This window comes from Amycolatopsis thailandensis, from assembly GCF_042723255.1.
Lineage (GTDB): Bacteria > Actinomycetota > Actinomycetes > Mycobacteriales > Pseudonocardiaceae > Amycolatopsis > Amycolatopsis thailandensis.
This window is the reverse complement of record NZ_JBHXJK010000034.1, coordinates 1-56,103: the sequence shown is the minus strand read 5'-3', so window position 1 is coordinate 56,103 and position 56,103 is coordinate 1. Positions and strand designations below refer to the sequence as shown.

55 protein-coding genes, 1 tRNA gene and 1 riboswitch (1 of these 57 only partly in view) are annotated in these 56,103 nt (G+C 68.1%); of the genes, 22 read left to right on the top strand and 34 right to left on the bottom strand.

The genetic code is table 11. The features are described 5' to 3' along the window. Positions 1-411, bottom strand: partial view of an asparagine synthase (glutamine-hydrolyzing) gene (gene asnB / locus ACFWMR_RS16190; protein ID WP_378378918.1) — the beginning only. 1,341 nt of this gene lie to the left of the window's left edge; 411 of the gene's 1,752 nt are visible here — the first part of the coding sequence; its start codon is at positions 409-411; its stop codon lies off the left edge, out of view. A 104-nt stretch (positions 412-515) separates the two neighbouring features. Between asnB and ACFWMR_RS16185 the strand changes: the two genes are divergently transcribed. Continuing rightward, positions 516-923: a VOC family protein gene (locus tag ACFWMR_RS16185; protein WP_093937778.1), complete on the top strand. Its 408-nt coding sequence runs from the start codon at positions 516-518 to the stop codon at positions 921-923. Between the two features lie 179 nt (positions 924-1,102). On the opposite strand, the gene ACFWMR_RS16180 is transcribed toward ACFWMR_RS16185, so the two are convergent. The 4 genes from ACFWMR_RS16180 to glp form a co-directional block, all read right to left on the bottom strand. Continuing rightward, positions 1,103-1,175 (bottom strand) — tRNA-Ala (locus ACFWMR_RS16180). A gap of 72 nt (positions 1,176-1,247) precedes the next feature. Beyond that, a complete protein-coding gene (gene sepX / locus ACFWMR_RS16175) occupies positions 1,248-2,057 on the bottom strand; it encodes a divisome protein SepX/GlpR (protein WP_378378917.1) in 810 nt (269 codons plus the stop codon). A 161-nt stretch (positions 2,058-2,218) separates the two neighbouring features. Beyond that, positions 2,219-2,890: a GNAT family N-acetyltransferase gene (locus ACFWMR_RS16170; RefSeq protein ID WP_378276783.1), complete on the bottom strand. Its 672-nt coding sequence runs from the start codon at positions 2,888-2,890 to the stop codon at positions 2,219-2,221. Further along, entirely contained in the window at positions 2,890-4,161 is a 1,272-nt protein-coding gene (gene glp / locus ACFWMR_RS16165) for a molybdotransferase-like divisome protein Glp (protein ID WP_005155621.1), read from the bottom strand. The genes ACFWMR_RS16170 and glp overlap by 1 nt, the downstream gene beginning before the upstream one ends. Before the next feature lie 218 nt (positions 4,162-4,379). Here glp and ACFWMR_RS16160 point away from each other — a divergent pair, with 218 nt between their 5' ends. Then, positions 4,380-4,955: a 5-formyltetrahydrofolate cyclo-ligase gene (locus tag ACFWMR_RS16160; protein ID WP_378378930.1), complete on the top strand. Its 576-nt coding sequence runs from the start codon at positions 4,380-4,382 to the stop codon at positions 4,953-4,955. Between the two features lie 193 nt (positions 4,956-5,148). Continuing rightward, complete coding sequence (locus tag ACFWMR_RS16155) at positions 5,149-6,471, top strand: UTP--glucose-1-phosphate uridylyltransferase (RefSeq protein ID WP_244199931.1); 1,323 nt, start codon at positions 5,149-5,151, stop codon at positions 6,469-6,471. On the opposite strand, the gene ACFWMR_RS16150 is transcribed toward ACFWMR_RS16155, so the two are convergent. The 6 genes from ACFWMR_RS16150 to ACFWMR_RS16125 all read right to left on the bottom strand — a co-directional run bounded on the left by ACFWMR_RS16150 (position 6,468) and on the right by ACFWMR_RS16125 (position 11,656). Next, positions 6,468-7,190: a class I SAM-dependent methyltransferase gene (locus ACFWMR_RS16150; protein WP_378378916.1), complete on the bottom strand. Its 723-nt coding sequence runs from the start codon at positions 7,188-7,190 to the stop codon at positions 6,468-6,470. The genes ACFWMR_RS16155 and ACFWMR_RS16150 overlap by 4 nt on opposite strands. Beyond that, complete coding sequence (locus tag ACFWMR_RS16145) at positions 7,183-9,363, bottom strand: MMPL family transporter (RefSeq protein ID WP_378378915.1); 2,181 nt, start codon at positions 9,361-9,363, stop codon at positions 7,183-7,185. The genes ACFWMR_RS16150 and ACFWMR_RS16145 overlap by 8 nt, the downstream gene beginning before the upstream one ends. A 112-nt stretch (positions 9,364-9,475) precedes the next feature. Further along, on the bottom strand, positions 9,476-9,745 hold the full coding sequence (locus ACFWMR_RS16140; RefSeq protein ID WP_378378914.1) for a hypothetical protein: 270 nt from the start codon (positions 9,743-9,745) through the stop codon (positions 9,476-9,478). Then, positions 9,742-10,083 carry an ArsR/SmtB family transcription factor gene (locus ACFWMR_RS16135; protein WP_093937784.1) on the bottom strand — a complete coding sequence of 114 codons (342 nt, stop codon included), beginning with the start codon at positions 10,081-10,083 and terminating at the stop codon, positions 9,742-9,744. The genes ACFWMR_RS16140 and ACFWMR_RS16135 overlap by 4 nt, the downstream gene beginning before the upstream one ends. A 28-nt stretch (positions 10,084-10,111) precedes the next feature. Then, the gene (locus ACFWMR_RS16130) at positions 10,112-10,867 is read right to left on the bottom strand and encodes a GNAT family N-acetyltransferase (RefSeq protein ID WP_093937785.1); all 756 of its coding nucleotides are present in this window, start codon (positions 10,865-10,867) and stop codon (positions 10,112-10,114) included. Between the two features lie 54 nt (positions 10,868-10,921). Then, the gene (locus tag ACFWMR_RS16125) at positions 10,922-11,656 is read right to left on the bottom strand and encodes a DUF2786 domain-containing protein (RefSeq protein ID WP_378378913.1); all 735 of its coding nucleotides are present in this window, start codon (positions 11,654-11,656) and stop codon (positions 10,922-10,924) included. A gap of 93 nt (positions 11,657-11,749) precedes the next feature. Here ACFWMR_RS16125 and ACFWMR_RS16120 point away from each other — a divergent pair, with 93 nt between their 5' ends. Then, a complete protein-coding gene (locus tag ACFWMR_RS16120) occupies positions 11,750-13,213 on the top strand; it encodes a phytoene desaturase family protein (RefSeq protein ID WP_378378912.1) in 1,464 nt (487 codons plus the stop codon). Here ACFWMR_RS16120 and ACFWMR_RS16115 read toward each other — a convergent pair. From ACFWMR_RS16115 to ACFWMR_RS16095, 5 genes are all read right to left on the bottom strand, one after another. Then, complete coding sequence (locus ACFWMR_RS16115; RefSeq protein ID WP_093937787.1) at positions 13,177-13,842, bottom strand: response regulator; 666 nt, start codon at positions 13,840-13,842, stop codon at positions 13,177-13,179. The genes ACFWMR_RS16120 and ACFWMR_RS16115 overlap by 37 nt on opposite strands. Then, a complete protein-coding gene (locus ACFWMR_RS16110; RefSeq protein WP_378378911.1) occupies positions 13,839-15,011 on the bottom strand; it encodes a sensor histidine kinase in 1,173 nt (390 codons plus the stop codon). The genes ACFWMR_RS16115 and ACFWMR_RS16110 overlap by 4 nt, the downstream gene beginning before the upstream one ends. Before the next feature lie 247 nt (positions 15,012-15,258). After that, a complete protein-coding gene (locus ACFWMR_RS16105; RefSeq protein ID WP_093937789.1) occupies positions 15,259-15,816 on the bottom strand; it encodes a TetR/AcrR family transcriptional regulator in 558 nt (185 codons plus the stop codon). Then, positions 15,795-16,595: an SGNH/GDSL hydrolase family protein gene (locus tag ACFWMR_RS16100; RefSeq protein ID WP_378378910.1), complete on the bottom strand. Its 801-nt coding sequence runs from the start codon at positions 16,593-16,595 to the stop codon at positions 15,795-15,797. The genes ACFWMR_RS16105 and ACFWMR_RS16100 overlap by 22 nt, the downstream gene beginning before the upstream one ends. A 91-nt stretch (positions 16,596-16,686) precedes the next feature. After that, a complete protein-coding gene (locus tag ACFWMR_RS16095; RefSeq protein WP_378378909.1) occupies positions 16,687-18,168 on the bottom strand; it encodes a GAF domain-containing protein in 1,482 nt (493 codons plus the stop codon). Positions 18,169-18,273: 105 nt separating this feature from the next. Here ACFWMR_RS16095 and exaC point away from each other — a divergent pair, with 105 nt between their 5' ends. Then, the gene (exaC, locus tag ACFWMR_RS16090; RefSeq protein WP_378274189.1) at positions 18,274-19,797 is read left to right on the top strand and encodes an acetaldehyde dehydrogenase ExaC; all 1,524 of its coding nucleotides are present in this window, start codon (positions 18,274-18,276) and stop codon (positions 19,795-19,797) included. Beyond that, complete coding sequence (locus tag ACFWMR_RS16085) at positions 19,797-20,180, top strand: DUF779 domain-containing protein (RefSeq protein ID WP_378378908.1); 384 nt, start codon at positions 19,797-19,799, stop codon at positions 20,178-20,180. Before exaC ends, ACFWMR_RS16085 begins: the two co-directional genes overlap by 1 nt. On the opposite strand, the gene ACFWMR_RS16080 is transcribed toward ACFWMR_RS16085, so the two are convergent. Then, positions 20,134-20,706, bottom strand: a complete 573-nt coding sequence (locus tag ACFWMR_RS16080; protein WP_378378907.1) for a TIGR03086 family metal-binding protein — start codon at positions 20,704-20,706, stop codon at positions 20,134-20,136. The two genes, ACFWMR_RS16085 and ACFWMR_RS16080, sit on opposite strands and share 47 nt — an antisense overlap. A gap of 40 nt (positions 20,707-20,746) precedes the next feature. Here ACFWMR_RS16080 and ACFWMR_RS16075 point away from each other — a divergent pair, with 40 nt between their 5' ends. Then, a complete protein-coding gene (locus ACFWMR_RS16075; RefSeq protein WP_093937795.1) occupies positions 20,747-21,442 on the top strand; it encodes an MOSC domain-containing protein in 696 nt (231 codons plus the stop codon). After that, positions 21,432-22,043, top strand: coding sequence for a TetR/AcrR family transcriptional regulator (locus ACFWMR_RS16070; protein ID WP_093937796.1), 612 nt, complete (start codon positions 21,432-21,434; stop codon positions 22,041-22,043). The genes ACFWMR_RS16075 and ACFWMR_RS16070 overlap by 11 nt, the downstream gene beginning before the upstream one ends. Here ACFWMR_RS16070 and ACFWMR_RS16065 read toward each other — a convergent pair. Next, positions 22,025-23,605, bottom strand: coding sequence for a beta-N-acetylhexosaminidase (locus tag ACFWMR_RS16065; RefSeq protein ID WP_378378906.1), 1,581 nt, complete (start codon positions 23,603-23,605; stop codon positions 22,025-22,027). The genes ACFWMR_RS16070 and ACFWMR_RS16065 overlap by 19 nt on opposite strands. A 109-nt stretch (positions 23,606-23,714) precedes the next feature. Continuing rightward, a complete protein-coding gene (locus ACFWMR_RS16060; RefSeq protein WP_378378929.1) occupies positions 23,715-25,622 on the bottom strand; it encodes a propionyl-CoA synthetase in 1,908 nt (635 codons plus the stop codon). Positions 25,623-25,757: 135 nt separating this feature from the next. Here ACFWMR_RS16060 and ACFWMR_RS16055 point away from each other — a divergent pair, with 135 nt between their 5' ends. Further along, the gene (locus ACFWMR_RS16055) at positions 25,758-27,536 is read left to right on the top strand and encodes a serine/threonine-protein kinase (RefSeq protein WP_378378905.1); all 1,779 of its coding nucleotides are present in this window, start codon (positions 25,758-25,760) and stop codon (positions 27,534-27,536) included. An 80-nt stretch (positions 27,537-27,616) separates the two neighbouring features. Here the strand turns inward: ACFWMR_RS16055 and ACFWMR_RS16050 are convergent, their stop codons facing one another. After that, positions 27,617-27,985: a hypothetical protein gene (locus ACFWMR_RS16050; RefSeq protein WP_244199933.1), complete on the bottom strand. Its 369-nt coding sequence runs from the start codon at positions 27,983-27,985 to the stop codon at positions 27,617-27,619. On the opposite strand from ACFWMR_RS16050, the gene ACFWMR_RS16045 reads away from it, so the two are divergent. Next, a complete protein-coding gene (locus tag ACFWMR_RS16045) occupies positions 27,969-28,220 on the top strand; it encodes a hypothetical protein (RefSeq protein WP_378378904.1) in 252 nt (83 codons plus the stop codon). The two genes, ACFWMR_RS16050 and ACFWMR_RS16045, sit on opposite strands and share 17 nt — an antisense overlap. Before the next feature lie 37 nt (positions 28,221-28,257). Here ACFWMR_RS16045 and ACFWMR_RS16040 read toward each other — a convergent pair whose 3' ends face one another. Both ACFWMR_RS16040 and ACFWMR_RS16035 read right to left on the bottom strand, forming a co-directional pair. After that, positions 28,258-29,301 (bottom strand): hypothetical protein, encoded by a 1,044-nt coding sequence (locus ACFWMR_RS16040; protein ID WP_378378903.1) that lies wholly within the window; start codon positions 29,299-29,301, stop codon positions 28,258-28,260. A gap of 70 nt (positions 29,302-29,371) precedes the next feature. Next, positions 29,372-30,943: a dolichyl-phosphate-mannose--protein mannosyltransferase gene (locus ACFWMR_RS16035; RefSeq protein WP_378378902.1), complete on the bottom strand. Its 1,572-nt coding sequence runs from the start codon at positions 30,941-30,943 to the stop codon at positions 29,372-29,374. Between the two features lie 68 nt (positions 30,944-31,011). On the opposite strand from ACFWMR_RS16035, the gene rsmI reads away from it, so the two are divergent. Continuing rightward, positions 31,012-31,848: a 16S rRNA (cytidine(1402)-2'-O)-methyltransferase gene (gene rsmI / locus ACFWMR_RS16030; RefSeq protein WP_093937803.1), complete on the top strand. Its 837-nt coding sequence runs from the start codon at positions 31,012-31,014 to the stop codon at positions 31,846-31,848. Here rsmI and ACFWMR_RS16025 read toward each other — a convergent pair. Continuing rightward, a complete protein-coding gene (locus ACFWMR_RS16025) occupies positions 31,845-32,399 on the bottom strand; it encodes a QsdR family transcriptional regulator (RefSeq protein ID WP_378378901.1) in 555 nt (184 codons plus the stop codon). The genes rsmI and ACFWMR_RS16025 overlap by 4 nt on opposite strands. A 101-nt stretch (positions 32,400-32,500) precedes the next feature. Here ACFWMR_RS16025 and ACFWMR_RS16020 point away from each other — a divergent pair, with 101 nt between their 5' ends. Further along, the gene (locus tag ACFWMR_RS16020) at positions 32,501-33,460 is read left to right on the top strand and encodes a quinone oxidoreductase family protein (protein ID WP_378378900.1); all 960 of its coding nucleotides are present in this window, start codon (positions 32,501-32,503) and stop codon (positions 33,458-33,460) included. Position 33,461: 1 nt separating this feature from the next. Here ACFWMR_RS16020 and ACFWMR_RS16015 read toward each other — a convergent pair whose 3' ends face one another. From ACFWMR_RS16015 to ACFWMR_RS15995, 5 genes are all read right to left on the bottom strand, one after another. Continuing rightward, positions 33,462-34,739 carry an aminodeoxychorismate synthase component I gene (locus ACFWMR_RS16015; protein ID WP_378378899.1) on the bottom strand — a complete coding sequence of 426 codons (1,278 nt, stop codon included), beginning with the start codon at positions 34,737-34,739 and terminating at the stop codon, positions 33,462-33,464. A gap of 108 nt (positions 34,740-34,847) precedes the next feature. Next, positions 34,848-35,462 carry a glycoside hydrolase family 25 protein gene (locus ACFWMR_RS16010; RefSeq protein WP_378274211.1) on the bottom strand — a complete coding sequence of 205 codons (615 nt, stop codon included), beginning with the start codon at positions 35,460-35,462 and terminating at the stop codon, positions 34,848-34,850. Positions 35,463-35,554: 92 nt separating this feature from the next. Continuing rightward, complete coding sequence (locus ACFWMR_RS16005) at positions 35,555-36,319, bottom strand: ABC transporter permease (RefSeq protein ID WP_093937807.1); 765 nt, start codon at positions 36,317-36,319, stop codon at positions 35,555-35,557. Next, positions 36,309-37,319: an ATP-binding cassette domain-containing protein gene (locus ACFWMR_RS16000; RefSeq protein ID WP_378274203.1), complete on the bottom strand. Its 1,011-nt coding sequence runs from the start codon at positions 37,317-37,319 to the stop codon at positions 36,309-36,311. The genes ACFWMR_RS16005 and ACFWMR_RS16000 overlap by 11 nt, the downstream gene beginning before the upstream one ends. Before the next feature lie 89 nt (positions 37,320-37,408). Then, positions 37,409-38,002 carry a PadR family transcriptional regulator gene (locus ACFWMR_RS15995; RefSeq protein WP_093937809.1) on the bottom strand — a complete coding sequence of 198 codons (594 nt, stop codon included), beginning with the start codon at positions 38,000-38,002 and terminating at the stop codon, positions 37,409-37,411. A 62-nt stretch (positions 38,003-38,064) separates the two neighbouring features. On the opposite strand from ACFWMR_RS15995, the gene metG reads away from it, so the two are divergent. From metG to ACFWMR_RS15980, 3 genes are all read left to right on the top strand, one after another. Further along, the gene (metG, locus tag ACFWMR_RS15990; RefSeq protein WP_378378898.1) at positions 38,065-39,858 is read left to right on the top strand and encodes a methionine--tRNA ligase; all 1,794 of its coding nucleotides are present in this window, start codon (positions 38,065-38,067) and stop codon (positions 39,856-39,858) included. A gap of 7 nt (positions 39,859-39,865) precedes the next feature. Beyond that, positions 39,866-40,702: a TatD family hydrolase gene (locus tag ACFWMR_RS15985; RefSeq protein WP_378378897.1), complete on the top strand. Its 837-nt coding sequence runs from the start codon at positions 39,866-39,868 to the stop codon at positions 40,700-40,702. Positions 40,703-41,115: 413 nt separating this feature from the next. Next, entirely contained in the window at positions 41,116-42,495 is a 1,380-nt protein-coding gene (locus tag ACFWMR_RS15980; protein WP_378274212.1) for a transglycosylase family protein, read from the top strand. A gap of 60 nt (positions 42,496-42,555) precedes the next feature. Here the strand turns inward: ACFWMR_RS15980 and ACFWMR_RS15975 are convergent, their stop codons facing one another. After that, the gene (locus ACFWMR_RS15975; RefSeq protein WP_378378896.1) at positions 42,556-43,578 is read right to left on the bottom strand and encodes a DUF222 domain-containing protein; all 1,023 of its coding nucleotides are present in this window, start codon (positions 43,576-43,578) and stop codon (positions 42,556-42,558) included. 191 nt (positions 43,579-43,769) lie between these two features. On the opposite strand from ACFWMR_RS15975, the gene rsmA reads away from it, so the two are divergent. From rsmA to ACFWMR_RS15950, 5 genes are all read left to right on the top strand, one after another. Then, positions 43,770-44,606 (top strand): 16S rRNA (adenine(1518)-N(6)/adenine(1519)-N(6))-dimethyltransferase RsmA, encoded by an 837-nt coding sequence (gene rsmA / locus ACFWMR_RS15970; RefSeq protein WP_093937814.1) that lies wholly within the window; start codon positions 43,770-43,772, stop codon positions 44,604-44,606. Between the two features lie 248 nt (positions 44,607-44,854). Continuing rightward, a riboswitch (SAM riboswitch) is annotated at positions 44,855-44,945 on the top strand. Between the two features lie 211 nt (positions 44,946-45,156). Continuing rightward, positions 45,157-46,167, top strand: a complete 1,011-nt coding sequence (locus ACFWMR_RS15965; protein WP_093937903.1) for a methionine ABC transporter ATP-binding protein — start codon at positions 45,157-45,159, stop codon at positions 46,165-46,167. A gap of 122 nt (positions 46,168-46,289) precedes the next feature. Beyond that, the gene (locus ACFWMR_RS15960) at positions 46,290-47,255 is read left to right on the top strand and encodes a 4-(cytidine 5'-diphospho)-2-C-methyl-D-erythritol kinase (RefSeq protein ID WP_378378895.1); all 966 of its coding nucleotides are present in this window, start codon (positions 46,290-46,292) and stop codon (positions 47,253-47,255) included. 68 nt (positions 47,256-47,323) lie between these two features. After that, entirely contained in the window at positions 47,324-49,096 is a 1,773-nt protein-coding gene (locus tag ACFWMR_RS15955; protein WP_378378894.1) for an ABC-F family ATP-binding cassette domain-containing protein, read from the top strand. Between the two features lie 51 nt (positions 49,097-49,147). Continuing rightward, positions 49,148-50,839: a fatty acyl-AMP ligase gene (locus ACFWMR_RS15950; protein WP_378378893.1), complete on the top strand. Its 1,692-nt coding sequence runs from the start codon at positions 49,148-49,150 to the stop codon at positions 50,837-50,839. Positions 50,840-50,901: 62 nt separating this feature from the next. On the opposite strand, the gene ACFWMR_RS15945 is transcribed toward ACFWMR_RS15950, so the two are convergent. From ACFWMR_RS15945 to ACFWMR_RS15930, 4 genes are all read right to left on the bottom strand, one after another. Continuing rightward, positions 50,902-51,231: a DivIVA domain-containing protein gene (locus ACFWMR_RS15945; RefSeq protein WP_378378892.1), complete on the bottom strand. Its 330-nt coding sequence runs from the start codon at positions 51,229-51,231 to the stop codon at positions 50,902-50,904. Then, positions 51,231-51,590 carry a DivIVA domain-containing protein gene (locus ACFWMR_RS15940; protein WP_093937819.1) on the bottom strand — a complete coding sequence of 120 codons (360 nt, stop codon included), beginning with the start codon at positions 51,588-51,590 and terminating at the stop codon, positions 51,231-51,233. The genes ACFWMR_RS15945 and ACFWMR_RS15940 overlap by 1 nt, the downstream gene beginning before the upstream one ends. Before the next feature lie 159 nt (positions 51,591-51,749). After that, positions 51,750-52,346: an aminoacyl-tRNA hydrolase gene (gene pth, locus ACFWMR_RS15935; protein WP_378378891.1), complete on the bottom strand. Its 597-nt coding sequence runs from the start codon at positions 52,344-52,346 to the stop codon at positions 51,750-51,752. Positions 52,347-52,356: 10 nt separating this feature from the next. After that, positions 52,357-52,962 (bottom strand): 50S ribosomal protein L25/general stress protein Ctc, encoded by a 606-nt coding sequence (locus tag ACFWMR_RS15930; protein WP_378378890.1) that lies wholly within the window; start codon positions 52,960-52,962, stop codon positions 52,357-52,359. 340 nt (positions 52,963-53,302) lie between these two features. Between ACFWMR_RS15930 and ACFWMR_RS15925 the strand changes: the two genes are divergently transcribed. Together ACFWMR_RS15925 and ACFWMR_RS15920 are read left to right on the top strand one after the other, a co-directional pair. Next, entirely contained in the window at positions 53,303-54,424 is a 1,122-nt protein-coding gene (locus ACFWMR_RS15925; RefSeq protein ID WP_378378889.1) for a hypothetical protein, read from the top strand. Between the two features lie 95 nt (positions 54,425-54,519). Continuing rightward, positions 54,520-55,137: an NAD(P)-dependent oxidoreductase gene (locus ACFWMR_RS15920; RefSeq protein ID WP_093937822.1), complete on the top strand. Its 618-nt coding sequence runs from the start codon at positions 54,520-54,522 to the stop codon at positions 55,135-55,137. On the opposite strand, the gene ACFWMR_RS15915 is transcribed toward ACFWMR_RS15920, so the two are convergent. Further along, positions 55,131-56,000: a TIGR03621 family F420-dependent LLM class oxidoreductase gene (locus ACFWMR_RS15915; protein ID WP_378378888.1), complete on the bottom strand. Its 870-nt coding sequence runs from the start codon at positions 55,998-56,000 to the stop codon at positions 55,131-55,133. The two genes, ACFWMR_RS15920 and ACFWMR_RS15915, sit on opposite strands and share 7 nt — an antisense overlap. Between the last annotated feature and the right edge of the window lie 103 nt (positions 56,001-56,103).

The window sequence follows — 56,103 nt, the reverse complement described above, 5'->3', positions numbered from 1 at the left end:
GCGGTCGCGGACCAGCAGCAGCTCGGCGCCGTCCCAGATCGCGAACGCGTACATCCCGTTGAGCCGGTCGACGAACGCGTCACCCCATTCGAGGTAGGCGCGCAGGACGACCTCGGTGTCGCTGCGGGTGTCGAACCGGTGGCCGCGGGCGGTGAGTTCCGTGCGCAGTTCCCGGAAGTTGTAGACCTCGCCGCTGTAGGTGAGCGCGGTCGTGCCCGCCGTCATCGGCTGGCGGCCGCCGTCGAGGTCGATGATGGAAAGCCGCCGGTGACCCAGCGCCGCGTGCGCGGAGAGCCAGATCCCGCCGGCGTCGGGCCCCCGCTTCGCCATGGTGTCCGTCATCGCCTCGACCGTGTCGCGTTCCCGCGTCAGATCCCGCCCGAAATCCACCCAACCGGTGATGCCGCACATCTCTCCAGCCTCGCACCGGGACGGCGGCCCCGGAGACTCCCGTATTGCCGGACCGATCAGGAATCGAGAAGCGCCGGATGCCGGTCTCACCTAGCGTGATCGCCATGGATATCAGCATTCACGGGAGTTTTCTTCCTCAGAACGACCCTGAGGCCGCGCTGGCCTTCTACCGCGACCTCCTGGGTTTCGAGGTGCGTAACGACGTCGGTTACGACGGGATGCGCTGGCTCACGGTCGGCCCGCCCGGGCAGCCGGTGTCGATCGTGCTGCACCCGCCCGCCGTCGATCCGGGCATCACCGAGGACGAACGCCGGGTCATCGGCGAGATGATGGCCAAGGGCACCTACGCGGGCATCCTGTTTTCCTCGGACGACCTCGATGGCTTGTTCAAGCACCTCGCGGAGGCCGGCGCGGAAGTCATCCAGGAGCCGACCGACCAGCCTTACGGCCTGCGCGACGGCGCCGTCCGTGACCCGGCGGGGAACCTGATCCGTATCCAGCAGCGCGTCTGAGGGCCGCATCTTCCTTGCGAACATGTGCCGTATCGAGGCGGCCGTGTCGCGAAAGCCACGTTCGAGACACCACATGTCCCCGAAGTGGCTTTCGCGACACCACCGACTCGCGCGAGTCGTGCTGTACAGGCAGCAAAAAAGCCCTTCCCGATTCCCCGGGAAGGGCTTTTGATCTGTTGTGGAGCTGAGGGGAATCGAACCCCTGACCTTCTCGATGCGAACGAGACGCGCTACCAACTGCGCTACAGCCCCTGGTGAATCCTGCCCCGTTGTTTGGAGCTCCATGAGCCTATCAGTGGCTCATGGAGCCCCGAAACGCGGGGGTCACTCTCCGGCGGCCCGGCGGAAAGGCCTGGTGCCGGGCTCGTCGAGCTCGTGGAAGGCCGGATCCTCGTCGTCGAGGTCGACGACGACGGCTTGGCGCCGGAGGCGGGACATCGGGGACGGTTTGCGCTCCACGACGGCCGGGCGTTCGGTGGCGACGACCTCGACGTCCTCGTGGGATTCGGAGTCTTCGTCGTCATCGGCGACCGAGCGGCGCGGGGCGCGGGTGCTGTTGAAACGGGCCTGGCGGCGTTGCCGGATCTCGTTCTCGATGCGGACCTGGCGGCGCAGGTACACGAGGTAGCCGATGAGGACGGCGTCGACGACACCGTTGGCCCACCAGACCGTCGGGGTCAGGAAGCCGGCGACGACCGCGGTGGTGACCACTAGGACGAGGAGCGCGATGACGATCCGCTGCCGGAACGCGTACTTGGCGCGCGCGGCGATGTCCGCGGCTTCGGGGTCGAAGCCACCACGGCCCGGCCGGTAGCCGGAGCCTTGGCGTTCCCTTTCGGTGTGGGACGCGCGCGAGGGCTGGGGTAGTGGTTCGGCTTCCGGTTCCTCGTCTTCGAGGTCGGCGTCGAGTTCCGCCTCGAGCTCGGCCAGATCGTCTTCTACCGACGGTTCCGTGTTCTCCGCCATGGCGAACTCCTCCGGTCCCTCTTGGCGTGTGCTCCCGCTCCGCACGACCCGCGCCGCCATGGCCGAGTCCGTCGTCCGCGCGACCTGCTGGCGCTTGCGGGCGACCATGGGCACGAGAACGACGAGCCATGCCGCTGCGAGCGCGACGATGATCACCGAACTGGGCATCTCCCGTCACCTCCCCCGATCCACTGCTGTAGTCACGCTAGCCACAACAGTCACACACGCCGCGCAGACTCGCCGGTTTCGATCACGGAAAATGCATCACCAAATTAGGTGAATCTCACAGGTTGTGGTAACGCGGTCACCGGAACGACCCGGTGACGGGGTCAAACGCGCTCCGCGAGGCCCTTCGCGACGAGCCTGGAGACCAGTCCGTCACCGGTCTCCTCCTTGGTGATGGCGTAGCAGAAATGGTCCCGCCAGCCGCCCGCGACGTCGAGGTAGCGCTCGAAAAGTCCCTCTTGCCGGTAGCCCGCTTTGCCGAGAACTCGCAGGCTGGGGGTGTTTTCGGGGCGGACGGTCGCCTCGAGGCGGTGCAGTCCGCCGAAGTCGAAGACGTGGTCGGTGACCAGCGCGACGGCGCCGGTCGCGACGCCGCCGCGGACGATGTCCGATGACACCCAGTAGCCGATCCAGGCGGACCGGAGCGACGCCCGGATGACGTTACCCACAGTGATCTGCCCGGCGAAGCGTCCGTCCACCGTGATGGTGAACGGGAGGCACTGGCCGCGCCGGGCGAGGCCGCGCAGAGCCAGCCACTGGGACGGCCACGACCAGTACGCGTTGCGATCCGGCCACGGTCCGATGCCGGTCGGTTCCCACATCTCCAGGTGCTCGCGGTCCCGCAGCCGGACGCGGCTCCACTCGCCGGCGTCCCGTAGCCGGACCGGCCGGACGGCGAGGATCCCGGCGGGCACCCGGAGCGGGCCCAGCTTCGCGGGCCAGCCCGGATGCCGGGTCTCGATCGGATACGCGACGCCGGAAATCGGTGCGCCCATTACGCCCGCTGGGCCAGGAAGGTCACCTTGACCTGCTCGCCCGCGGCGACCTCGGTGAGGTCTTCGTCGATGTTGATCAGGCAGTTCGCCTCGGCGAGCGACGCGAGCAGATGCGCGCCGGAGGTGCCGAGCGGTTGCACCAGGTACTCGCCGTTGCCCTCGTCGCGCAGCAGTTGCCCGCGCAGGAAGCCTTTGCGTCCCTTGGTCGAGGTGATCGGGGAGAGCAGCCGCGCGCCGACGATCCGGCGGTGCGGGTTGCGGGTGCCGCGCGCGGCGCGGATCAGCGGGCGGACCAGGACCTCGAACACCACCAGCGCGCTCATCGGGTTGCCGGGGATCAGGAACGTCGGCACCGAATCGGGGCCGAGCCTGCCGAAGCCCTGCACCGAACCGGGGTGCATGGCGACGCGGGTCATGTCGATGTGGCCGAGGTCGGACAGCGCCGCGTGCACCTCGTCGCCCGCGCTTCCGCCGGCGCCGCCCGCGACGACGACGATCTCCGACATCAGCAGCCGGCCTTCGACGATCTCCCGCAGCCGTTTCGGATCGCCGGGGACGATGCCGACGCGGCTCACCTCGGCGCCCGCGTCCCGCGCGGCCGCGGACAACGCGTACGAGTTGACGTCGTAGACCTGCCCGACCGACGGGGTGCGGTCGATGTCGACCAGTTCGTCGCCGACGGACACGATCGAAACCCGCGGCCGCGGGTAGACCAGTACCTTCGCCCGGCCGACGGCGGCGAGCAGGCCGACCTGGGCCGAGCCGATGGTGTCGCCCTTGCGCACGGCGACGTCGCCGATCTGCACGTCCTCGCCGGTCCGGCGCACGTAGCCCGCCGACGGCACCGACTTGTGCACGGTGACCTTGGCCTGGTGACCGTCGGTGTAGGCGGTCGGGACGACGGCGTCGGCCAGCGTGGGCAGCGGCGCGCCGGTGTCGACCCGCACGGCCTGGCCCGGCTGGAGCCGCCGCGGCTGGCGTGAACCGGCGGCGATCTCGCCGACCACCGGCAGTTGCACCGGCTCCTGGCCCGCAGTGCGGACGTCGACGCTTCGCACCGCGTAGCCGTCGACGGCGGCCTGGTCGAAACCGGGCAGCGCGTGTTCGGCGACGACCTCTTCGGCGCACAGGAGGCCTTGGGCCTCGGAGATGGCGACCCGGACCGGGCGCGGGCGTACCGCGGCGTCCAGGGTCAGCGCGATCTGATCCTCGACGGAACGGAACTGTCCCGCGTCTTCGGTCTCGGCCGCTTCGGCGATGGGCTCCGTCATGACTGGGGGATCTCGATCCGTTCGTTCGACCAGGCGCGCGGTGAAGGCCCGTCGGTGAACTGAAGTTCACCACCGTTACCAGGAGTGATGCGGTCCGAAGCCGTGGAAATCGCCCGATCGGGCAAGTCCCCCGTGGTCCGTGCCGCCGGGGTGGTCGCTGCGCCTGTCATAGGCGTGAAGCCTAACCTGACCACGTGTGCGAGCCCGGCAATGAACACCTGAGCAAGGCGGAGTGGCGTTCTCGGATAACCGCCGAACGGCGTTCACAGGTGACGGAACAGCGGGCCAGGGAGGCCGTCGCGCTGGCCGCCTCGGCCGCTCGGCTGCCGGGTGAGGTCGTGTGCGCGTACGTACCGTTCGGGACGGAACCGGGTTCGACGTCACTCCTTGATCAACTTCTGGACCAGGGCAAACGGGTACTGCTGCCGATCGTCCCGGACGAGCCGGGACCGCTCGGGTGGGCGGTCTACGAAGGCTCGTCGAGCCTCGGCCCGGGCAGGCTGCGCGGGCTGCTCGAACCGACCGGCCGCCGGCTCGGTCCCGACACGCTGAGGACGGCCGATCTGGTGCTGATCCCCGCGCTCGCCGTCGACGACGAAGGTGTCCGGCTCGGCAGGGGCGCCGGGTACTACGACCGGTCGCTCTCCTTCGCCGCGCCGGGCGCCGCGCTGATCGCCGTCGTCCGGGACGCCGAACTCGTCCGTGAATTGCCTTCGGAACCGCATGACGTCCGGATGACGGGAGTACTGACCCCGGACCAGGGGGTCTCCCCGCGACCGGTAGTACCTGGATAAGCAGGAGTGCTGACCCCAGACCAGGGTGCCGCCCCACGACCGGTAGTACCTGGATAAGCAGGAGTGCTGACCCCAGACCAGGGTGCCGCCCCACGACCGGTAATACACTGACGCCCCGACGCAGTGGTTCAGAAAGGGCACAATGAGCTCTGACGCGCACCTGTCCGATCGATTCGCCGAAACGCTGTCGAAAATGCGTTCCGCGGGGGCCCACGCCATGGAGCTGGCGGCCCTGCGAAGGCGGCTCGAGCAGCTGTCCGAACCCGGCGCCGGTGAATTGCCGGGAAACGAACTCGAACCTCTCGATGACATCAGCAGGCTCGTGGATCTGCCCGAGCCGGACGACGCGGAAGCGCGCCGGGTCCTGGACCGCACGGCCGTGCTCAAGCTCAACGGCGGGCTCGGCACGAGCATGGGGCTCACCGGGCCGAAATCGCTGCTGGAAATCAAACCGGGGAAGACCTTCCTCGACGTCATCGCGATGCAGGTGCTCTCGACCCGCGCGAAGTACAAGGCGCGCCTTCCGCTGATCCTGATGAATTCGGCGGGTACCCGCGAACCTTCGCTGGAGTCGCTGAAGAAGTATCCCGATCTCGCCGACGACGTGATCCCCGCCGACTTCCTGCAGGGACGCGAACCGAAGATCACGGCCGACGGCAAGCCCGCCGAATGGCCCGCGAACCCGGAACTCGAATGGTGCCCGCCGGGACACGGCGACATCTACGTCGCGCTCGCGGTGAGCGGGATGCTCGAAACGCTGCTGGCGGAAGGCATCCGCTGGTGCTTCGTGTCCAACGCCGACAACCTCGGCGCGCTGCCGGACGCGCGGATCGCCGCGTGGCTCGCGAGCGAGGACATCCCGTTCGCGATGGAGACCGTGCTCGGCACCGCGGCCGACCGCAAGGGCGGGCACCTCGCGCGGCGCGCCGGCCGGATCGTCCTGCGTGAATCCGCGCAGGTGCCCGACGGCGACGATTCGTTCGGCGACGTCGCCAAGTGGCGTTTCTTCAACACCAACAACATCTGGTTCGACCTCGAACGGCTGAAGTCCCTCCAGGACGCCGATCCGGCCGCGCCGCTGTTGCCGCTGATCGTGAACCGGAAGACCGTCGATCCGGCCGACGCGGCCAGCACGCCGGTGATCCAGCTCGAAACGGCGATGGGCGCGGCAATCGGATCCGTCGAGGGCGCGCGGGCCATCGAGATCCCGCGGACCCGGTTCGCGCCGGTCAAGACCACCGACGACCTGCTCGTCGTCCGGTCCGACGCGTACGTGCTCGACGACAGCGGGGAGATGATCCCGGAGTTCACCACCACCCCGCCGGTCGTCTCGCTGAGCAAGGAGTTCTACAAGCTCCTGCCGGACTTCGACGCGCGTATCCCTTCCGCGCCTTCGCTCAAGGAATGCACGAGCCTCGAAGTGGACGGCGACGTCACCTTCGGGAAGAACGTCGTCGCCCGCGGCGATGTGAAGATCACCGGGCCGAAGACCATCCCGGACGGCGAAGTTCTCTAGCCTCGCTGGGCGATGAACACGTACTCGCGTCCTGGACGGTCTGGAGCATCCCGGACGTCCAGGACGCGAAAACCGTGCTCCGCCAGCAAGGCCTCCAGGTCTTCGCGTTCGCGGAACCAGAGTTTCGAGTCCGAGGTGACGATCTCGCCGTCGGCGAACCGGTAGCTGTACCGGAACGAAACGAACGGAAGGTCCACCTCGGTGACCTCGCGCCACTGCTCGACCTCACCGACACCAGGGACGTCGATGACGTCGTGCGCGGTGTCGGCGGCCCAGTCCTCCCAGACGCGACGGCCCGGGCGCCGGATCTCGAACACCAGGTGACCACCCGGCTTCAGTGCCGTGCGGACGCCTTCGAGGGTCCGGCGCCATTCGTCGTCGGTCAGGAAGACCTGGGCCACGTTCCCGGTCATCACGGCGAGATCGGCGCCCGCCTCGCCCGCCGCCTTCGCGTCACCGTGGATCCAGGTGATCTTCCCTTCCGGGTCCTTGGCCTTCGCGATCTCCAGTGACGCCTCGGCCGGATCGACCCCCACCACCTCGATCCCGCGTTCGGCCAGGAGAACGGCCAGGCAGCCGGTGCCGCAGCCGACGTCGAGCACTCTCCCCGCCCCGAGTTCGCCGATGATCGCGAGGTAGTGGTCCAGATCGTCGCGAGCGCCGTCGAAGGCGTCGTAGATCGGTGCGAGCCGGGCGTGGGCGAAGAGCGCGTCAGGCATTCGGCGACGATAGCTCCGGGACCCGTTCGGGAGCCACGGATTTACGGTCGCGCCGCCAGGCCCGCTCACCCAGCAGTGCCAGGAACGCGGGCAGCAGCACGCCGCGGACCAGCGTGGCGTCGATCAGGACGGCGACCGCCATCCCGACACCCATCATCTTGTACTCGATCGCGCTCAACGTGATGAAGACGCTGAACACGCCGACCATGATCACGGCCGCGCCACTGACCACCCCCGCGCTGGTGCCGGTGCCGCGGACGATCGCGGTGACGGCTCCGTCGGCCCGGCGTTCACGGATCCGGCTGAGGATGAAGATGTGGTAGTCCATGCTCAGCCCGAGCAGCAGGACGAACATGAACATCGGCAGCCAGCCGACCACCCCGCCGTACGGGGTGAATCCCAGCAGGGAAGCGAAATGGCCGTCCTGGAAGATCCAGGTGAGCACGCCGTAGGCCGCGCCGATCGACAGCAGGTTCAGCAGGATCGACACGAGCGCCACCGCCACGGACCGGAAGGCCAGCAGCAGCAACACGAGCGCCGCCAGCAGGACGAAACCGACGACCAGCGGCATCCGGTCGATCACCCGGTCGGCGAAGTCGCGGGCGTTCGCCGTCCGGCCCGACACCGCGAACTCGACGCCGTCCACCTCGCCGATCGTCGCGGGCAGTACCTCGGTGCGCAGTTTCGCCAGCGCGGCATCGGCTTCCGAGTCCCGGCCCGCGCCCGACAGCGGGACCCGGACGACCACCGCCTCGTCGACGTTCGCGACCGCGACGGGTTTGTTCAGCACGCCGCCGGTTTCCCCGATCCTTCGTTCGAGATCGGTGATCGCCGAGCGCAGTGCCGGGCTGTCGACCGGGCCGCCGTCCTCGGCCGTCAGCACCACCGTCGCGGGGTAGACGACGCCTGGGAAGGTTTCCTGGGTGCGGACGGCGGAGTCGATGGTCGCCATCGATCGAGGCAGGCTCTCCGCCGGTGTCGGATCCTGTAGATGCATGCCGAGCGCGGGCAAGGCGAGCAGGATCAGCGACGCGGTCGCGAGCCCGCCCCACAACGACGGCCGCCGGGTGACGGCGCGGGCGATCGCGGACCAGAAGCGCGAGTTCTCCGCGGTGGTGCGCCGCTTGCCCAGCCAAGGAATCCGGCCGCGATCGACCTTGTCGCCCAGCAAGGACAGCAGCGCGGGCAGCACGGTGACCGCGCCGAGCACGGCCAGGCCCACCACGAACGCCGTGCTGATCGCGAGCCCCGTGAAGTTGTCGAGCCCGGTCAACACCAGCCCGCTCACACACAGGACGACCGTCACGCCCGAGACGACCACGACGTGCCCGGACGTCCGCGACGCGATCAGGATCGCGTCGTCGATCGAATGCCCCCGCGCACGCTCTTCTCGTTGCCGCCTCAGGAAGAACAGCGAATAGTCGACGCCGACCGCCATCCCGATGAGCAGCGTGATCACCGTCGTCGCGCCGTTGATCGGGGTGAGGTCGTCGACGACGGAGAGGAAACCGAACGTCGCCGCGACACTCGTTCCGGCCAGCAGCAACGGGACCGACGCCGCGACCAGCGCCCCGAAGACGATCAGCAGGATCACCAGTGTCATCGGCAGCGAAAGGAGCTCCGACCGTTTGACGTCTTCCCGGATGCCTTTGTCGACCACGGTCGACAGGCTGAGGTCCCCGGACAGACCCAACCGGACGGACGGATGCCGGGCGGCGACCTCGTCGACCTGCGCGGAAGCGGTCTCGAAGTTCGGCCGGATGTCCTTATCCCCGCCCGCGATCGAGAAGCCGACGAGACCGGACACCCCGTCGGCCGAGATCCGGTCCGCGCCGTCGGGGGCCAGCGGCGAGCGGACGTCGGCGACGGAACCGGAGCGGGTGAGCGTGGTGATCAGGTCGTCGGTCGCCCGCCGGAGTTCTTCGTTCGAGGTGAACAGTGCCGAGCCGGGGTTCTTCGGTTGGACGAGGACGTTCTCGCGTAAGGGGTCGAAAGTGTTCTGGGCGTTCAAAGCCGTCTGCGCGCGACCGGATTCGCCGGGATCGGTGCTCCGCCGGCTTTCGCCGTCCAGCAGGGCACCCGACAGCAGGGCGACGACCACGAGGGCGACCCAGCAGACGAGAGTGAGCGCGCGATGCCGGAGGGACCAGGCGGCGAGCTTTTCGGGCAGCATGAACTACAGTCCTTTACGTGAAGGAGTGAGATGCCTCGGGCGAGGTTTTTGCTTCTTCTTTCCTGGGCCGTCGAGTTGCCGCTCGGCGGCCCAGGGTCTTTTCACCGGGTGGTCAGTCGACCTCCTTGAGGATCCGCTCGACCGAGCCCACGCTCTTCTGGAGATCGGCGAGGCGGCCGTTGAGTTCGGTGAGTTTGCGTTCGGTCTCTTCCTGCGCCTGGACGGCTTTTTCGGCGAGCCTGCGGTATTCCTGTTCCCGCGCGAGCGCGCCCTTGGCCCGGATGGTCGCGCCGAACTGCCACACGACCACCGTGATCACCACGGTGAGGAACACGAAGATGCCGATCAGTCCGGCGACTTCCTGCCATTGATGCCACTTCACGGTCGTTCCCCCTCATCGCCCGCCGACGGCGTGGTCAGTGTCGGTGCCGCGGCGGCGATGGCGTCCGGGCTCAGTTCGATCAGGAACGGTTTCACCTCGTAGAACTTCATCGCTTTCCCGTCCTCCGACAGCTCCAGGGTGGCCGACACGAGCCCGGCCGCCTCCAGTTTGCGCAGGTGGAGCTGCAACAGCGCCCGGCTGATGCCGAGCTCTCGCGCCAGCTGACTCACGTACGCGCGCTCCTCGCGGAGCGCCGCGACGATCCGCAGCCGATGCGGATTCGCCAATGCCCCCAGCAGCCGCAGCAGCTCGTCGCCGGACGGTCCGGTGGCGCTCATGGCAGGCTCCCGCACATGCCAAAGAAATCTAGCAGGTGCTGGCTCGATCTACCAGGTGCTCCATCCAGGCGTTCGGTTCCGTGTAGACGCCGACGTCCAGCGCCGAGGAGGCGAGCACCGGCGCGATCCCGCCGGGAACGGCCGTGAGGCCGTCCTGGAGTTCGACGCCGGTCCACGCCTTCCACTGGGCGAACGTGCCCGTGACCGTCATCGCGAACGGCGCCACTTTCACGAACCGGGCACCGAGCCGCTCGTGCGTGCGCAGCCACGGATCCTCGGGCAGTCCGTCCGGGCGACGGCGCGCGACGTAGTCCTCAAAGGACAGTCCAGGTTCGTTCTCCTTCCCGGCCGGGCGGACCGGCACGACGAGGTTGCGCATCCCTGTTTCCGAGGCGCGCTTTTTCAACGCTTCCAACGCTTTTGTGGCCAGGCCGCCACCGCGGCGGCCTGGCGCGACCATCACTTCGAGGGCGATCAGCGTATTCGTCTCACGGGCGCTCATCAGATCTTCGGCGGCCCAGATCAGGGCGGCGTCCCAGCCGTGGTCCGGCAGTTCCGGGCGTTCGGCCGTCGGGAATCCGACCGGGACGGCGGCCACTCTCGCCACCGGGACGCCGTCTTCCAGCAGCACGAGGAAGTATTCCGGCCAGCGGGCGGCCAGGTGGGACGACTTCGCCAGCAGGCCCGCCAGGCCGTGCTGGAGGAATTCGCCGCCGACACCGCCGAGGCCGAGCGCGGGCTCACGCAGCTCAGGCCGGGTGGCCAGGTCTTCGATCACGATCATGTCCTCAGTAGACCCGAGGACACGCGATTCTCACGAGGTGGTTTTCACGATGGTCTAGCGAACCGGCAGCGCGCGGCGCCTTCCGGTGAGACCGGTGGTGTTGAGGTTGGCTCGCTCACCGGCCGAATGTCCGTCGAGATAGCCGCTTCCGGACAGCCGCCTCGGCGGTGCCGAGCGCAAGTCGCCGTATTGCTCATCGTACGCCTGTTTGACCATCGCCGTCCGGTCCTGGATCACCAGTTCGGCGGAGCGATGACCCGCCGCCGTGGTGTGGGTGCGGGCAGCGGTGTCTTCGCTGTTGCGGAGCCTTTCGTAGACGGCGCCGGAGAATCCGTGCAGCCAGGTGCGCCGGTACGCGGCCAGCGATTCGCCCACGAACACCCGGTTCTCCGGGCGGACCCTGGTCAGCTGGGTGGTCGCTTGCAGCAGCAGGCTGGTGTACAGCAGTTCCGTGCGCTCCAGATCGGACCGGAAGCCGAACACGGTCACCGCGGTGACCGACTGGCCGAGCCGGTGCAGCAGGGCCCGGCAGCGCAGCGGATGCGCGATGTTCGTGAGCAGTCCCGCCTTGTCCCGGCTGTACGGGTTTTCGAGCGGGATCATGACCTGGGTGATCTCGTCGGCGGTCGCCCCGGAGGCGGCCAGCAGCGCCTGGTCGATGCCGTACCTGGCGATCAGTTCGGCGGCCTTGGTGTTGTACGACTCGGCTTCGGCCTCGGTGACCGCCGGGTCCTCCGCCTTCGCGAGGAGTTTCCGGACGCGCGCGAGCAGCGTGTCATGGTCGGGCATGGCCCTCCTTCCTGATTGGGTTGGAGCGGGTCAATCTAGGAGAGAGGTCCGACAATATTCGGACGGGAAGTTCGGATCCGGCAAGGGGGCGGTATGGCGGTCGACGTTTCGGTGGTCGGTTCCGGGCCGAACGGCCTCGCGGCGGCGGTGCTGCTGGTCAGGGCGGGCCTGTCGGTCGAAGTGCACGAGGCGGCGGACGAGATCGGCGGTGGGACGCGCACGGCCCCGCTGTTCGACGACGACGTCCGGCACGACATCTGCGCGACCGGGCATCCGCTGGCCGCGGCGTCTCCCTTCTTCCGCTGGTTCGATCTCGCCGGGCACGGAGTCGACCTCCTGCGGCCGGAGATCGCGTACGCGCACCCGATCGACGGTAGCCGCGCCGGACTCGCCTATGAAGATCTCGACCGGACCTGTGATGCCCTTGGTACGGACGGTCCCCGGTGGCGCCGCCTGCTGGGACCGCTGGCCGCGAACAGCCGCGAGCTGGCCGATCTCCTGCTCGGCGACCTCCGTCATCCGCCACGGGACCCGCGCGCCGCCGCGCTTCTCCCCGCCCGGACGGCGCTGCTCGCTTCCGGGCTGGAACGCCGTCTGTTCACCGGTCCGGAAGCGCCCGCGCTCCTTTCCGGTGTCTCCGCGCACGTGATGAGCCGTCAACCTTCGCTCGCCGCGGCCGGCGCGACCCTTCTGCTCGGCCACCTCGCGCATTCGACCGGCTGGCCGATCGCCCGCGGCGGCAGTCAGAGCATCACCGAGGCGCTCGCCGCCGATCTCCGCGCGCACGGCGGGCGGATCCACACCGGTAGCCGGATCACGGATCTGCGGTGCTTGGCGGGTTCGCGAACGGTGGTCCTCGATCTCGCGCCGCGCGGTTTCCTCGACATCGCGCGAGATCTGATGCCGCCGCGATATCGGAAGGCGCTGGAGTCCTATCGCTACGGGCCCGGCGTGGCGAAGGTGGATTTCCTGGTGTCCGAACCGGTTCCGTGGGCGGTCCCGGAGGTCGGCAAGGCGGGCACCGTCCATCTCGGAGGCACGCGGGACGAGGTGTACGCCGCGGAGAACGCCGTCGTGCGCGGGGAGGCTCCGGAAGACCGTTTCGTGCTCGTGTCCGATCCGATGGTGCTCGACCCCTCCCGCGGGCTGCCGGGCAAACGGCCGGTGTGGGCGTACTGCCATGTGCCGCACGGGGATCCGCGAGACGTCACCGAGCTCGTCCGGCGGAGGATCGAACGGTTCGCGCCCGGGTTCTCCGACACGATCCTGGCGAGCCGCTGCCTCACCGCGCCGGAGCTGGAGGCCTACAACGCGAACTATCCCGGAGGGGACGTCGCCGCCGGCGCGGTCGATCTGCGCCAGGTGCTCGGAAGGCCTGTCACGCGCTGGAATCCGCATCGCACCCCGCTCGGCGGTGTCTTCCTGTGCTCGGCCGCGACGGCGCCGGGACCCGGTGTGCACGGAATGGGCGGCTGGCATGCCGCGAAATCCGTGCTTGGGAAAGACTTCGAACGCGCTATTCAAGAATTTCGGGGCCGTACGAGCCCTGTTTCGTAGGCGACCACCACTGCCTGGGCCCGGCTGGAAATACCGAGTTTCGTCATCAACCGGTTCAGATGCGTCTTCACGGTGGCCTCGCTGACCAGCAGGCTCCGCGCGATGTCGGAATTCGGCACGCCGGTGCCGACGTAGCGCAGCACCTCGAGTTCGCGTTCGGTCAGTCCGGTGAGGGCGGGCGGGGCCGCCGGTTTCTCCGGCGGGCCCTGGGTGAAGGCCTCGACCAGCCGCCGGGTGATGGTCGGCCCGAACAGCATGTCGCCGCGCGCGACGGCGTGGATCCCGGCGATCAGCGTCTCCGGCGGGCAGTCCTTGAGCAGGAAGCCCGCCGCTCCCGCGCGCAACGCGGTGTAGACGTATTCGTCGAGGTCGAACACCGTCAGCATGAGCACGTTCGGCTTCTCCGGACCGGCCTGCGCGAGGATCCGCTCGGTCGCCTTGACCCCGTCGAGCCCGGGCAGCCGGATGTCCATCAAGATCACGTCGGGACGCAGGTCGAGGGCTTTCTCGACGGCTTCGAGCCCGTTTCGCGCTTCGCCCGCGACGTGCACGTCGGGAACGGCGTCGAGCAGAGCGACGAAGCCCGCCCGTACGAGATCCTGGTCGTCGACCACCAGCACACTGGTCACCGGGCTCGCTCCTGCGGAAGATAGGGAAGGGTCAGTTCGATCGCGAAACCACCGGATCCTGCCGGTCCCATTTCGATCGAACCACCGTACATTCTCGCCCGTTCGCGCATTCCGATGAGGCCTTGTCCGGCCGGATCGGACGGTGGTGTGTCTTCGGGAGCGGAATTGCGGACGCTCAGCACGAGCGCCGCCTCACCGTATTCGAGGACGAGCTCCACACTCGCCTTGTCCGCGTGTTTCAGTACGTTCGTAAGCGCTTCCTGCGCGATTCGGTAGGTGCACAGTTGCTGTCCCGGCGGAAGCCGTCGCGGTTCGCCGACGGTCCGCGCCTTCACCGTGAGGCCGGCTTCACGCACGCGGGCGACCAGCGCGGGCAAATCGGCGAGACCGGGCTGAGGGCGGTACTCGTATGTTTCACGTTGCGGTGGGCGCAACACCCCGAGCAGACGCCGCAGTTCGTCGAGCGCTTCCGTCGTGGTGCCGGTGATCGTGTCCAGCGCGGTGCGCGCGGTGCCGGGGGAGGACTCGAAGACGTATCGCGCGAGGTTCGCCTGCACCGCGATCACCGAGATGTGGTGGGAAACGACGTCGTGCAGTTCGTGCGCGATGCGGATGCGCTCCTCGACGACGGCCTGTTCCGCTTCGAGCCGGATCTCGCGCTCCGCGCGGACGGCGCGTTCCACCAGCCGGTCCGCGCGCAGGAAACCGAGCCGTCCGACGATGATCGTGCCCACGCACTGCGCGATCAGGCGTGTCGTGTCGGCCACGAACGACGGCACTTCCCCGAGGACGAGCCCTGCCTCGAACAGCACGACCCACGCGATGGTCGGTGCCACGGCCTTCGCGGGCGGATAGCGCGCCCACACCGTGTACGCCGCGATGAAGGCCGAGGGCTCGCCCAAGGTGGCCCGGTAACCCAAGGCGGTGTACACGGTCATGATCGAGACCGACGTGAGCAGGACCGCGATCGGATAGCGGCGGCGCACCAGCAGCGGGAGCGCGACGAGCACCGCGAGGGCGACGCCTTCGGCCTCGACCGGATCGCCGAACGCGCCGCCGCGGGGTGCCGCGCCCAGTGCCAGGAGAGTGGCCGAGGCCGCCGTGATCAGAAAATCGATGAGCGCCGGCCGTGCACGGAGGAGCTGAAAGGGCTGAGCGAGGGACGGCACTTCCGAAAGTTACCGCCGGAGCGTCGGACCGCCCAATTCCTGCAACTTTCGCGGTATTCGCCCGGCGATATACCGCGAAGGTTTACCTCGCCTTCCGACTCGCGGTGATTCCGCTCGATGATCCGTCCGGATAACGTCGGGGCAGGATGGATATTCCATTCCCCAACTCGGCGAAGAGGTCGCCCTCCTCCGGGTAAGAGGGCCTTCGGGAGGGGATATCCGGAGCGGGTCGCCTCTTCGCCGAGCCTCAGCTCAGATAAGCGTCCAGCGTGACGGCCAGCGCGCTTTCCGGTGACGGCGCGAAGCTCGCACCAGCCAATCCGCCCCAGAGCCACAGCTGGGCGAGACCGTGCAGCGACGCCCACAGTGAGGACGCGAGCAGCCGCGGGTCGGTCGCGGGATGCCAGTCCCCGTCCTGGAGCGCGCCTACGAGCGAGGCGAAGAAGTCGAAGACCGCGCTGCTCACCCGCGTGAGTTCGGTGTCGTCCGGATCGATGAGATCGCGGCGGAACATCAGCTCGAACATCGCCGGATTGGTCAGCGCGAAGTCGAGATAGCCGTGGCAGGCCGCGATGAGCCGCTCGCGCGGCGTCCCGTCCGGCAGGCCGGTGCCGCGATCGAGCAGTTCGGTGTAGCCGCGGGTGGCGACCGCCGAGAGCAGGGCCGCGCGCCCGGAGAAATGCCGCAGCGGCGCGCCGTGCGAGACGCCGGCCGCCTTGGCGATCCCGCGCAGCGTCACCGCGCCGACGCCCTCTTCGGCCAGCAGGTTCGCCGCGGTGTCGATCAGGCGGGTTCGGGCGCCCACGACCGGGTCTCCTCGAGGACGGGCAGCAGGTCGGGGCGCTTCGGCAGGAAGCCGTCGCCCGGCTGGCGGCCGCTGAGCCGGTTGCGGAACCGGCTGGCCGCGACCGGGAGGACCTCCCGGGTCAGCCAGCGCAGGTCCGCGCGCAAGCCGGGGCGTCCCGCCGAACCGGGGAGCGGGGCGAGCCAGGCCGGGTCGTGGGTGACGCCGAGCTTGCCGAGCACGTGCCCGGCCAGGCGCCGGTGCCCTTGTTCGGACAGGTGCAGCCGATCCGGGCCGAAGTAGCGGGAATCGTGCGCGGCGTCGTCCGGCCAGAGGTCGACGAGCGTCGCGCCGTAGCTGACGGACGCTTCGCGGACGGCGTCGTTCAGCTCGACGATGCGCGGGCGCATGCGGTGACCCATCGGCATGCGGTGGGAGATGTCGCTGAGGGTGAAGGTGACGACGTCCGGCGCGATCTCGGTGCAGGCGCGGATGGTGGCGTCGACGCGGCGGGCGACCGTACGCGCGTCCCAGCCGCGGCTCATCACGTCGTTGCCGCCGCCGAACAGCGCGATCAGATCCGGCCGCAGTCCGCTCGCCGCCGGGGTCTGCTCGGCGTGGATCTGGTCGAGCCTGCGCCCGCGGACCGCGAGATTGGCGTAACGGAAACCCGGCTCTTCCTCGGCGAGGCGTGCCGCGACGAAGTCGGCCCAGCCGCGGTAGAAGCCGCCCGACGGATGCGGATCGGCCAGCCCTTCGGCGCAGCTGTCGCCGAGCGCGACGAAACGTTGGTAGCCCATCCAGATCTCCGTAACCGCGAGTTCACCTTGTAGACACTGTCTATCAAACTCACGTAGACGCTGTCTACTTCGGGGGAGCGGGGGACCTTTGCTATCGCCCGAGCCGGGCGCGGTGGGTGAACGCGACAGCACGCCGCGGGTCTCCGTCCGGGAGCACCCGGCACAGCGCGTCGATGATCTCCAAGTCGTCCGCGCCGCAAGGGGTCTCCCAGTACGACCACAGCGCCGCCGCGTCCCCGCTGCCGAGCGCGACCCGCCGGACCGACGCGGTGACCGACTCGCGCTCCTCGCGGATGGCAGGCGACTCCGATTCGGCCAGCAGCGGCCCGCGGAACGCGTTCGCGGCACCGGCGACGTCGCCCCGTTTGAGCGCCGCGCGGACCCGCAGGAAGTCGGCGTCCACCTCGGCGGAGAGCCGGTACGGCCGGGTCCGCACGATGTCCGACCCGAGCTGCGTGCGCAGCCGGTGGATCTCCGCGCGCACCGTCACCGGGTTGCCGCTCTCGCCGTAGAGCAGCAAAGCCAGCCGTTCCGCCGAGAGACCACCGGGGTACAGGGCGAGCAGCGTGAGGATTTCCGCGTGCCGCAGCGTGAACGGCACCTCGCGACCGTCCACAGTGGTCGACGGCGGACCGTCGGTGAGGAACTCCAGCGCGAGCCGCGGCCGCCTCGACGGCCCCCGGTTCCGCAGGCGCAGCAGATAGCCTTCGGACAACGGCTCGACCGTCCCGAGTCGTCCGTCGGGCAGGGTGACCGCGCCGCCGCCGGGCCGGACGTCCACGGTGGCGGGAAGATCGCCGCAGGATTCGGCCGCCAGCACGCGCCCCTTCGCCGAAAGCAAGGCGCCGGGGGTGCCGCGCAACGCTTCCAGATGAGACATGTTGGCGATCCGCAACCGCTCGTCGAGCAGCGCGAGCCGGGCCCGCAGCTGGCCTTCGGCGAGCTGGGCGGCCGCCGTGACGAGCGCGAGCATCGCCGGATGGACCGTCCGCAGCGGGCCGCTGACGTCGATCGACCCGAGCAGCGCGCCGGTCTCCGGGTCTCGCACGGGCGCCGCGGCGCAGGTCCAGCCGTGGTAGGTCCGCACGAGATGCTCGGCGGAGTAGATCTGCACCGGTTCCCCGGTGGCGAGCGTGGTGCCCATCGCGTTCGTGCCGATGACGTCCTCGCTCCAGCGCGTCCCCTCGGCGAGCATCACGCCGTCCGCGCGCCGCAGCACCCCGGCGGCGCCTTCGCGCCACAGGATGTGCCCGGCCGCGTCGGTCACGATCATCATGTGCTCGGCGTCGTCGGCGATGCTCACCAGCGTCTGCCGCAGAATCGGCAGCACCGGCGCCAGCGGATGCTCGTCCCGCAGCCCGCTCACTTCGCCCGGGTCGTAGACCAGCGGGGCGACGCCCGTGTCCGGGTCGACCCGCGCAGCGAGCGAGCGGTTCCACGACGCCGACACGATCGACCTGGGGGAACGCGGCGCGGGAACACCGGAGAGGACGGCTTCGCGGACGTCCTTCAGCAGCCGCGCGTACGCCTGAGGGTCACGCGGCGACGCTTCACCTCCGGGCAGCTCCGCCACGTTTTCGAGGATAGGTGACCGGGCTCACTACGTTGCAACGTGCGTGCAACCTCACCCGGCCTACCTTCGCCGCCATCCGCCACCCCTAGCGATGAGGCAGGAAAGATGGCCAAGTACGCGGCACCGAACACCGAAGGCAGCGTCGTCAGCTACGAGTCGCGCTACGACCACTACATCGGCGGCGAGTACGTACCGCCCGCGAGCGGCCAGTACTTCGAGAACCCGACCCCGGTGACCGGGCAGGCGTTCACCGAGATCGCCCGCGGTACCGCCGCCGACGTCGACCGCGCGCTCGACGCGGCCGAAGGCGCGGCCGCGGCCTGGGGCCGGACGTCGGTTGACGAACGGTCGAACGTGCTGCTCAGGATCGCCGACCGGATGGAACAGAACCTCGAAGCGATCGCCGTCGCCGAATCGTGGGAGAACGGCAAACCGGTCCGCGAGACCCTCGCCGCCGACATCCCACTGGCGATCGACCACTTCCGCTACTTCGCCGGCGCCCTGCGCGCCCAGGAGGGCGGCATCTCCCAGATCGACGACAACACCGTCGCGTACCACTTCCACGAGCCGCTCGGCGTCGTCGGTCAGATCATCCCGTGGAACTTCCCGCTGCTGATGGCGGTCTGGAAGCTCGCGCCCGCGCTCGCCGCGGGCAACGCGATCGTGCTCAAACCGGCCGAGCAGACCCCGGCGTCGATCCACCTGCTGCTGTCGCTCATCGGCGACCTGATCCCGCCGGGCGTGCTGAACATCGTCAACGGGTTCGGGGTCGAGGCGGGCAAGCCGCTCGCGTCGAGCAACCGCGTGCGGAAGGTCGCGTTCACCGGCGAGACCACCACCGGGCGGCTGATCCTGCAGTACGCCAGCGAGAACATCATCCCGGTCACCGTCGAACTCGGCGGCAAGAGCCCGAACATCTTCTTCGACGACGTCGCCGCGGCCAACGACGCCTTCTACGACAAGGCACAGGAGGGCTTCGCGCTCTTCGCGCTGAACCAGGGCGAGGTCTGCACCTGCCCGTCCCGGGCGCTGATCCAGTCCGGTATCTACGACCGGTTCCTCGGCGACGCCGTCGAGCGCGTCAAGAAGATCAAGCAGGGGCACCCGCTCGACACCGAGACGCAGATCGGCGCGCAGGCCTCCAACGACCAGCTGGAGAAGATCCTCTCCTACATCGACATCGGTCAGAAGGAAGGCGCGAAGGTCCTCACCGGCGGCGAGCGCAGCGACCTCGGCGGCGAACTCTCCGGCGGGTACTACGTGCAGCCGACGGTCTTCGAGGGCGACAACAAGATGCGGATCTTCCAGGAGGAGATCTTCGGCCCGGTGGTCTCGGTGGCGAAGTTCGACGACTACGCCGACGCGCTGAAGATCGCCAACGACACGCTGTACGGCCTCGGCGCCGGTGTCTGGTCGCGCGACGGCAACACCGCCTACCGGGCGGGCCGCGACATCCAGGCGGGCCGGGTGTGGGTCAACAACTACCACGCGTACCCGGCGCACGCGGCCTTCGGCGGGTACAAGGCCTCCGGGATCGGGCGCGAGAACCACAAGATGATGCTGGATCACTACCAGCAGACCAAGAACATGCTGGTGTCCTATTCGGACAGTGCGCTCGGGTTCTTCTGATGACCGAGCGGGTCGGCCTGACACCGGCCGCCGCGGATCTCCTGCGGCGATTGGTGTCGCTGCACGGGCCGGTGATGTTCCACCAGTCCGGTGGATGCTGTGACGGAAGCGCGCCGATGTGTTACCCGGCGGGCGAATTCCGCACCGGGGTGTCCGACGTCCGTCTCGGCGACCTGGTCGTCGAGGGGATCGAGGACGTCCCGGTGTGGATGTCCGGGCCGCAGTTCGAGTACTGGAAGCACACGCACCTGACCATCGACGTCGTCCCGGGGCGGGGAAGCGGATTCTCCTTGGAGGCGCCCGAAGGAGTCCGCTTCCTGGTCCGCTCCCGGTTGTTCAGCGACGAGGAATCGGCGGAGCTGAACGGCCCAGCAACGCGATGAGCCGGTCGCCGGGCGCGGCGTCCGGCGGTGTCTCGACAGCGTGGTCGAAGGCGCCACCGGGCCCGCGCACCGGCATCGCGTCGGGGTAGCGGCTCGCCACGCGGAACGCGGCCGTCGCGAGTTCGTCGTCCCAGACGTGCTCGCGGCCGAGGGCGGCGTCGAGGTCCCAGCCGTGGGTGAGGTTGTCGACGAACAGCACGGCCAAGGCGTTCTTCCCGGGAAGCGGGCCGAAGGTCCCGAAGTCGAAGGTCTTCTCCAGGGCCTGGGCGTCGAAGGCCGCGAGGAACTCGGCGGAACTCTCGGCGTAGGACTGGGCGAGGTCGGCGTCCTTCGTCGGCCGGGTCCGCCTGGGACGGCCGGACGCCTGCGCGGCGCGGTGCTCGTTGTTGTCGATCAGGTGTTTCACGATGTCCCGGACGGCCCACTCGGCGCAGGGGGTCGAGCGGTCCCAGTCGTCCGTGCCGATCCCGGCGATCGTCTCGCCCGTCGCCTGATGTGCCCTTGTCGTCAACGCGAGGAAGTCCATGCCGGGAATATATACGAACGGTCGTGCTATTTTCTAGGGTGTGAGCACACTCGAAGTGAACGAGGTCTTCGTCGGCCGTCCGACCGTGCTGGGGACGAAGCGCGACGTCGCGGTGTACAGCGCGATCTCGAAGTCGCGGGTCGGCGCGCCCTTCCTGGAGCTCGGCGAAATCAACCTGGCCGGGGACGATCAGGCGGACCGCACCGTCCACGGCGGGGTCGACAAAGCGGTTTACGTCTATCCGGCCGCGCACTACGCGGCCTGGTCGGAGCAGGGGTTCGAAGCGGCCGCCGGCGACTTCGGGGAGAACCTGTCGGTCGGCGGCACGGACGAGTTCGAGGTACGGGTCGGCGACGTCTGGACCTGGGGAGACGCACTGGTCCAGGTCTCGCAGCCGCGGACGCCGTGTTTCAAGCTCGCGATGAAGACCGGCCGCAAGGACGTCATCCCGGCGATGATCGATTCCGGCCGCAGCGGCTGGTACCTGCGGGTGCTCAGGGCCGGTCGGGTCCCGACGTCGGGGCGGATGACGCTCGAAGAACGCGATCCGGCGAATCCGACGATCGCCGAGGTGTACGTCGCGTCGTTCACCAACGTCGCTCGACTGGACGAAGACCGCCGGGCCGCGTACTGGGCGCTGCTGGACCGGGTGCTCGCGACGCCGACGCTTTCCCGGCAGTACCGTGACGGCCTGGAATCGGCGAAACGGCGGAAAGAGGAACGGAATGCCGGTTGACGGCCGGGTGGCCCGCGGCGACGCGACGAGGCGGATCGTGCTCCGGCGCGCCGTCGACATCGCGTCGGTCGAAGGGCTCGACGGGTTGTCGCTCGGCAGGCTCGCCACCGAATTGGAACTGAGCAAATCCGGGGTGTTCGCCCTGTTCGGTTCCAAGGAGGAACTGCAGCTCGCGACGGTCGAGACGGCGAGCGCGATCTTCGCGGAGAACGTCGTCGAGCCGACGCTGAAGGTCGAGCCGGGAATCGCCCGGCTGCGCGCGCTGTGCGCGAACTGGCTGGACTATTCGGAACGCCGGGTGTTCCCCGGCGGCTGTTTCTTCTTCAACACCGGTGCCGAATTCGACGCGCGGACCGGCCGGGTCCACGACGCGGTCGCGAAGGTGAGCCGGGCTTTCGCCCAGTTCATCCGCTCCACCGCCGTCGAAGCGCGGAAGCTGGGACACCTCCGCGCGTCCGTCGACGTGGAGCGGCTGGCCTTCGAACTGCACGCCCTCGGCCGGGCCGCGAACGCCGATTCGGTGATGTTCGGCGGCACGGAGCCCTACGCGCTGGCCCGTGCCGCCATCACCGAACGTCTCGACTACTGCCAGTCGACCTGAGTGGACCGGTAGAAGCCGATGCCCTGCTGAACCCATCGCGGGCTCTGCTTCGCCAGCCGGAGCCGGTAGGCGTCCCAGGTCCGGGAATCCTTCGGCGACCAGCCGATCTCGGCGTAACCCGGCAGCCTCGGGAACGCCATGAACTCGATGTGCTCACTGGTCACGAGCGTTTCCGACCACAGCGGCGCCTCGACGCCGATGACGTTCTGTTCCGTCACGCCCTGCAAGTACGTGGCCGGATCCCAGTCGTAGCCGGTCTTGACCTCGATCAGCCCGGCCCAGCTCAGGCCGAGCGGGGTCTGCGGGTGGTACTTCATGTCCATGTAGGCCTTGTTGGCGGGCGACATGAGGATCTTGTTGCCCCGGGCGGCGGCCGCGGCGACGTTCGCGTCCGTACCGGTCGTGCCCCAGAACTGCGGGACGGCCGAAACCGGCGGATTGGTCTTGGCGATGTCGTGCCAGCCGGTGATCTGCTTGCCGTACTTCGCGACGATCGGCTGCACCTTCTTGGCGAAGGTCTGGTAATCCTCCGGAGTGGTCGCGTGTGCCTCGTCGCCGCCGATGTTGAGGTACTTGCCGGGGGTGAGCGCCGCCAGTTCGCGGAGGACGTCGTCGACGAAGGTGTAGGTGATGTCCTTGTTGATGCAAAGCGAGCTGTAGCCGACCTCGATGTCCGTGCGAGCCGGGATCGGCTTGCCGTCGCAGTTCAGTTCGGCGTAGGAGTGCTGGGCCGCGTTGGTGTGTCCCGGCATGTCGATCTCGGGGACGACCGTGATGTGCCGCGAAGCCGCGTAGGCGACGAGATCCTTGTACTGCTCTTGCGTGTAGTACCCGCCGGGGCCGCCGCCGACGGCGGTCAGCCCGCCAACGGTCGCCAGCTTCGGCCAGCTCTTGATCTCGATCCGCCAGCCCTGGTCGTCGCTCAGGTGCAGGTGGAGGGTGTTGATCTTGTACTGCGCGATCTGGTCGATGTAGAGCTTGACCTGCGCCGGCGTGAAAAAGTGCCGGGCGACGTCGAGCATCGCGCTGCGGTAGCCGAAGCGCGGGTAGTCGAGCACGGTTCCGCCCGAGACCACCCACGAACGCTTCTGGACGGTGGTCGCCTCGATCGCCGACGGGAGCAGCTGGCGCAGCGTCTGGACGCCGGAGAACAGGCCCTTGTCGGTCTTGGCCCGCAAGCTCACGCCGGAGGACGACACCTTGAGCTGGTAGCCCTCGGTGCCGACGCGGTCGCTCGCGTGGCCGGTTTCGAGCGAGATGGCGGGACCGCCGCCGCGGTGGCCGGTGACGACGGGCAGCCGGTAGCCGGTGGCGGGCCGGAGCAGCCCGGCCAGGTATTCGCCGACTTGTCTGCCGTCGCGGTCGGTGCGGATGACGGTCGCGGGGTTGAGCCGGAAGTTCGCGCGGGGGTCGGCTTTGGCTTCGACAGGCGCGGGGATGACGTCGGTGACGGTCCGTTCGGCCTTGGTGTGCTGAGCCGCGCTCGCCGTCGCGGGCAGGCCGAACGTCACGAGACTCAAGACGGCCACGCCGAGCACGGTTGTGGACAGGCGTTTACTCATGGAGCACCTCCGGTCGGGGAACTGGAGACTCTCTGCTCATAGAGGTATAGACCAATAGGGCAAAGGGGACAACACCCGATCGGACCAGTGACACGTACCGGTCATTGGTTCACCCGCCACGCAGAACCGCTTTCAGGGCATCGAGAACACTCGCGTCTTCGATCGTCGACGGCACCGGCTCGTCGCGACCGTCGGCGATGCCGCGCATGGTCTTGCGCAGGATCTTCCCGGACCGCGTCTTCGGCAGCGCGTCCACAATGGACACGTCACGGAACGCGGCGACCGGCCCGATGTCGCGCCGCACCAGGGCGACCAATTCGGCCTTGAGCGTTTCCGCGTCGGCGTCGACGCCCGATTTCAGCACCACGAAACCACGCGGGAGCTGCCCCTTGAGCTGGTCCCGGACGCCGATCACCGCGCATTCGGCGACGGCGGCGTGGGAGGCAAGGACCGCTTCCATCGAACCGGTCGAAAGCCGGTGGCCCGCGACGTTGATGACGTCGTCGGTGCGGCCCATGACGAACAGGTAGCCGTCTTCGTCGACGTATCCGGAGTCACCCGTCAGGTAGTGGCCGTCGTACCGCGAAAGATACGCCTCGCGATACCGCTCGTCGTCCTGCCACAGCGTCGGCAACGATCCCGGCGGAAGCGGCAGCTTGATCGCGATGGCGCCCTCCCGGCCGGCGGGGAGCGGGTCGCCCGCCTGGTCCAGGATCCGCACGTCCCAGCCCGGGACCGGTTTCGTGGTGGACCCGGGTTTGACCGGCATCGGCTCCAGGCCGCGCGGATTCGCCGCGATCGGCCAGCCGGTCTCGGTCTGCCACCAGTGGTCGATCACCGGGACGCCGAGCTTCTCGTGCGCCCAGTGATAGGTCTCCGGATCGAGTCGCTCACCCGCCATGAACAACGTCTGAAACTCGCTGAGCTGGTATTTTTCGATTTCGGTCGCGTCCGGATCGACCTTCTTGATCGCGCGCAACGCCGTCGGGGCGGTGAACAGCGCCTTCACCCCGTGGTCGGCGATGACGCGCCAGAACGCGCCCGCGTCAGGCGTCCCGACAGGCTTGCCCTCGTACATGACACTCGTGGCTCCGATGAGGAGCGGCGCGTAGACGATGTAGGAATGGCCGACGACCCAGCCGACGTCGGAAGCCGTCCACCACACGTCACCGGGCCGGACGTCGTAGATCGCGCTCATCGACCAGGCCAGCGCGACCGCGTGCCCGCCGGTATCGCGTACGACACCCTTCGGCTTCCCCGTGGTTCCCGAGGTGTAGAGGATGTACAGCGGGTCGGTGGCGGCGACCGGGACCGGATCGGCGGGAGAGGCCATCGCGACCAGCTCGGCCCAGTCCGCGTCGCGCTCACCCAATTCGGCGAGTGAGCGTTCACGCTGCAGCACCACCACCTTGTCCGGCTGATGGACGGTGCCCGCGAGCGCCTCGTCGATGATCGGCTTGTACTCGACGACCCGCGTCGGTTCGATCCCGCACGACGCGGCCACGATGACCTTGGGTTTCGCGTCCTCGATCCGCGCCGCGAGCTCTTTCGGGGCGAACCCGCCGAAGACCACCGAGTGCACCGCGCCGAGCCGGGCGCACGCGAGCATCGCGATCGCGGCCTCGGGGACCATCGGCATGTACACGATGACGCGGTCGCCCTTCCCGACACCGAGAGCGGCGAGCGCGCCCGCGAAGCGCGCGACGTCGTCCAGCAGTTCCGCGTAGGTGAACCGGCGTACCGAATCGGTGACGGGAGAATCCCAGATCAGCGCGGTCTGCTCGCCGCGACCGTCCCGCACGTGCCTGTCGAGCGCGTTGAAAGACGTGTTCAATTCCCCGTCCGGGAACCAGCGGAAGAAGGGCGCCTTCGCCGCGTCGAGAGCCTTCGTCGGCGGCCGGGTCCAGTCGATCGCCCGGGCCGCTTCGAGCCAGAAACCTTCGGGGTCTTCAAGGCTTCGCTGGTACGTCTCGGCGTACATCGAATGCTCCTTCGCGCTCGGGTACCGGACCATCATGGACTTCCGGCCGAGCTCATGCCCGGTGGTAACAGCCGTGACAACCCGGCAACCCCGCGCGGGCATGGAGCGTCCTAAGCTGAACTAGGAAAAAACCGCCGGAAACGGCCTCGACAAGCTAGGGGAGCAGGGTCCATGGGACTAGCGAGCGCGCTGCTGTCGTTCGCGCACAGCCTGTTCGGACCGGGGATCTGGCCCGGGGACTGGGTGTGGGCGACGAGCACCGCGGGAGCGCTGGTCGCGCTGCTGCCCGCGCTGGGAGCGATGGTCGTCGCGATCGTCCGCAAGGGCACCGGCAACCGCTACGACGTGGTGACCCTGTCCGTCTTCGGCGGGATCGGCGTCGTCGCGGTCTTCCTGCTGCCGTGGTTGCTGGCCACCGGTGTTTCGCAGACCTACCAGGAAGCCGCCTCGTCGAAATCGGGCGGGCAATCCGGCTTCTCCGGCAGTGACCTGGCGGCCTTCAACACCGACTACAGCCCGCTGATCGGCAAGCAGAGCGAGTACCTCGGACGCGGCCAGAACGTGTACGAGGTCCTGTTCTATCCGAGCGGGATGCAGCTGAGTTACATCTTCTACCTGATCCTGCTGGTCGGGCTGCCCGCGCTGTCCCTGCTGTTCGTCATGCTCCAGGCGCGGACAGCGTTCCGCCGCGGCCCGAAGTGGCCTTCGCGGTTCTTCTGGATCCCGTTCGTGCTGATGGTGCTGGCGAGTGTCGGCATGGGCGCGAACACCGCCGTGCACTTCTGGCTCGGCTTCCTGCCGCTCAGCGTGCTGGGCTTGATCCCGGTCGCGCTGGTCGGCCCGCCGCCGTGGTCGGTGATCAACCGGCCGGACCCGCAGCCCAGGCAGAAGATCGAGCCGTACCGCCCGGAGCCGCCCGCCCCGAAGCCGCAGCAGCAGCTGCCGCCCCCGCCGCAGAAGCAGTACCCGGCGACCGCGCTGGCGCAGGCACCCGAACCTCCCGCGCTGGCCGCCGTGCCAGGCCCGGTCCCGGCGCCCCCGGGCTCCCGCAACTCGGGCGGCAGCCGCTACAAGCGTGTCCGGCGGCTCGGCCACGGCGGCTTCGGCACCGTCTGGGAAGCGATCGACACTCAGCTCAACCGCACGGTCGCGCTGAAGATCGCGCACGCGCCGGACCGCGACACCGAAGAGCGCATGCAGCGTGAGGCCAGGGCGCTGGCCGTGGTGAACCACCCCAACTGCGTCAAGGTGTACGACCTCGTCGAGGAGCCCGACGGGCTCGCGCTGGTCATGGAATACCTCGAAGGGCGCTCGCTGGCGGAGATCGTCGACTCGCAGGGCCCGCTCGACGACATCGCCGCCGGACGGCTCTGGTCGACCATGGCGGGCGCGCTCGCCGCGGCGCACGAGAAGGGTGTGCTGCACCGCGACCTGAAGCCGTCGAACATCATCCTCGACCGCAACGGGCTCGCCCACCTGATCGACTTCGGCATCGCCCGCAGCCAGGGCGACTCGAAGATGACCGCGACCGGGATGATGATCGGCACGCCGGACTTCGTCGCCCCCGAGCAGGCGATGGGCTCTCAGGCGAGCCCGGCGTCGGACGCGTGGCAGCTCGCGGCGACGGTCAGCTACGCGCTGTCGGGTCAGCCTCCGCGCGGCACCAGGGAGACCCCGATGGCCGCGCTGATGGCCGCCGCCCGCGCCGAACCGGTCTCGAAGCTGCCGAACCGCAGCGCGCACGCCCGGATCCTCATCGCGTCGCTCGACCAGGAGCCGCGCCGTCGCCCGACGCTCACCGCCGTGCGGCGCGACGTCGAGGGCTGGCTCGCGCGGGCGGGCAAGTCGCCGGACGGCCCGGTGACCCAGATCGTGCCGCGCCGTGGCCCGCAGCAGCCGCAACAGCAGCACCACCACCAGCAGCCGCAGCCCCAGCGTCACCCGCGCTGACCTGCGAAAAGAGAGCAAGGGACCTTTGCTGTCGTTAGTTAGTGCGCTAACGAACGCCAGCAAAGGTCCCTTGCTCTCCCTCAGTCGATGACGACCCAGGTCCCGTCGCGCCACGCCATGGTGAACGTCTTGGGCTCGGCCGCCATCATCGCGATCTGCGGCGAGATCGCGGACGGCGGGACGACGACCTTGTCCGCCCCCTTGCTCTGCACCTTCGCCGGGTCGACGCGGGTGGCCTTCAGCTTCTTGAAGTCGTCCTCCGAGAGCATCCCGAACTGCATCGGGGTGAGGCTTCGGCACTCCTTCATCCCGCCGTCGAACGCCGGCGCGGTGATCCGGCAAACGGTGTCGAGGTCCTTTTTGCCCAGCGCGTGGTGATACTCCTCCATCACGCTCGCCGCCCCGGCCGGGCTGTGCGCCGCCGCGCCGCCGGTGGACGGTTTGGTCACCTCGGAGACGGTCGCCGCGGTCGCCGAAGGACGCGAAGAAGCGCTGGGCTCCGGCGAGCTGCTGACCGGTGCTTCCGAGGTGCTCGGAACGGCCGAAGTCTGCGGCGACGCGGTGCCCGGCGTCTGCTCCTCGCAGCCCGCGATCAAGAACAACGCCGTGGCCGCGCAGGCCGCTCCGAGCGGTCGGATCGTCATGATGCCCCCTGTCGAGCTGCTGTTGACCAGGGGAGAGTAACAATCATCGTCCAAGTGTCACACTTGAATCGGGAAATTCAGTGTTCTCCGGTGATCAGGGCCAGCATCGACACCGACAAGATCAGCTGGGCGGACACGCAGGTCCGCGGCATCGCTTCCTTCTTCTTGCCGATGAAGTCGACCTGCACGACCTGGCCGTTGCCCAGCTGGACACTCAGGGCACAGGTCTCCTCGGTTTGCTCGAACCTGGCTTTCAGCGTGCCGAACTGGCCGTTCCGCACCTCCGCGCCCGCTTTCGGCGGCACGGCTTCGAGACCGCCGGTGCCGTTCGTGTACATCCCGACGGCCTTCGCGTAGGGAACTTCGTGAGTGCAGGTCGGCCCCAGTGGGCCTTCGCCCTTCTGCGCGCCTTCGCGGCCCGCGTTGACCCCGGCGTAGTTCGCGTGGGTGAACTTGACGACCTCGCAGACGTCCATGTTCTTCAGCGCCTCGGCCGACGGCTCCTGAACAGTGCTCGGCGCCGGTTGGCCTCCGGCGAGCGGAACGAACTTCTTCAGCAGGACCTCGGCGACCTTCTTCGCCAGCTCACAATGCTCGGCGCGAGTGCCCGCTTCGTCGCTGGTGACGTCATAGGCGTCGACAGCGATCGAGGCGTAGGCGCGGACGTCCATGTTCACCGAGCAGAACGTCGCCGGTTCCGGATCGAAGGCATAGGTCCGGCCCTTGATCCCGGCGATCTCCACCGGCTCCATCACCGGCGAATCCTGCGTGATCCAGCCGTACGGGTGATAGGCGTGCACCTGCGCGCCCTTGTTGTTCGGGAACACGAACTGGCAGCCGCTGAGCGAACTCTTGGTGCTTACGAGACCGAGCGGCTGGAGGTCCGGTTTGACCGACTCCATCCAGTCGCAGCCCTCTTCGCTCTGCTTCACGGGCAGGGCCAGCGGCTGGTCGAGCACCTGATCGCTGAACCCCGACCCATCAGCGGGTGGTTTGTACTGCGGGTACTTCGCATCGCTCGCACCCGGAGCGGAGCCTGCGCGGAAGGCCTTTCCGTCGACGGCGCTGGAGCACCCGGTGAGCAGAACGGCAATGGCCACGAAATACGGCCAACGAGACATGATGACCCCCAGTAGTCCTCAATTCGGACGGGAGTCTAAGTCGCTTTCCGCTGTTTCGCCGGGTCTTGGGTCACTTCCAGGACGGAAGCCACAGTTCGGCGTTCCAATGGTCGTTGGTGATCGCGTTGCCGTTGAGAATCGGCCACAACCACGCGAAGTTGGCCACGACGAGCCCCACGTAGAGGGCGACGACGACCAGGCCGGTGCCGCGCCGTTCGAATCCGCGTTTCGCGCTGCCGAGGATCTGCCCGAGGATCAGCGTCAACCCGAGAGCCAGGAACGGCGCCAACGGCGTCGCGTAGAAGTAGTACATCTGGCGGTCGAGGTTGGTGAACCAGGGCAGGTAACCGGCGAGGTAGCCGACGAGCACGGCGGCGTAGCGCCAGTCCGCCCGGAAGAACGACCGCCACGCGCTCCAGCCGAGCATCGGCAGGGCGAGCCACCACATCGCCGGCGTGCCGATCAGCATGGTCGCCCGCACGCAGGTCGACTCGCCGCAGCCGGTCGCCTCGGTGCCGCCCGCGTACGCGTAGAGCATCGGCCGCAGCCCCATCGGCCACGTCCACGGCTTCGACTCCCACGGATGCGGTTTGTCCTTGGGCGTCACCAGGTTGGCGTGGAAGTCCAGCACGTTCATCGAGTAGTTGCCCAGCGATCGCAACGCGGGCGGCATCCAGGACCAGAAGCCGGGATCGATTTCCTTGATCGCGACCAGATTGCGGTCGGTCGCGGTCTCGCTCGCGAACCAGGCCCAGTAGCAGGCCAGGTACACCAGGATCGGGATGACGACGATCGCCCACAGCGCGGGCAGCACGTCGCGGCGCAGCGTGCCGACCCAAGGCCGCTGCACCCCGGCGGCGCGGCGCGCGGCCACGTCGAAGAAGACGGTGAGCAGGCCGAACGCGGCGATGTAGTACAGCGCCGACCACTTGACGCCGAAGGTCAGCCCGATCATCAGGCCGCCGGCGAACCGCCACCACCGGAAGCCCAGCTTCGGGCCGAACCGGGACTCGTCGATCCAGCCTTCGGCCACGGCCACGGCGAGCCGTCGCCGGACCTGGTCGCGGTCGCACAGCACGCAGGCGAACGCGGCGAGCACGAACAACGCGATGAAGATGTCGAGCATGCCCATGCGTGACTGCAGGTGCAGGACGCCGTCGCTGATCACCAGGATTCCGGCGACCGCGCCGAGCAGCGTCGAACGGGTGAGCCGCCGGGCGATCCGGATGGTGAGGAACACGATCAGCGTGCCCGCCAGCGCCGGCATGATCCGCCAGCCCCAGGCGTTGTAGCCGAACAGCCACTCGCCGATCGCGATGAGATGCTTCGCCAGCGGCGGGTGAACGATCAGTTCGTAGCCGTAGTTGTCTTCGTAACCGCCGTTGCGCAGCATCTGCCACGCCTGCGGGACGTAGTGCTTCTCGTCGAAGACAGGGGTGCCCTTGTCCGTGGGCGTCCCCAGATTCTGGATCCGGACGATGCCGCCGACCAGCGTCAGCACCAGCGTGACGACCCAGCCGCGCAAGCGGTCGGTCGGCATGCCGCGGCCGAGGAGGGTGGCCTCCCGGTCGTTCGGTGGCCGGAGCGCGTCGACCGGATCCGGCCGCACGCTCTCGTTGTCCCGGGTCAGCAGTGCGGTCACGGGGCATGATCCTACGGGCGGAAGAGTGAACTCGGTGTCCGGATGTGCGAACCGGTTAACCTTCGGGAATGACCGAAGGACGCCTCGTGCTGGCAGCCACCCCGCTCGGAGACGTCCGCGACGCTTCGCCGCGCCTGTCCGAAGCCCTCGCGACAGCCGACGTGATCGCCGCCGAGGACACCCGGCGCCTGCGTTCCCTCACCGCCGCCCTCGACGTTTCGCCGGTCGGGCGCGTCGTCAGTTTCTACGAGGACGTCGAGACGGCCCGCCTGCCGAAACTCCTCGAATCGCTCCGATCCGGCGAAACGGTGGTCCTCGTGACCGACGCGGGGATGCCGAGCGTCTCGGACCCCGGATTCCGCCTGGTGGCGGCCTGTGTCGAGGCGGACGTGCCGGTGACCTGCCTCCCCGGCCCGTCCGCGGTGACCACGGCGCTGGCGCTGTCCGGGCTGCCTTGTGACCGTTTCTGTTTCGAAGGATTCGCCCCGCGCAAACCCGGTGAACGCGCGAAATGGCTCGGTTCGCTGAAGGACGAGCCCCGGACGGCCGTGTTCTTCGAATCTCCGCACCGCCTCGCGAGCACGCTCGCCGATGCCGCCGACGTCCTGGGGGCCGATCGTCGCGCCGCCGTCTGCCGCGAGCTGACCAAAACGTACGAAGAGGTCAAACGCGGGAATCTGCCGGATCTGGCGGCTTGGGCCGCGGAAGGGGTCAAGGGCGAGATCACGGTCGTCCTGGCCGGTGCGCCGCCGCGTTCGGTGAGTGTCGCGGACCTGGTTGCGGAAGTCTCGTCGCGCGTCGAGGCCGGCGAACGCCTCAAGTCGGCCGCCGCCGAAGTCGCCGAGGCCGCGGGGGTCTCGAAAAAGGAGCTTTACGACGCCGTTCTCGCGTCGCGTAAGAGCTAGGACAGCAAGGCCGCCGCGGCCGCGTGTGCCTTCGCGGCATCGGGCTCGGCGCCGGTGATGACGTCGGTGTAGATGAAGGACTCGCCGATCCGCACCAGCAGGTAGGCCAGATCCTCGACCGGCAGGGGCGGCGTGAGCCGTCCGGCCGCGACCTCTTCGTCCAGGAACACGCGCATCTTCGCGATCGCGCGGCTCTGCACCACGCTGGCCTTCGTCGTCAGGATCCGCAACGCCCGCTCGGGCTCGTTGCGCAGGAACTCCCGGAACGGTTTCGAGTCGTTCACGGTCCGGACGAAGGTGCCGACGAGTTCCGCGATCCCCTCCGCGCCGCGTCCGAGCTTGCCGGAAGCCCGCGCCTCGAAGACTTCCACGGTCATCGACCACAGGATCTCGCCGAGCAGCTGATCCCGGCCGCCGACCCAGCGGTGCAGCGTGGCCCGGCTGATCCCGAGCTCACCCGCGAGATCGCCCATGTCCACCCGGCGCCCGTCCAGGAACCAGGAGCGCGCGACCGTGAACGCGCGCAGGGCGTCCGGGCGCGGCGAAGTCAACTGACGTTCGAGTGCGGTTTCGATGAGTGAAACATATCACGCGACGTCTCACGGATGAGACATATGCAAGAATGTCTTACCTCTCGACGAGGAGGATGCGGATGCGCGCAGTACAGGTGACCGAATTCGGCGGACCCGAGGTGCTCAACCTCGTCGACCTGCCCGATCCCGTCCCCGGACCGGGTCAGCTGCTGGTGGAGGTCGACCGGATCGGCATCAACTACGCCGACACGCACCAGGCCGAGAACTCCTATCTCGCGCCCAGCAAACTCCCGCTCGTGCCCGGCGGCGAGGTCGTCGGCCGCACCGCGGACGGCAAGCGTGTCGTCTCGCTGCTCAACGGCGGTGGCGGCTACGCCGAGCGCGCGGTGGCGGACGGGGTCACCAGCTTCGACGTGCCCGACGGCGTCGATGACCTGACCGCGCTCTCCTTTATCGTCCAGGGCACCACCGCCGCGCTCCTGCTGCGCAAGAGCGCCCACCTCGAACCGGGTGAATCCGTCGTCGTGCACGCGGCGGGCGGCGGGGTCGGCTCCATCGCCGTCCAGCTCGCCAAGGCTTGGGGTGCCGGCCGGGTCATCGCGACCGCCAGCAGCGACGAAAAGCGTGCCCTCGCCCTCGAACTCGGCGCCGACATCGCCATCGATTCGCGCGCCGAGAACATGACCGACGCGCTTCGCGAGGCGAACGGCGGCAAACGCGTCGACATCGTGCTCGACATGACCGGTGGCACCGTCACCGACCAGAGCGTCGCGGCGCTCGCGCCGTTCGGCCGCCTCGCGTTCTACGGCATGGCCAGCCGGAAGTCGCCGAAGCCGATCGAGGCCCGCAACCTTCTCGGGCACAGCACCACCGTGGCCGGGATGTGGCTGCCGCACGCCTTCAAACTCCCCGGAAACGTTTTCGGCCGCACGCTCGACGAGCTTTTCGAACTGGCACTCGCCGGTCAGGTCCGCGCCGTCGCCGGCGGCGAGTACGCGCTTTCCGACGCGCGCGCCGCCCACGAGGCCCTGCGCTCGCGCGGCACGATGGGCAAGCTCGTGCTGGATCCCAGCAAGTAGCTCAGCCGAGGAGGCGCTCCAGCGGAGCGGACTTGTGCAGGCATTCCTGCCATTCCGCTTCGCTGTCGGAGTCGGCGGTGATCCCGCCGCCGACGCCCAGCGCGATCTCGCCGTCGTGGATTTCGAAAGTTCTGATCGCGACGTTCAGTTCCAGCCCGGCGATCGGCGACGCGAGGCCGATCGCCCCCGTGTAGACGCCACGTCCCGTGGACTCCAGCTCGGCGATCAGATCCAGCGCCCGGACCTTCGGCGCACCCGTCACCGAACCCGGCGGGAACGTGGCCGCGAGCAGGGCCGCGTCGTCGATCCCGTCGGTGAGTGATCCCTCCACAGTGGACTCCAGGTGCCAGACCCCGGGCGCGGGCCGGACCGCGAGCAGTTCGGGGACACGCACACTGCCGGTGGCGCACACCCGGCCGAGGTCGTTGCGGACGAGGTCGGTGATCATCACGTTCTCGGCGACGTCCTTGGTGGATTCCCGCAGCCGCCGCGCGAGATGGTCGTCGGCCGCGTCCCGTCGTGGCAGCGTGCCCTTGATCGGGGTCGACCGGACGCGGCGCTCGTGCCGGGCAAGGAAAAGCTCGGGGGAGAACGACACTACCGAGCCCCAGTCGCCGCTGAGGAACGCCGCCCGGCGGGCCCGCAGGCGACGAGTGCCTTCGGCGAAGAGCGCGATCGGATCGCCTTCGAATCCGCCACTGAAACGAGCGCAGATGTTCGCTTGGAACAGCTCGCCGGCTTCGATCGCGTGCACGCACGCCTTGACCGCGTCATAGTGCTCCGACGGAAGCGGTCGCGACAGCGGGCCGGAACTCCACGTCGCCGCTGCGGGGAGCTCGGCGAGCGCGGATTCCACCGAGGACATTTCGTCGACCGGATCCGGGGCGTCGTCGGCGACCAAAGCTTCGAACCACCACGAACCGTCGGAGTCGAGTCGCAGAACCCGGTCGACCCAGCCCCAGGCGGCCGGGGGAAGCGCGCCGGAACGGCCCGATGGGTCGGTCAGGTCGTAACTCAGGTAACCGAACCAGCCACCCCCGACGGCGCCGGGCACGGCGTCACGAACGGCAGGCATCCGAGTCGGAATCGCGAAGGCCTCGGTGACGTCGCTGACAGGAGCCAGGGAAGCGCTCAGCGCGATGACCGCGCGCGAAGAAAACCAGTCTCCGCAAAGCGCCGCCGGTGGCGCCAGCCCGAGCGCCTCGGCGCGTACTCCAAGAGCCGTCAGCGCCCGCTCGGGCCCGACGTCCGTCCGCAGCCTCCGGCACATCAACCGCACGCGACATTGTCTCCGCCCGGGTGGGCGGAAAAGCAACCGCGCCCGGCGGAAAGTGAGATCCGCGACCACACGGTGACATAGTGCACACCCGTCGTCACGGAGCGAGCGCTACAGAAGCACGTCCGAGAGCTTGAACGGATAGACGACGGCGTCTTGGGCGATCGGACCGTCCACACCGGGCAGTCCGGTACCGAAACCGTGCTGGTGCAAGCCCAGCCGTGAGTGGAACCACCCCGGCCGTCCCGGGATTTCGTTGTGCCGGACCAACCACAGCACCACTTCGCTGTCCGCCCACTTGTCCGGGTGCAGGCGGTCCGTCCAGCAGTCGAGCCCCGCGTAGACCAGGACGCGTTCGACGCGCGCCGCGTTCCGGACGTGTTTGATCCACGCCTTGATGAACCGGTCGTCGACGCTGGGCGCCTCCACTTCGAGTGCGGGCGCGAGCGAGCCGGGTGCGAAGGCGCCGAGCGCGCTCGCCGTCCGCACGAAATGGTCCGCCTGGTCGTGGACGGCGCCCGGGCGCGCGTAATGCCGTGCGCCGGTGTGAATGCCGACATGCTGCGCACCGGCCAGATTGCGTTCCGCGGCGGCGTCCCGCCAGTTGGTGTTCTCGCTGACCGTGACCGAGGCGAACCGGATGGCGGCGCCACGTACCGCGGCCCAGTCCGTCACCGTCTCACGGTGGGACAGGGTGACGCCGTGCTCACCTTCCGGATCGATCAAACTCACCTGTCCTCGAATTCGCCCCAGTACGCCCGAAAGGTCACCTTACGTCCGCAGAGCGGCCGCGAGGTGACCTTTCGGTTCAGCGTGTCTCAGGCGTTTTCGCGTTGGAAGGTCCGTGAGCCCCACCAGATGGCCAGGACCGCCATGACCAGCACCACGACGCTCCCGGTGAACAACGCGTCCATCGAGAAGTCACCGCGGAAACTGTTCCGCTCGACATCCACCACGTGCCGGAACGGATTGATCCGGGAAATCGTGTACAGCCAATCCGGTGCCGAGCCCGCGGTGATCGGGATCAGGATTCCGGACAGCAGCAGCAACGGCATGAGAACCGCGTTGAGCAAAGCCGGGAAGGCGTCCTCGCTCTTAAGCGTCAGCGCCAGCGCGTACGAACACGACGCCAGCGTGATCGACAGAAGGAAGACGATCACGAGGCTGAGCACGACGCCGCCGAACGGCGCGTTCAGGTCGAAGACCAGATACGCCAGCGCGATGATGAGCAACGCCTGGACCACGGTCTGCAACGCGTTGGCGAGTACCTTGCCCAGCAACAGCGCCACGCGGCTCACCGGCGTGACCCGCATCCGCTCGACCACGCCCGAGCGGAATTCCGCCAGCAGGCCGAAGCCGACGAACGAACTGCCGAACAACGCGAGCTGCGCGACGATCGCCGGGGTGAAGATCATCCAGCCGTCCACATCGGACATGCCTTGCGCGTTGAGCGACTTCACCAGAAGCGGGCCGAAGAAGAACAAGTACAGCAACGGCTGCATGATGCCGATCGCCAGCCACGTCGGATTGCGCAACGCCGCGAGCATGTCCCGGCGGAAGATCAACCAAGTGTCATGCAACATGCGTGGCCTCCTTTTCCGTGGTCCCGTCGACCGGCGCGCCCTCTTCGGCGTCGCGCAGGCTTCGGCCCGTCAGGGTCAGGAAGACGTCGTCGAGCGTCGGCCGGTGCACCTGCATGGACGCCATCGCGATGCCTCGCGCGTCCAGCGCCCGCAGCAATTCGGGCATCGCGGTGTCCCCGCGCGGCACGCGGAAACGCACCGTGCCCTCGATGACGGTCATCTCGTGGGCCCCTTCAAGGCGGCCTGCGACTTCAGCGGTCTCCGCCGCCGAGTCCGGTGAGACCCCGATGACCACACTGTCGCCGGAAACCCTCGCCTTCAGCGAATCCGGTGTGCCTTCGGCGACGATCTTGCCGTCGTCGATGACGATCAGCCGGTCGGAGAGCGCGTCGGCCTCGTCGAGGTAGTGCGTGGTCAAGAAGACCGTGACCCCCTGCTCGTCACGCAGCCTGCGGATGTGGTCCCACAGGTTCGCCCGGCTCTGCGGGTCGAGCCCCGTCGACGGCTCGTCGAGGAAGACGAGTCCGGGCGAGTGGATCAGCCCGAGTGCGATGTCGAGCCGTCGGCGCTGCCCTCCTGACAGGGTCGCGGTCGTCCGCTGGTCGAGCCCGGCCAGGTCCAGCTGCTCGGCGAGGACGGCCCCGCGCGCGAGCGCGTCCGCCTTGCTCATCCGGTACAGCCGCCCCTGGAACTCGATCTCCTCGACGACCTTGCTGGCCGGCGCGGTGCCGCCGCCCTGGGCGACGTAGCCGATTCGCCGGCGCACCCCCAGTGGGTCGGCGAGCAGGTCGCAACCGCCGACCGTCGCTTCGCCCGCGGTGGGCTTGAGAAGCGTCGTCAGCATGCGCAGAGTCGTCGTCTTCCCCGCGCCGTTCGGTCCCAGGAAGCCGACCAGTTCCCCGGCCGACACGTCGAGGTCGACGCCCTTGACGGCGTGGACCTCGCCCCCATTGCGGCCCTTGCGGCGGAAGCGCCGCTCAAGGCCGCGTGCCTTGATCATGTCTACCCCTTTCCGGTGTCCAACTATTCAAACTTGACTAGTCGGCTGGACGCACTGTGCCCTAGGAGTCGTTCCGTAGTCAAATTTGATTACTTGGGCGGTGCGCCGAACACGTTTTCGTCGTCGCCCTCGCCGGCCATCACGTACTCGCCTGCTTCCAGGCGGCCGATCAGATCCCTCATCCAGGACACGTTCGCGTCCGCGTGCACGCTCCACAAGCGGTACAGCTCGCTCACGTGCGGTGGCTTGCCCAGATCGACGGCGTGTTCCCGGGCGTAATGGGTCGACTGGGCGTGCGCTTCCATATTCGCCAGCTGCTGTTTCAGCAGAGCCAGCACCTGCGGGCGGGGCAGGGTCGGCATGAACGTGATCGCCGCCGACAGTGAGTACCCGGTCGCGTCGTCGCTCGACAACGCCCTGCCGAGCTGTACGACGAATTCGGTTTCGCCGTCTTCGGTCAGCCTGTACGCGGTCCTGTCGGGTCCGCCGCCGGCTTCGACGTCCTCGACCTGCTCCAGGAGGCCGTCGGCCGTCATCTTCTTCAGCGCGTGATAGATCGAACCCGGCTGGACGTTGCCCCACTTGTCGGCCGCCCACGAGAGAAGCTCGCGCCGGACCTGGTAGCCGTGTGCCTTCCCGTACATGCGCACGACACCCAGCACCAGCAGACGCGTGGCGGACACCGAGGCCTCCGATCCTCTCCCGGACAACAATGCCTTGGACGACGTCCGTAGGCTAAACAAGCATGAGCACCCCAGTGTTGACTGCGGTGGCCTGGCCCTACGCCAACGGCCCCCGCCACATCGGCCACGTGTCCGGATTCGGCGTCCCGTCCGACGTCTTCTCCCGCTACCAGCGAATGGCCGGCAACCGGGTGCTCATGGTGTCCGGAACCGACGAACACGGCACCCCGATCACCGTCCAGGCCGACAACGAAGGTCTCACCTCCCAGCAGACGGCCGACAAGTACACCCGTCAGATCGGCCAGGACCTGCAGGGACTCGGCCTCACCTACGACCTGTTCACCCGCACCACCACGGGTAACCACGCCGAGGTGACGCAGCAGATCTTCCTCGCGCTGCACCGCAACGGCTATGTCGTTCCCAAGACGACCCGGGGCGCCATCAGCCCCTCGACCGGCCGAACCCTGCCCGACCGCTACATCGAGGGCACCTGCCCGATCTGCGGTTACGACGGCGCGCGCGGCGACCAGTGCGACAACTGCGGCAATCAGCTCGACGCCGCGGAGCTGATCAACCCGAAGTCCCGGATCAACGGCGAAACGCCGAAGTTCGTCGAGACCGAGCACTACTTCCTCGATCTGAGCGCGTTCGTCGAGACCTTGGGCAAGTGGCTGTCCAGCAAGACCGACTGGCGCCCGAACGTCCTCAACTTCACGAAGAACCTGATCGACGACATGCGGCCGCGGCCGATCACCCGTGACCTCGACTGGGGCGTGAAGATCCCGCTGGACGGCTGGCGCGACCAGCCGCTCAAGCGCTTCTACGTCTGGTTCGACGCCGTCATCGGCTACTTCTCGGCGAGCGTCGAATGGGCGCGCCGATCCGGGAACCCGGACGCCTGGCAGGAGTGGTGGAGTAACCCGGACGCCCGCTCCTATTATTTCATGGGCAAGGACAACATCACCTTCCACGCCCAGATCTGGCCCGCCCTGCTGTTCGGTCACAACGGCGAGGGCGACCGAGGCGGCGTGCCCGGCAAGTACGGCAAGCTGCACCTGCCCGACGAGATCGTTTCCAGCGAGTTCCTCACCATGAGCGGCTCGAAGTTCTCGACGTCGCGCGGAACGGTCATCTACGTCCACGACTTCCTGCGCGAGTTCGGCCCGGACACCCTGCGGTACTTCATCTCGGTCGCGGGTCCCGAAACCCAGGACACCGACTTCACCTGGGACGAGTTCGTCCGCCGGACCAACTTCGAGCTGGCCAACGAGTGGGGCAACCTCGTCAACCGGTCCGTCTCCATGGCGCACAAGAACGTCGGCGCCATTCCTCGTCCCGACGCCCCCACGGCCGCCGACGAGGAGCTCAAGGAGCTTTCCCGCAAGGCGTTCGACACCGCCGGCGCCCACCTGCAGCGGTCCCGCTTCAAGGCGGCCGCGAGCGAGGCCATGCGTGTCGTCACCGCCGCGAACCGGTACCTCTCGGACCAGGAGCCCTGGAAGCTCAAGGACGACCCCGCCCGCCGCGACAGCGTCCTGCACACCGCCCTGCAGGTCGTGTCGGACGCCAACACGCTGCTGACGCCCTTCCTGCCCCACTCGGCGCAGAAGGTGCACGAGGCGCTCGGCGGCACCGGCGTCTGGGCGGCCCAGCCCGAACTGCAGGAAGTCGAGGACCTCGACATCCCCGGCCGGATCAACCCCATCATCACCGGGGATTACCAAACCGAGCAGGCGCGCTGGAAGTCCGTGCCGATCGAGGTCGGCAAGCCGCTGGAGAAGCCGACCCCGCTGTTCGCCAAGCTGGACCCGGAACTCGGCGAGACCGGTCCCGAATGGGCCCCGATCTCGAAATGATCAGCTGATGGGTGCGGAGAAGAAGGAACTGCCGCCGATCCCGGACCGGCTTCCGGTTTCGGTGGTGGACGCGCACACCCACCTCGACGCGTGCGGCGCGGTCACCGCGGCTGATGTGACAGCCATGGTCGATCGCGCCGAACGCGCCGGTGTCTCGCGGGTGATCACGGTCGCGGACGATCTCGCGGCCGCTCGCTGGGCCGCGCAAGCGTCCACTTGGGACCCGCGGGTCTGGGCCGCTGTCGCGATCCATCCCACGCGTACCAAGGATTTCGGCGAGGACGAGAAATCCGAAGTGGAGAGTCTCGCGAAGGAGTCCAGAGTGGTCGCTGTCGGCGAGACCGGCCTCGACTACTACTGGGACTACTCGCCCCACGACGCCCAGCAGGACGCCTTCCGGTGGCACATCGATCTCGCGAAACGGATCGGGAAGCCACTGATGATCCATGATCGAGACGCTCACGAGGACGTTTTGCGGATCCTCGAAGAAGAAGGCGCGCCCGAACAGGTCGTCTTCCACTGTTTCTCGGGAGACGAGGTCGTCGCTCGCCGCTGTGTCGACGCGGGATACGTACTTTCTTTCGCCGGGACGGTCAGTTTCCGCAACGCCCGCGGGCTCCACGAGGCGGCGCGGATCGTTCCGGCGGACCAGTACCTCGTCGAAACGGACGCGCCGTTCCTGACCCCGCATCCGTTCCGTGGACGGCCGAACGAGCCCTACTGCGCCGCCTATACGGTTCGTCATCTCGCCTCGCTCAGGGGCGAGGCGGTGCACGAGGTGGCCGAAGCGGTGCGAGTGACCGCTGAGCGGGTCTTTCGTTTGCCGACAGTCACCGCCCGTTGAACGGATTGCGACATTAGTGATCAACAATGGTCCACTCTGATGAGTGACCAACGTCACGACACTCCGGGGGGTGTTTGCGCAACCCGGCGAGGTTCGTTACTGTCCCGTGATCGTGCCGGTCGGTACCCGCTCATGCGGTTTCCGGCTGTTACGCCCACAGTCACGTCAGTGCACGTCGGGGAAGCGGAACCGGGAGCGGTACGGCCTGGAACCGTGACGATGGCGCTGACTGCGGGTGTCGGACTTCTAGAGGTGTGCCGAAGTGCGCATCGAGACGAAGGACGTAGTGGAGCGGTAGTCGAGCTCCTCGACGTCTTGGGAAAGGGAACGACCCAGTGACTGGTAGCAGTAGGCAGGATGGCTCGCGCCTCGGCGCAGAGACGAACACCTTCGCTTCCGCCGGTTCGGTTGCCGTGCTCGACCGCGACACTCAGTACGGCGAGCTGGACTACTCCGACGATCCGCGCATCACGCACCAGGACGTCCTCGCCGCGCTCGGCCCCGACGCCGACGCCCTGATGGCCGAGATCGACGTCGACGTCGACGAACTGATCCGCCTCATCAGCGCCGAGACCACCATGCTCCCGCCGATCGTCATCCCGGACGAGGTGGCCGAAGACCGCACCGCGGGCGCGCCGATGAAGGTCGCGACCAAGGACGAGGTCATCTCGAGCGCGACCCGCGTCTGGAAGAAGCGGTTCCTCAAGGGGACCGTCATGGCGGTGCTGCTCACCCTCGGTGGCGGCGGCGCGGCCGCGATGGCGATGAACAAGAGCGTCACGCTCGACATCGACGGCAAGCAGCAGACCGTCCACAGCTTCGGTGACACGGTCGGCGAGGTCCTCGAGGACGCCGGCCTTTCGGTCGGCGCGCACGACTCGCTCTCACCCTCGCCGCAGGCCGAGGTGGGCGACGGCGGCGTCATCAAGCTGGAGCGCGGCCGCAAACTGAACCTGATCGTCGACGGCGCACCGCAGCAGGAGTCCTGGGTCCGCGCGACCAACCTCAGTGAGGCCCTGAACCAGCTCGGCCGTTCCGATCTCGCGAAGTCCGGCACCTGGACCTCGATGCCGCAGAACGGCGAGCTCCCGCTCGAGGGAACCACCGTCGAGGTCAAGACCCTCAAGAACGTCACCGTCTTCGACGGCGCGAACGAACCGCACAAGGTTCAGACCAACTCGGTCACCACCAAGGAATTCCTCGGTGAGCTCCGGATGACCCTCGGCCCGGACGACGAGGCCGTCGGCGGCCTCGACGTCAAGCTGGTCGACGGCGCCGAGGTCCACATCAGCCGGACCGGCGTCACCATGGTCAAGCAGAACGAGGAAATCGCTCCGCCCGAGCAGAAGGTCGACGACCCGGAGCTCGAAAAGGGCAAGACCAAGGTCGAGGACCCGGGCACCCCGGGCCAGAAGACCGTGACCTACAAGGTCACCAAGCGCAACGGCAAAGAGGTCGGCCGCGAGAAGGTCTCGGAAGAGGTCATCACCGAGGCCAAGCCCAAGATCGTCAAGGTCGGTACGAAGAAGCCCGCCGACCCGGTCATCGGTGACGCTGGTGCCTGGGACCGCATCGCGCAGTGCGAGTCGACCGGCAACTGGGCCGCCAACACCGGCAACGGCTACTACGGTGGCCTGCAGTTCAACAAGAGCACCTGGGACGCCTACGGTGGCGATCAGTACGCCGCGTACCCGCACCAGGCCAGCAAGGCCCAGCAGATCGCCGTCGCCGAGAAGGTTCGCGACAGCCGTGGCGGCTACGGCGCTTGGCCGCACTGCGGCAAGAAGGCCTGACGCCTGCTAAGTCCTCCTTTCCTGAAGGTCATCGTGTGGGTTCCGCCCGCAAGGTGGCCTTCAGGCCGTTAAAGGCTTCTGCGGCGGCACAGCGTTTTCGGCTCTCGGTTTCGACAGCCGTGTCCACCAGCGTGTGGGTCGTATGCGGGCCACGTTCTGGGAGCGTTCGGTCGCAGCGCCCTCTCGTACGCCACTGTGGCCGCGGTGCGGGCTTGGATAGCTCTTCGGCCGTACCGGGGTGGCCTTGGGGTTGTGTTCGGGTCTCTTGACCGGCTCAGGGGGCTGAGACTGCCCGGTGCCTTGTTCAGGGGCCTGCCGAGGCAAGGGGACATCCGGTTCACTTTCCGCGAGATCGACGATCTCCGTGAAGGCGTCACCGCGTCTCTCGGCCGGTGTGCGGTCGTCGGCTTCCCCGTTCGGGGCTGGATACGCCCGCGGCACCATGAGCGCGTTCAGTCGGGCGCCTGTCTCCGGATCGAGGTTGCCGCGCATGTCCCAGCGGCCGGTTCGTTTCTGCCGTAACCAGAATTCGCTTCGTTCGCGTTTCGGGGCGGGATCCTCCGTGGTGCTCCCGTCCGGGTCGAGAAGCGCGAGCAGGTCTGTTCCGGCCACTGTGATGTCGCGAGGTCTCGCGACGCTGGCGAGATCGACCAGATCCTTCTCGGCCTCGGATCGCGCGCTCGCGGTGACGTGGTCGGGCAGCTTCTTCAGGACAGTGACGATCCGGTCGATGCCGGCTTCGGCCAGTACGCCCGTAGCGGCTGTGACTCCGGTCAAAGGCGCGACGGGTCGAGTCGATGTGCCGTCGCGCGCACGTCTCGAGTTGAGCGCCAGTGCACGACCGGTCACCTTCTGAGCCTCCGCTCTGGGGACCCGGGCCACATGTTCGTAGAAGACGGCGATCGAGTTGAATCCGTAAAGCTCCCGGACACCACGTGACTCGATCTCGGCCAGGATCTGGCCGACTTCGGCGGCGAGGCGCCGCCCTTCGCATAGCCGTGACTGCAACTCGTCGAGGAGCAGATCGGCGTCACCTTCCGGCAGGTTGAGCGGGAAGGCCTTGGGGATGTTTGTGCTGGTCATCCCTCGATTGTCGGGCCAGAGTCGAACGAATGCACGGTATCGATCGGGTGGATGATCATTACGCTCCGGCAGACCGAAATTGCGCCCATCACCCTGAAGTGGAACGCGGGCAGATAGAAACCGTCGGAAGGGTGGTGGGGGCGAGTCGCGGCCGCCAGTCGCGGCTCGCGGGGGCTGGTTACGATCGTCGGGTGACTGAACTGCTCGGGCCTGCGGAGATCAGGGCGCTGGCGGCCGAGCTGGACGTGCGTCCGACCAAGAAGCTCGGCCAGAATTTCGTGCACGATCCCAACACGGTGCGCCGCATCGTCGACCTTTCAGGGGTCGGCGAAGGCGACGTCGTGCTGGAAGTCGGGCCGGGCCTCGGCTCGTTGACCCTCGGGCTGCTCGCGACCGGAGCCGAGGTCGTCGCGGTCGAAATCGACCCCGTGCTGGCCGGACGGCTGCCGAACACCGCGGCCGAACGGGGAGGCGCCGAAAGGCTGACGGTCGTCGGGGCGGACGCTCTGCGGATCACGGCGGCCGACCTGCCTGCGCGGCCGACCGCGCTCGTCGCGAACCTGCCGTACAACGTCGCCGTTCCCGTCGTGCTTCACCTGCTCGCCGAGCTGCCATCGCTGACCAGTGGTCTCGTAATGGTCCAGACCGAGGTCGCCGACCGAATGGCGGCAGGGCCGGGGAGCCGGACTTACGGCGTCCCCAGCGTCAAGCTCGCGTGGTACGGCAAGGCGCGCAAGGTCGCGGCGGTGCCCCGCGCGGTCTTCTGGCCCGTTCCGAACGTGGACTCCGCGCTGGTCGCTTTCGAGCGGGGCGACGTGGTGTCGTCCGTGGAGCGGAAACAGTTGTTCGCGGTGGTCGATGCCGCCTTCTCGCAGCGTCGAAAGACTTTGCGCGCGGCGTTGGCGTCATGGGCGGGTTCCGCCGAACGCGCGGGCGAGTTGCTCGAGAAGGCGGGTATCGACCCCAAGACCCGCGGGGAGCAGCTGGACGTCCACCAGTTCGCCCGGATCGCCGCCGCGGCTGGCTGACCACATGTCGCAGGTGTGACCGGTACCGCGCCGAACGCGGTCCGGTCGATGTCAGCAAGACTGCGTAAATCCTCTCCTGGATCTACTTGATCCAGAGCTGTCTTCGCAGGCAGCGGCATCGCCATAGCACAAATGCATCTGGTGCTGTCTCAAAATATGGATAGCCGATCCTGTATCGTGGACGCGACCAGACGTGTGATCTGCGACTACGTGCTTGCTTTCATCCAGTGGGATCGGTTTTACTCAGTGAGCCATCCCGAGCGACTGAGAGACCTGGCTCGCCGAAGTCGCAGCAACCACCCTCCACGGGGCAGGTGCTACCGCCAGGACCGATGGAGGCTGTGCCTAATGAACAGGGTCACCCACCCGCTCCTGCTGACCAGGCGACGTGTAGTCGACGAAGGTCGCCGCACGGTAAGTGCGTGTCGACGCTCCACCGTTACTGCCTGAGTCTTTTCCCTTACCTCTGAATCCCGTCCGTTCCGGACGGTCACTCGGTGACGGTCGGCGCGCTCGAAAGAAGCGGCGCCCCATTTGCATGGAGCCTTTCGTGATCACTGTCGAAAACCTGTCCAAATCCTTTCCCCTCAACGGAAATCCCGTCGTCGCCCTGCGCGATGTGAGCGTGGACATCCAGGCGGGCTCGCTGTTCGGAGTCGTCGGTCCGGCCGGCTCCGGCAAGTCGACCCTCGCTCGTTGCATCGGGCTCCAGGAGCGCCCCGACCGTGGTGTCGTCCGCCTCGACGGCCTCAACACCGGGACCCTCGACGGACGCCGTCTGCGCGAAATCCGCCGCCAGGTCGGTGTCGTGAGCACCAAACCGGAGTTGCTCGCCGAACGCACCATCGCCGGCAACATCGCGTCGCCGCTCGAGCAGCTCGGCCTCGACGGGCCGCAGCGTCGCAACCGGGTCGGAAACCTGCTCGACCTGGTCGGACTCACGCCGCGGGCCGGGCAGCGGCCGGGTGAACTGTCCGAGGGGCAGCTGCGCCGAGTGGCCATCGCCAAGGCCCTGGCCGCCGGGCCGTCCGTGCTCCTGGCCGACGACCCCACCTCGGGTGTGCAGCCCGAGGAGTCCGGCGCGGTCCTGACCGTGCTCGACCGGGCACGCGCCGAGCTCGGGGTCACCGTGCTGCTCACCACTCCCGACGCCGGCGTCGTCCGTCGTGTCTGCGACGACGTCGCGGTCCTCGAAGCCGGGGCGATCATCGAACGCGGATCCGTGCTCGACCTGGTCTCCGACCCGAACAGCCGGACCGCGCAGGCGCTGCTGCCCTCGATCGAGACCGGCCGGGCGCAAGCCTCGAAATACGACCGCGCCGTGGACGTCGTGCTCGTCGGATTCGCTTCGGTCGGCGCGCTGCTTCCCGAGGCCGCCGGTCGCTTCGACGTCGAACTCGCCACCATCGGGGGCGGCCTGACCCGGATCGGCGACACGCCGGTGGGCCGGTTCCGTCTCGGTGTGCGCGGTGAGCGCGCGGACGCCGCCCTCGCGTGGATCGCCGAACGCGGCGGCCACGTGACCCACCCGGTCCGCGGACCGCAGGGCGTCGCTGCCTGATTTCTCCACGAACGGGCCGCTCAGGACGAAATCCGTCCGGGGCGGCCCGTCGGTGTCTGACTCGTCCTGTTCTCTTTTCTCCTGGTGACGGCACAAGTGGAGCGGCCACGTAGGCTTGAGTCGTGCTCGCCGTCGTACCGCCCCCAGTAACCGTCAGGGTTCCCGCCAAGGTCAACCTGCACCTGTCGGTCGGTGACGTACGCCCGGACGGCTATCACGAGCTGGTGACCGTGTTCCAGGCGCTTTCCCTGACCGACGAGGTGACCGTCGCGGTCACCGAGGACCCCGGCGTCGAGGTCTATGGCGAAGGTGAAGGTGTCGTACCGACCGGCGCCAACAATCTCGCCTGGAAGGCGGCGCAGGCTCTGGCGGCTCACGTCGGCAAAGCGGACGGTGAGTCCAAGGTCCGGGTGGTGCTTCGCAAAGGGATCCCGGTAGCGGGCGGGATGGCCGGAGGCAGTGCGGACGCGGCCGCGACCCTGGTGGGACTCGCCTCGCTTTGGAAGCTCGATATCTCCCGAGACGAACTGGCGGGTATCGCCGCGAAGCTCGGCAGCGATGTTCCTTTCGCGCTCTACGGCGGGACGGCATTGGGTACCGGCCGGGGCGAGCAGCTGGTGCCGGTCTTGTCTCGGCATACGTTCCATTGGGTCCTGGCCTTCGACCAGCGCGGTCTTTCGACGCCGCGGGTGTTCGGAGAACTGGACAGGTTGCGTGAAGAGGGCAACCCGCCGCGGATCGGTTCGCACACTCCGGTGGTCGAGGCGCTGGCGTCCGGTGACCCGCGTCAGCTGGCCCTGCTGCTCGGCAACGACTTGCAGGCGGCCGCTGTTTCGTTGCGTCCAGGGCTGCGACGCACGTTGCGAGCGGGAGTCAACGCGGGTGCGCTCGCTGGCACCGTGTCCGGGTCGGGGCCGACCTGTGCCTTCCTCTGCGCGGACGCCCAGTCGGCCGTCGAGGTCGCCGCGGAGTTGTCCGGGGCGGGGGTCTGTCGCACGGTTCGCGTCGCGCACGGACCGGTTCCCGGGGCCCGGCTGGTAGGCGGGGACGACGCGCCGCGGCCGGCGCCGCCTCGGGTGCACGCGTGAGGGTGTCCGAAAAGGACATCGACAAATTCGTTGTGGTGCAAGCTTTTTGGGAAAGGATCGGCTGAGGCATGGCCAACCTGGTCAACCTGGAGTCGGTGAGCAAGTCCTTCGGGGTGCGCCCGCTGCTCGACGGTGTTTCGCTCGGTGTGGCGGAGGGGCAGCGCATCGGCGTCGTCGGTCTCAACGGGGGCGGGAAGACGACCCTGCTGGAGGTCCTCGCGGGGATCAGCGAGCCGGATACGGGCCGGGTGAGTCAAGTCCGCGGCCTGCGGATGGCCGTGGTCACTCAGCGGACCGAACTCCCGGTCGGCAGCACGGTCGGCGATGTCGTGCTGGAGCGCTACGGAGCAGAGCACGAGTGGGCCGCTGACGCGCGTGTCAGGTCCATTATGGATGGTCTGGGGATCACCGCCCTCGGCCTCGAAAAGGCGACGGCGAACTTGTCCGGTGGCGAACGCCGCCGGGTGGCACTGGCGGCCGCCCTCACCGGTGAACTGGATCTCGTGGTCCTCGACGAACCGACCAACCACCTCGACGTCGAAGGTGTGCGGTGGCTCGCGGATCACCTGCTCAACCGCAAGATCGCCGTTGTGGTCGTCACCCACGACCGGTGGTTCCTCGACACGGTCGCGAGTGTGACCTGGGAGGTCACCAACGGTCGTGTCGAGCAGTACGAAGGTGGCTACGCGGACTGGATCTTCGCGCGGGCCGAGCGGGCCAGGCTGGCAGCGACAGCCGAAGAGAAACGGCAGAATCTGGCGCGTAAGGAGCTCGCGTGGCTGCGTCGCGGTCCTCAGGCCAGGACCTCGAAGCCGCGCTATCGCGTCGAGGCGGCGGAGGCCTTGATCTCCGACGTGCCGGAGCCGCGTGATTCGGTCGAACTGCAGGCGTTCGCCCGTCGGCGGCTGGGCAAGACCGTGCTGGAGATCGAAGACGCCACGTTGACCGTCGGCGACCGCACCCTGCTCGACCACGTCACGTGGCGGATCGGGCCCGGCGACCGGATCGGCCTGGTCGGCGTCAACGGATCGGGCAAGACGACGCTGCTCAAGCTGCTGGGCGGTGACAGAGAGCCCGAGACCGGGCGATGCATCCAGGGCAAAACGGTCAGCCTCGCGCATCTGCGGCAGGAGCTCGACGATCTGCCGGGTGACCTGCGCGTGCTCCAGGCGATCGAAGAGGTCTCAGGGCGGGTCGTGTTCGGCAAGCAGGAGCTTTCCGCTTCGCAGCTGGCCGAAAAGCTCGGGTTCCCGCAGGCGAGGCAGTGGACGCCTGTCGAAGATCTTTCCGGTGGTGAACGGCGCCGTCTGCAGCTGTGCCGGCTCTTGATGGCCGAGCCCAACGTGCTGCTGCTCGACGAACCGACGAACGATCTCGACATCGACACCTTGCAGCAGCTGGAAGATCTGCTCGATTCGTGGCCGGGCAGCCTCGTCGTCGTTTCGCACGACCGGTACCTGGTGGAACGGGTCTGCGACACCATCGTCGCCTTGTTCGGGGAGGGGCAGGTGACCCACCTGCCGGGCGGCATCGAGGAGTACCTGGATCGGCGCGCCAAGAGCCTCGAGAAGGCCGGTGGCGAGCGGAAGCCGGGTAACGGACAGGGCTCCGCGCCCAAGAAAAGCGCCGCGGAACAGCGGGCTGCGCAGAAGGAACTGTCCCGTCTCGAACGCAAGCTCGACCAGTTGCACGTGAAAGAAGAAAAGTTGCACGCGGCGCTGCTCGCCGCGGCGACCGACCCGACGAAGCTCATCGAGCTCAACACCGAGCTGAAGGCCGTGGAAACGGAGAAGGAGGAGGTCGAGGCCCAATGGCTCGAGACCTCCGAAGCGATCGAATGAGTTCACTCGACGGCGAGCGGATCTTTCAGCGCGGACAGTAATGTGACGCGCATGAGTCGGTTCGTGGACACGCTCGTCGCCACCGCGGCGGGGCGAGGTCAGCAGCGGGGAATGGTCACCGGGGAGCCCAAGGAGCCGGTTCGGCGTACCTGGGCCGAGATTCACGAGCAGGCCAAGCGGGTCGCCGGGGGCCTGGTGACGGCCGGGCTCGAGCCCGGCAAGGCAGTGGCGGTCCTGGCTGCGGCGCCGTCGCTGATCGCGCCGACGGTGCAGGCGGTGTGGCTCGCCGGTGGCAGCGTGACGATGCTGCATCAGCCGACCCCGCGCACCGACCTCGCCGAATGGGCCGAAGACACCGTTCGCGTGCTGCGGATGATCGGATCCGGTCTGGTACTGCTCGGTGAGCCGTTCGACCAGCTGGGGCCGGTGCTCACCGAGCACGGCATCGCCTTCCAGGTGATCTCCGAGCTGCTCGAGGCCGAGCCGCTGGCGGAGCCCGTGCCGACGGACGAGTCCGAGACCGCGCTCCTCCAGCTGACCAGTGGGTCGACGGCCGATCCGAAGGCTGTGCGGATCACCTACGGAAACCTGTATTCGAACGTCAAGGCGATGGTCGAACGCGCCGAGTTCGATTTCGACGTCGACGTGATGGTTTCGTGGCTGCCCACCTTCCACGACATGGGGATGGTCGGCTTCCTGACGGTCCCGATGACATTCGGTGTCGAACTCGTCAAGATCACGCCGATCGAGTTCCTGTCGGGACCGTTGATCTGGCCGCAGCTGATCAGCAAGTACAACGGCACGACCACGGCCGCGCCGAACTTCGCGTACGCGATCGTGGGCAGGCGGATGGCCCGCGTCGAGGACGACGACGCGTACGACCTCTCGAAGCTGCGGATCGCGCTGAACGGCGCCGAGCCGATCGACGAAACAGCCGTGCAGACGTTCGTCGAGGCAGGGTCACGGTTCAAGATGCCCGCCGAATGCGTCTTCCCGGCCTACGGCATGGCGGAGGCGACTCTCGCGGTCTCGTTCGCGCCGTTGTTCACCGGGCTGACACTGGACGTCGTCGAAGCCGACGCGCTCGAGGCCGACGACCGCGCGGTGCCGGTCCCCGAGGACGACCCGCGGCGCGGAACGGACGAAGTCCGGTCCTTCGCGGTGCTCGGGCCGCCGCTCGACGGGCTCGAGGCCGAGATCGTCGACGACAAGGGCACGGTGCTCGGAGAGCGCCAGGTCGGGGAGATCCGGCTGCGGGGTGAGGCCGTGACGCCGGGCTACCTGACCATGGAGGGTCCGCTCGCGACGCAGGACGAGGACGGCTGGCTGCTCACCGGAGACCTCGGTTACCTGGTCGACGGCATGATCGTGATCTGCGGCCGCCGCAAGGACGTCATCATCATGGGCGGCCGGAACCTGTACCCGACCGACATCGAACGGGCGGCCACCTCGGTCGAGGGTGTCCGCGCCGGAAACGCCGTGGCCGTGCGGATCGACGCCGGCAGCCGCCGGGAGCGGTTCGCCGTCGTCCTCGAATCGAAACTCGCCGGGGACCCGGAAACGGAGAAGGCGCTGGCGAAGGAGGTCGCGGCCAAGGTGCGCGGCGCCGTCGACATGCGGCCCTTCGCGGTGGTGGTGCTCCCGGCGGGAAGCCTGCCCAAGACGCCTTCGGGCAAGGTGAAGCGGGCCGCGACCGCCACCCAGTTCGCGGACAAGATCGCCAAGAACGCGACGACCAGCTGACACGAAAGAGCCGGGCCCGCGGACATCGCGGGCCCCGGCTCCTTCGCGGCACCTCCCGTGGGTCAGCGGCGTCGCCAGAGCGGCTTACGGGTATGGGTGTGTTCCAAGGCGGGCGCGATGTAGTAATCGGCGGACCGGGAGAGCCCGGCCAACGTCCCCTCCACGTCCCGGAGGAACGCGTCCACGGCTGCCGGGTCATAGCCTCTCTTCGAGAGCGGCGCCTTGGCGAACGCCACGTTGTGGACGTCCGAAACAGACAGATCGTCGTCGCCGTCGAGTGTCGCGGCGACCCGTTCGAGGAAGGCGTCGACCGCGGGTTCGTGATAGCCCCGGGCGCCGATCGGCGCCCGGTCGAACTGCCGGGTTCTCGCCTCGAACGCGGTGACGGGCACTAGCGCTCCCGCAGGAACTCGACGGGCCCGCGGTCCGGAACGGAGCGTTCGGCGGTCGCCTGACCCTCTTCACGCGCGCCGGGCACGCTGAGTACCTGCTGTCCGGTCCGGTGGGCGAGCTGCTCTTCGATCTTGTCGAGGAACTCGTCGACTTCGCGTTCGTCGTAGCCGCGCTTCCCGATCAGCGGACGCGAGAACATGACGTGGTGGACCTCGGCGGCCGTCAGGTCGTCCCGGTCCGAGATCGTGTCCGCGATCCGTTCCAGGAACGCGTCGACCTCGTGCTTGGCGTATCCGCGCCGCCCGATCGGGGCGTTCGGGAAAGTGGCGCCGGTGATGTCTTCGGCCGTAAACGACATGAAACTCTCTCCGGTTTCGGTGGGGAATGCGATCTCCGCATTCCGTCCTAACGGGTTTGAGAGTTCCCCGGAAGAGCTCGCGCTATTCCACGACTCGATCAGGGGCGTGGTGAAACGCCTTCGAGTGACGAGGTGTAACGCACCGCCATGTGAGCGGGTTCACCCAGCGTGGAAGGTGTTCTGAGCTGCGACGAGACCGGTGCGGATAAGCGCTTCAACAGCGTCGGCGCAACGATCGATCTCGAAAGCGAGTTCTTTGCGTTCGACCGTCGAGAAGTCTTTCAGCACGAAATCCGCCGGGTCCTGCCGTCCCGGAGGTCGGCCGACGCCGAAACGGACACGGTAGTAGTCCTTCGTACCCAGGGATTTGGTGATCGAGCGGAGTCCGTTGTGACCGTTGTCGCCGCCGCCCAGTTTCATCTTGAGCGCGCCGAAGTCGACGTCCAGCTCGTCGTGGACGACCACGACACCGGCCGGGGGGATCTTGTAGAACCGGGCGGCGCCCACGACAGGGCCGCCCGAGAGGTTCATGTACGAACGCGGTTTGGCCAATACCACCCGCTGCCCCGCGAGCCTGCCTTCGAGGACTTCGGCGCCGCTCTTGTGGGCCTTGAACTTGCCGCCGACGCGCCCGGCGAGTTCGTCGAGCACCATGAAGCCGACGTTGTGCCGGTTGCCTGCGTACTGGGGGCCGGGATTGCCGAGGCCGGCGAGCAGGATCTGCTCGCCGGCCCCGGGAAGTACTGCTTCAGTCACACGAGTGACTTTATTCGGCGTCCTCGGCGGGGGCCTCCGCAGCCTCGGCCTCGTCGCCCTCGAGCGCGGACTCGGACGGCGCCTCGTTGACGGCGACGACCAGCGCCTCGGCGTCGGTGACCAGGGTGGCGCCCTGCGGCAGGGTGACCTGCGAGGCGAGGATCTGGGTGCCGGCGGCGACGCCCTCGACCGAGACCTCGACCTGCTCGGGGATGTGCAGCGCCTCGACCTCGACCTGGAGGGTGTCCAGGTCGGTGGTGACCAGGGTGCCCGGGCCCGCGGTGCCGGTGACGACGACCGGGACGTCGACGGTGACCTTCTCGCCGCGGCGGACGACCAGCAGGTCGACGTGCTCGATGTAGTTCTTCAGCGGGTGGATGACGATGGTCTTCGTCAGCGCCAGCTCACTCTTGCCCTCGAGCTCGAGGGTGATGACGGCGTTGCTGCCGTTCTCACGCACGACGCGGGCGAACTCCAGGGCGGGCAGGGCATAGTGACGCGGCTCCGAGCCGTGCCCGTACAGCACCGCGGGGATCTTGCCGGCGCGACGCGTACGGCGCGCGGCACCCTTGCCGAATTCGGTGCGGGGCTCGACGGACAGGCTTACCTCGGACACGGTGTAGCACTCCTTCAATTCACCAACATGTTCAGCGAAATCATGCTGAGGTGGGGATGGTTCGGGCTGTTCTGGTGTGTCGGCGGCGAATTCCACAGGCGTGCTCGACAGCGTGTGGCCACTCAAGCCGCCGCGTCGATCACGTCGGGCACCAGGTGCTCACGGAACCCGCCTCGCCGAGACCGGGAAAGTGTAGACCAACCGGTCGTGCGAGGGTCCCGCCGGGTGGCTCGTTCAGGTGACAAGTCGGTGACAGCTGCTTCGGGAACCCGCGGATGCGGTGGTGCGCGACCCCTTTCCTAGGGTGTGATCTCCTCGCACGCGACACGAAGGGGGCGGCATGCCGGCACGACGGTTGAGGATCGGCGCGTTCGCCGCCCTGTGCTTCCTCGTGGCCGGTTGCGATGTCGCGATCGACGGGTCGGCGGGGATCTCGCCCGCCGAGCAGCAGCGGGTGGATCGGCGCGACGAGCAGCGAGGCGCTGTCGAGAGCGCGCTGAAGGAGCTCGAGCAGGCACCGGCCGTTGTCTACAAGTCGACAATCAAGGATGCCTCGGGCAAGCCCGCCGATCTGGAGTTCCGGATCACCCGTAACGGCAGCGCCCACGGCGCGCTGCCGGTCGACGGCCAGACGATCCAGGTCGTCTCGGCCGACAAGCAGCTGTACCTCTCGGCCACGCCGGAGTACTGGAAGGCGCACGGGCTCGGCAACAGCGAGCAGTACGGCACCGGCTGGGTGCGCACCGACAGCTCGGACCTGCCGGTGAACGCCGTCGAGGTGCTCAACCCGCGCAAGGCGGCGTCGACCCTCCGGACCGCGGTCTCCGCGATGAACCGGCTGACCGATCCGGTCCGGTCGAAGTTGCCCGACGGGACCGAGGTCTACGACGTCGGGAGCGGACTCGGGACACTGCGGGTGACCACTGCGGCGCCACACCGTGTCGTCAGCTTCGCGCCTTCCCTCGTCGACGCGGCGGGAGGCAAGACGCTCGGTGCCGAGATGCGAGTCGAGCCGCTCACCGGGGACGCGCTCAAGAAACTCCAGACCGATCTCGACGGCGCGGTCGGCGGGGTCGGGCAGCCGTTCGACGCGCTCACCCAAGTCAGTGTGAGCGTGGTCGACGACAAACTGGACTGCACGGACTTCGTCGGGACCTGCCGGGCGACCATCGGCGTGGCCAACACCGTCATCGGCGGCGCGAGCGGGACACCCGTGCACCTGACGCTGACCGTCGAGTTCTCCGCGCAGTCGCTCGGCGCGCAGACCTGCACGGCGGACGCCAACGCGGCGCCGGACACCACGACGAGCATGTCCTGCGAGGTCAAGTTCAAACTGCCGAATCGGAACGCCAGCTATCAGGTGCAGGCGAAGCCCGCGGCCCGCGGCGAGGTCCGGGTTCCGGTCGACGTGAACGGCGTTCGTGAGAAGCTCAAATCCGAGTTCGCCGCGCTGGGTGGCTGACCTGCACACTCACCCACGGGTGCGTTACATACGTTGAAGTAGTCGATCTTGCGTTCTTAGCATCGGTGTCGTCGCCGATGAAAAGGGAGAACGTGATGGCGAAGTTGGTTGTGTTCGGAGGAACCGGGTACGCGGGCGGGAAGATCACCGCGGAAGCGCGCGGTCGCGGTCACGAGGTCCTCGCGGTGTCCAGGAACGCCGAAGGTGAGGGGACCAAGGCGGGGTCGCTCTACGACGAGTCCTTCCTCGCCGAGGTCGCCAAGGGCGCCGATGTCCTGGTCATCGCCGTGCACGGGCAAAGCGGCCTGCTCGACGCGGTGCCCTCGATCGCCCGGGTCGCGAAGGACAACGGCGCGCGGATCGGCGTGGTCGGCGGCGCCGGCAGCCTGCGTGTGGCCGAGGACGGGCCGCGACTGATCGACACCCCCGAGTTCCCGGACGAGTACAAGGGCGAAGCGGGGGCGCACGCCGAGGTGCTGGAAGCGTTCCGGAAGCTTCCCGCGGACGTCGACTGGTTCTACCTCAGCCCGGCCGCCGAGTTCGGCGCGTGGGCCGAGGGTGAGCGGACCGGTGATTTCCGGCTCGGCGGTGACGTGCTCCTGACCGACGAGAACGGCGGTTCGAAGATCAGCGGCGCCGACTACGCGATCGCGTTCGTGGACGAGATCGACAAGCCGGAGCGCCGCCGTCAGCGTTTCTGCGTCGCCTACTGACCGGACAGTTCCTTCACGATCGGGGAGAACGTTTCCAGCATCGGCTGGAACACCGTGACGTAGGAGAAGCCGTACCGTTCGCGGCGCTCCTGGAGTTGCCGGACGATCTCGTCGACGGTTCCGAAAAGCAACTGCGGTGTTTCGAGCAGCTGGTCCACGTCGAGGCCGTCCGGGGCTTCCGCGCGCCAGGACTCGGCGGCCGCGCGCCGGTCGTCCGTGACGACGACCCGCTGGACGAGCAGGTTCAGTTCGGGGTTCCGGCCGTTCGCGTGTGAGCGGAAGAAAGCGACGCGTTCGTCCATGCGCTCGGCGTCGTCGAGCTGGAAGGTGCCCGGTGGCTTCCCCGGTGCTTGGCGCAGACCCGAGAAGCCGGTGATGTCGGCCTTCCGGGCGGCGAGGGAGAGCACGCCGTCGCTGTTGCCCGCGAGGAGCAACGGCGGAGGCGTGATCCCTTCGTCCGAGAAGTGTTCGCGCAGGTGGTCAAGGCTCTTGGCGAGGTATTCGATGCGTTCCCCGGCCGGGATCCACGGTAGGCCGGCGTCGTCGAATTCCGATTTCATGTGGCCGGAACCGAGGCCGAGGTCCAGCCGGTCGCCCGTCATCTTCACCGTCGTGATGACTTCGCGTGCGAAGAGCGCGAAGTTGTAAAAGGGCACATTGGACACGAGAGTGCCGACGCGTGGCCGCCGGGTCACGGCGGCGGCCATGGTCAGTGCCGGAAAGGGCGCGTTCCGTGCCGGTCCGAGATGGTCCGGCACGGAGATGACGTCGTAACCGAGGGCCTCGACGCGGAGGCACTTCGCGACCCAATCTTCGCGGTTCTCGGCGCCCCACAGGTTCACGCCGAACTTGAATTTCCCCATGGCCGGAAACCTAGCCACGCCGGGTGGCCCGGCGCGCGCTGTTTCGCGAGGAGCCGAAAACGAAGCAAGGGACCTTTGCTGTCACTCTCCGAAAGAGAGCGAC

Coding starts and splice junctions, on each gene's coding strand:
- glp (WP_005155621.1), bottom strand. CDS start 4,161: ATGACGGAGCCCATCGCCGAAGCGGCCGAGACCGAAGACGCGGGACAG.
- ACFWMR_RS15950 (WP_378378893.1), top strand. CDS start 49,148: ATGAGTCGGTTCGTGGACACGCTCGTCGCCACCGCGGCGGGGCGAGGT.
- ACFWMR_RS16080 (WP_378378907.1), bottom strand. CDS start 20,706: ATGGACTTCCTCGCGTTGACGACAAGGGCACATCAGGCGACGGGCGAG.
- ACFWMR_RS15925 (WP_378378889.1), top strand. CDS start 53,303: ATGCCGGCACGACGGTTGAGGATCGGCGCGTTCGCCGCCCTGTGCTTC.
- ACFWMR_RS16055 (WP_378378905.1), top strand. CDS start 25,758: ATGGGACTAGCGAGCGCGCTGCTGTCGTTCGCGCACAGCCTGTTCGGA.
- ACFWMR_RS16120 (WP_378378912.1), top strand. CDS start 11,750: ATGGCGGTCGACGTTTCGGTGGTCGGTTCCGGGCCGAACGGCCTCGCG.
- ACFWMR_RS16170 (WP_378276783.1), bottom strand. CDS start 2,890: ATGGGCGCACCGATTTCCGGCGTCGCGTATCCGATCGAGACCCGGCAT.
- ACFWMR_RS15920 (WP_093937822.1), top strand. CDS start 54,520: ATGGCGAAGTTGGTTGTGTTCGGAGGAACCGGGTACGCGGGCGGGAAG.
- sepX (WP_378378917.1), bottom strand. CDS start 2,057: ATGCCCAGTTCGGTGATCATCGTCGCGCTCGCAGCGGCATGGCTCGTC.
- ACFWMR_RS16100 (WP_378378910.1), bottom strand. CDS start 16,595: ATGGGCTACCAACGTTTCGTCGCGCTCGGCGACAGCTGCGCCGAAGGG.
- ACFWMR_RS16085 (WP_378378908.1), top strand. CDS start 19,797: ATGACCGAGCGGGTCGGCCTGACACCGGCCGCCGCGGATCTCCTGCGG.
- ACFWMR_RS16000 (WP_378274203.1), bottom strand. CDS start 37,319: ATGATCAAGGCACGCGGCCTTGAGCGGCGCTTCCGCCGCAAGGGCCGC.
- ACFWMR_RS16150 (WP_378378916.1), bottom strand. CDS start 7,190: ATGCCTGACGCGCTCTTCGCCCACGCCCGGCTCGCACCGATCTACGAC.
- ACFWMR_RS16185 (WP_093937778.1), top strand. CDS start 516: ATGGATATCAGCATTCACGGGAGTTTTCTTCCTCAGAACGACCCTGAG.
- ACFWMR_RS16145 (WP_378378915.1), bottom strand. CDS start 9,363: ATGCTGCCCGAAAAGCTCGCCGCCTGGTCCCTCCGGCATCGCGCGCTC.
- ACFWMR_RS15940 (WP_093937819.1), bottom strand. CDS start 51,590: ATGTCGTTTACGGCCGAAGACATCACCGGCGCCACTTTCCCGAACGCC.
- rsmI (WP_093937803.1), top strand. CDS start 31,012: ATGACCGAAGGACGCCTCGTGCTGGCAGCCACCCCGCTCGGAGACGTC.
- ACFWMR_RS15985 (WP_378378897.1), top strand. CDS start 39,866: ATGGGTGCGGAGAAGAAGGAACTGCCGCCGATCCCGGACCGGCTTCCG.
- ACFWMR_RS16005 (WP_093937807.1), bottom strand. CDS start 36,319: ATGTTGCATGACACTTGGTTGATCTTCCGCCGGGACATGCTCGCGGCG.
- ACFWMR_RS16155 (WP_244199931.1), top strand. CDS start 5,149: ATGCGTTCCGCGGGGGCCCACGCCATGGAGCTGGCGGCCCTGCGAAGG.
- ACFWMR_RS15915 (WP_378378888.1), bottom strand. CDS start 56,000: ATGGGGAAATTCAAGTTCGGCGTGAACCTGTGGGGCGCCGAGAACCGC.
- metG (WP_378378898.1), top strand. CDS start 38,065: ATGAGCACCCCAGTGTTGACTGCGGTGGCCTGGCCCTACGCCAACGGC.
- ACFWMR_RS16130 (WP_093937785.1), bottom strand. CDS start 10,867: ATGATCGTGATCGAAGACCTGGCCACCCGGCCTGAGCTGCGTGAGCCC.
- ACFWMR_RS16020 (WP_378378900.1), top strand. CDS start 32,501: ATGCGCGCAGTACAGGTGACCGAATTCGGCGGACCCGAGGTGCTCAAC.
- ACFWMR_RS16135 (WP_093937784.1), bottom strand. CDS start 10,083: ATGAGCGCCACCGGACCGTCCGGCGACGAGCTGCTGCGGCTGCTGGGG.
- ACFWMR_RS16070 (WP_093937796.1), top strand. CDS start 21,432: ATGCCGGTTGACGGCCGGGTGGCCCGCGGCGACGCGACGAGGCGGATC.
- ACFWMR_RS16040 (WP_378378903.1), bottom strand. CDS start 29,301: ATGTCTCGTTGGCCGTATTTCGTGGCCATTGCCGTTCTGCTCACCGGG.
- ACFWMR_RS15975 (WP_378378896.1), bottom strand. CDS start 43,578: ATGACCAGCACAAACATCCCCAAGGCCTTCCCGCTCAACCTGCCGGAA.
- ACFWMR_RS15955 (WP_378378894.1), top strand. CDS start 47,324: ATGGCCAACCTGGTCAACCTGGAGTCGGTGAGCAAGTCCTTCGGGGTG.
- ACFWMR_RS16065 (WP_378378906.1), bottom strand. CDS start 23,605: ATGAGTAAACGCCTGTCCACAACCGTGCTCGGCGTGGCCGTCTTGAGT.
- exaC (WP_378274189.1), top strand. CDS start 18,274: ATGGCCAAGTACGCGGCACCGAACACCGAAGGCAGCGTCGTCAGCTAC.
- ACFWMR_RS16060 (WP_378378929.1), bottom strand. CDS start 25,622: ATGATGGTCCGGTACCCGAGCGCGAAGGAGCATTCGATGTACGCCGAG.
- ACFWMR_RS16125 (WP_378378913.1), bottom strand. CDS start 11,656: ATGCCCGACCATGACACGCTGCTCGCGCGCGTCCGGAAACTCCTCGCG.